56 protein-coding genes (2 of these 56 running past the window's edge) are annotated in these 57,230 nt (G+C 68.0%); 33 read left to right on the forward strand and 23 right to left on the reverse strand.

Annotated elements, in window-relative coordinates:
• On the forward strand, positions 1–8 hold the final stretch of the coding sequence (locus tag LGY53_RS33050) for a TetR/AcrR family transcriptional regulator (RefSeq protein ID WP_225730622.1). The gene continues 559 nt to the left of window position 1, outside the view; only the last 8 of its 567 coding nucleotides appear in the window; the start codon falls outside the window, past its left edge; it ends in the stop codon at positions 6–8.
• Here the strand turns inward: LGY53_RS33050 and LGY53_RS33055 are convergent.
• A protein-coding gene (locus tag LGY53_RS33055) for a Na+/H+ antiporter (RefSeq protein ID WP_225730623.1) crosses the window boundary here: on the reverse strand, positions 1–1,846 show its 5' portion. Its footprint begins 17 nt before the window's first position; the window shows 1,846 of its 1,863 coding nt (coding positions 1–1,846); its start codon is at positions 1,844–1,846; its stop codon lies off the left edge, out of view. The genes LGY53_RS33050 and LGY53_RS33055 overlap by 25 nt on opposite strands.
• Positions 1,847–1,941: 95 nt before the next feature.
• Here LGY53_RS33055 and LGY53_RS33060 point away from each other — a divergent pair, with 95 nt between their 5' ends.
• Together LGY53_RS33060 and LGY53_RS33065 are read left to right on the forward strand one after the other, a co-directional pair.
• Entirely contained in the window at positions 1,942–2,835 is an 894-nt protein-coding gene (locus LGY53_RS33060; RefSeq protein WP_225730624.1) for an alpha/beta fold hydrolase, read from the forward strand.
• 35 nt (positions 2,836–2,870) lie between these two features.
• Positions 2,871–3,473 (forward strand): TetR/AcrR family transcriptional regulator, encoded by a 603-nt coding sequence (locus LGY53_RS33065; protein WP_225730625.1) that lies wholly within the window; start codon positions 2,871–2,873, stop codon positions 3,471–3,473.
• A gap of 107 nt (positions 3,474–3,580) precedes the next feature.
• On the opposite strand, the gene LGY53_RS33070 is transcribed toward LGY53_RS33065, so the two are convergent.
• Positions 3,581–3,991, reverse strand: a complete 411-nt coding sequence (locus tag LGY53_RS33070; protein ID WP_225730626.1) for a hypothetical protein — start codon at positions 3,989–3,991, stop codon at positions 3,581–3,583.
• Between the two features lie 268 nt (positions 3,992–4,259).
• On the opposite strand from LGY53_RS33070, the gene LGY53_RS33075 reads away from it, so the two are divergent.
• The 7 genes from LGY53_RS33075 to LGY53_RS33105 all read left to right on the forward strand — a co-directional run bounded on the left by LGY53_RS33075 (position 4,260) and on the right by LGY53_RS33105 (position 11,005).
• Positions 4,260–5,231, forward strand: coding sequence for an enoyl-CoA hydratase/isomerase family protein (locus tag LGY53_RS33075; RefSeq protein WP_225730627.1), 972 nt, complete (start codon positions 4,260–4,262; stop codon positions 5,229–5,231).
• Between the two features lie 147 nt (positions 5,232–5,378).
• Positions 5,379–5,891: a hypothetical protein gene (locus LGY53_RS33080; protein ID WP_225730628.1), complete on the forward strand. Its 513-nt coding sequence runs from the start codon at positions 5,379–5,381 to the stop codon at positions 5,889–5,891.
• 114 nt (positions 5,892–6,005) lie between these two features.
• Complete coding sequence (locus tag LGY53_RS33085) at positions 6,006–7,004, forward strand: type III polyketide synthase (RefSeq protein ID WP_305082718.1); 999 nt, start codon at positions 6,006–6,008, stop codon at positions 7,002–7,004.
• Positions 7,001–7,525 carry a cupin domain-containing protein gene (locus tag LGY53_RS33090; protein ID WP_225730629.1) on the forward strand — a complete coding sequence of 175 codons (525 nt, stop codon included), beginning with the start codon at positions 7,001–7,003 and terminating at the stop codon, positions 7,523–7,525. The genes LGY53_RS33085 and LGY53_RS33090 overlap by 4 nt, the downstream gene beginning before the upstream one ends.
• A complete protein-coding gene (locus LGY53_RS44270) occupies positions 7,522–8,604 on the forward strand; it encodes a zinc-binding dehydrogenase (protein ID WP_225730630.1) in 1,083 nt (360 codons plus the stop codon). The genes LGY53_RS33090 and LGY53_RS44270 overlap by 4 nt, the downstream gene beginning before the upstream one ends.
• Before the next feature lie 261 nt (positions 8,605–8,865).
• Positions 8,866–10,305: a rifampin monooxygenase gene (gene rox, locus LGY53_RS33100; protein ID WP_225730631.1), complete on the forward strand. Its 1,440-nt coding sequence runs from the start codon at positions 8,866–8,868 to the stop codon at positions 10,303–10,305.
• Positions 10,306–10,387: 82 nt separating this feature from the next.
• Positions 10,388–11,005, forward strand: coding sequence for a DUF1707 domain-containing protein (locus tag LGY53_RS33105; RefSeq protein ID WP_225730632.1), 618 nt, complete (start codon positions 10,388–10,390; stop codon positions 11,003–11,005).
• 64 nt (positions 11,006–11,069) lie between these two features.
• On the opposite strand, the gene LGY53_RS33110 is transcribed toward LGY53_RS33105, so the two are convergent.
• Positions 11,070–12,029 (reverse strand): zinc-binding alcohol dehydrogenase family protein, encoded by a 960-nt coding sequence (locus LGY53_RS33110; RefSeq protein WP_225730633.1) that lies wholly within the window; start codon positions 12,027–12,029, stop codon positions 11,070–11,072.
• Complete coding sequence (locus tag LGY53_RS33115; protein WP_225730634.1) at positions 12,026–12,259, reverse strand: hypothetical protein; 234 nt, start codon at positions 12,257–12,259, stop codon at positions 12,026–12,028. The genes LGY53_RS33110 and LGY53_RS33115 overlap by 4 nt, the downstream gene beginning before the upstream one ends.
• A 99-nt stretch (positions 12,260–12,358) precedes the next feature.
• Between LGY53_RS33115 and LGY53_RS33120 the strand changes: the two genes are divergently transcribed.
• Positions 12,359–12,982 carry a TetR/AcrR family transcriptional regulator C-terminal domain-containing protein gene (locus LGY53_RS33120; RefSeq protein WP_225730635.1) on the forward strand — a complete coding sequence of 208 codons (624 nt, stop codon included), beginning with the start codon at positions 12,359–12,361 and terminating at the stop codon, positions 12,980–12,982.
• Positions 12,983–12,991: 9 nt separating this feature from the next.
• On the opposite strand, the gene LGY53_RS33125 is transcribed toward LGY53_RS33120, so the two are convergent.
• Entirely contained in the window at positions 12,992–15,148 is a 2,157-nt protein-coding gene (locus LGY53_RS33125) for a molybdopterin oxidoreductase family protein (protein ID WP_225730636.1), read from the reverse strand.
• Between the two features lie 158 nt (positions 15,149–15,306).
• Positions 15,307–16,527: an MFS transporter gene (locus LGY53_RS33130; protein WP_225730637.1), complete on the reverse strand. Its 1,221-nt coding sequence runs from the start codon at positions 16,525–16,527 to the stop codon at positions 15,307–15,309.
• A gap of 59 nt (positions 16,528–16,586) precedes the next feature.
• On the opposite strand from LGY53_RS33130, the gene LGY53_RS33135 reads away from it, so the two are divergent.
• Positions 16,587–17,570, forward strand: coding sequence for a helix-turn-helix transcriptional regulator (locus LGY53_RS33135; protein WP_225730638.1), 984 nt, complete (start codon positions 16,587–16,589; stop codon positions 17,568–17,570).
• A gap of 11 nt (positions 17,571–17,581) precedes the next feature.
• Here LGY53_RS33135 and LGY53_RS33140 read toward each other — a convergent pair whose 3' ends face one another.
• Both LGY53_RS33140 and LGY53_RS33145 read right to left on the reverse strand, forming a co-directional pair.
• A complete protein-coding gene (locus LGY53_RS33140; protein ID WP_225730639.1) occupies positions 17,582–18,469 on the reverse strand; it encodes an SGNH/GDSL hydrolase family protein in 888 nt (295 codons plus the stop codon).
• A 101-nt stretch (positions 18,470–18,570) separates the two neighbouring features.
• Positions 18,571–19,389, reverse strand: coding sequence for a class I SAM-dependent methyltransferase (locus tag LGY53_RS33145; RefSeq protein WP_225730640.1), 819 nt, complete (start codon positions 19,387–19,389; stop codon positions 18,571–18,573).
• Between the two features lie 65 nt (positions 19,390–19,454).
• Between LGY53_RS33145 and LGY53_RS33150 the strand changes: the two genes are divergently transcribed.
• The 4 genes from LGY53_RS33150 to LGY53_RS33165 all read left to right on the forward strand — a co-directional run bounded on the left by LGY53_RS33150 (position 19,455) and on the right by LGY53_RS33165 (position 24,371).
• On the forward strand, positions 19,455–20,039 hold the full coding sequence (locus LGY53_RS33150) for a TetR/AcrR family transcriptional regulator (protein ID WP_225730641.1): 585 nt from the start codon (positions 19,455–19,457) through the stop codon (positions 20,037–20,039).
• 769 nt (positions 20,040–20,808) lie between these two features.
• Positions 20,809–21,144: a thioredoxin gene (gene trxA, locus LGY53_RS33155; RefSeq protein WP_225730642.1), complete on the forward strand. Its 336-nt coding sequence runs from the start codon at positions 20,809–20,811 to the stop codon at positions 21,142–21,144.
• A gap of 240 nt (positions 21,145–21,384) precedes the next feature.
• On the forward strand, positions 21,385–23,601 hold the full coding sequence (locus LGY53_RS33160) for a serine/threonine-protein kinase (RefSeq protein ID WP_225730643.1): 2,217 nt from the start codon (positions 21,385–21,387) through the stop codon (positions 23,599–23,601).
• Positions 23,602–23,654: 53 nt separating this feature from the next.
• On the forward strand, positions 23,655–24,371 hold the full coding sequence (locus LGY53_RS33165; RefSeq protein WP_225730644.1) for a metal-dependent hydrolase: 717 nt from the start codon (positions 23,655–23,657) through the stop codon (positions 24,369–24,371).
• Positions 24,372–24,679: 308 nt separating this feature from the next.
• Here the strand turns inward: LGY53_RS33165 and LGY53_RS33170 are convergent, their stop codons facing one another.
• Complete coding sequence (locus tag LGY53_RS33170; RefSeq protein WP_225730645.1) at positions 24,680–25,831, reverse strand: FAD-dependent oxidoreductase; 1,152 nt, start codon at positions 25,829–25,831, stop codon at positions 24,680–24,682.
• Between the two features lie 90 nt (positions 25,832–25,921).
• Here LGY53_RS33170 and LGY53_RS33175 point away from each other — a divergent pair, with 90 nt between their 5' ends.
• Positions 25,922–26,413 (forward strand): RNA polymerase sigma factor, encoded by a 492-nt coding sequence (locus tag LGY53_RS33175; RefSeq protein WP_225730646.1) that lies wholly within the window; start codon positions 25,922–25,924, stop codon positions 26,411–26,413.
• A complete protein-coding gene (locus LGY53_RS33180; protein ID WP_225730647.1) occupies positions 26,410–26,871 on the forward strand; it encodes a hypothetical protein in 462 nt (153 codons plus the stop codon). Before LGY53_RS33175 ends, LGY53_RS33180 begins: the two co-directional genes overlap by 4 nt.
• A gap of 1 nt (position 26,872) precedes the next feature.
• Here the strand turns inward: LGY53_RS33180 and LGY53_RS33185 are convergent, their stop codons facing one another.
• The gene (locus LGY53_RS33185) at positions 26,873–27,325 is read right to left on the reverse strand and encodes a MarR family winged helix-turn-helix transcriptional regulator (RefSeq protein ID WP_225730648.1); all 453 of its coding nucleotides are present in this window, start codon (positions 27,323–27,325) and stop codon (positions 26,873–26,875) included.
• A gap of 105 nt (positions 27,326–27,430) precedes the next feature.
• Here LGY53_RS33185 and LGY53_RS33190 point away from each other — a divergent pair, with 105 nt between their 5' ends.
• Positions 27,431–28,129 carry an SDR family oxidoreductase gene (locus LGY53_RS33190; RefSeq protein WP_225730649.1) on the forward strand — a complete coding sequence of 233 codons (699 nt, stop codon included), beginning with the start codon at positions 27,431–27,433 and terminating at the stop codon, positions 28,127–28,129.
• A 239-nt stretch (positions 28,130–28,368) separates the two neighbouring features.
• Positions 28,369–29,376: an SMP-30/gluconolactonase/LRE family protein gene (locus tag LGY53_RS33195; RefSeq protein ID WP_305082720.1), complete on the forward strand. Its 1,008-nt coding sequence runs from the start codon at positions 28,369–28,371 to the stop codon at positions 29,374–29,376.
• A gap of 12 nt (positions 29,377–29,388) precedes the next feature.
• On the opposite strand, the gene LGY53_RS33200 is transcribed toward LGY53_RS33195, so the two are convergent.
• Entirely contained in the window at positions 29,389–29,949 is a 561-nt protein-coding gene (locus LGY53_RS33200) for a TetR/AcrR family transcriptional regulator (RefSeq protein ID WP_225730650.1), read from the reverse strand.
• A gap of 75 nt (positions 29,950–30,024) precedes the next feature.
• Between LGY53_RS33200 and LGY53_RS33205 the strand changes: the two genes are divergently transcribed.
• Together LGY53_RS33205 and LGY53_RS33210 are read left to right on the forward strand one after the other, a co-directional pair.
• Entirely contained in the window at positions 30,025–31,134 is a 1,110-nt protein-coding gene (locus tag LGY53_RS33205; RefSeq protein ID WP_225730651.1) for an FAD-dependent monooxygenase, read from the forward strand.
• Complete coding sequence (locus tag LGY53_RS33210; protein WP_225730652.1) at positions 31,119–31,343, forward strand: hypothetical protein; 225 nt, start codon at positions 31,119–31,121, stop codon at positions 31,341–31,343. The genes LGY53_RS33205 and LGY53_RS33210 overlap by 16 nt, the downstream gene beginning before the upstream one ends.
• Before the next feature lie 218 nt (positions 31,344–31,561).
• On the opposite strand, the gene LGY53_RS33215 is transcribed toward LGY53_RS33210, so the two are convergent.
• Positions 31,562–32,650, reverse strand: a complete 1,089-nt coding sequence (locus LGY53_RS33215) for a hypothetical protein (RefSeq protein WP_225730653.1) — start codon at positions 32,648–32,650, stop codon at positions 31,562–31,564.
• Between the two features lie 94 nt (positions 32,651–32,744).
• Here LGY53_RS33215 and LGY53_RS33220 point away from each other — a divergent pair, with 94 nt between their 5' ends.
• The 3 genes from LGY53_RS33220 to LGY53_RS33230 all read left to right on the forward strand — a co-directional run bounded on the left by LGY53_RS33220 (position 32,745) and on the right by LGY53_RS33230 (position 35,087).
• Positions 32,745–33,551, forward strand: a complete 807-nt coding sequence (locus tag LGY53_RS33220) for a HugZ family protein (RefSeq protein WP_225730654.1) — start codon at positions 32,745–32,747, stop codon at positions 33,549–33,551.
• A gap of 86 nt (positions 33,552–33,637) precedes the next feature.
• On the forward strand, positions 33,638–34,144 hold the full coding sequence (locus LGY53_RS33225; RefSeq protein WP_225730655.1) for a VOC family protein: 507 nt from the start codon (positions 33,638–33,640) through the stop codon (positions 34,142–34,144).
• Positions 34,145–34,208: 64 nt separating this feature from the next.
• Positions 34,209–35,087, forward strand: a complete 879-nt coding sequence (locus tag LGY53_RS33230) for a TIGR03619 family F420-dependent LLM class oxidoreductase (RefSeq protein WP_225730656.1) — start codon at positions 34,209–34,211, stop codon at positions 35,085–35,087.
• Positions 35,088–35,173: 86 nt separating this feature from the next.
• Here the strand turns inward: LGY53_RS33230 and LGY53_RS33235 are convergent, their stop codons facing one another.
• The gene (locus tag LGY53_RS33235) at positions 35,174–36,016 is read right to left on the reverse strand and encodes a fructosamine kinase family protein (protein ID WP_225730657.1); all 843 of its coding nucleotides are present in this window, start codon (positions 36,014–36,016) and stop codon (positions 35,174–35,176) included.
• A gap of 192 nt (positions 36,017–36,208) precedes the next feature.
• On the reverse strand, positions 36,209–36,985 hold the full coding sequence (locus LGY53_RS33240) for a helix-turn-helix domain-containing protein (protein ID WP_225730658.1): 777 nt from the start codon (positions 36,983–36,985) through the stop codon (positions 36,209–36,211).
• Positions 36,986–37,102: 117 nt separating this feature from the next.
• Here LGY53_RS33240 and LGY53_RS33245 point away from each other — a divergent pair, with 117 nt between their 5' ends.
• On the forward strand, positions 37,103–37,906 hold the full coding sequence (locus LGY53_RS33245) for a thioesterase family protein (RefSeq protein WP_225730659.1): 804 nt from the start codon (positions 37,103–37,105) through the stop codon (positions 37,904–37,906).
• Positions 37,907–37,916: 10 nt separating this feature from the next.
• On the opposite strand, the gene LGY53_RS33250 is transcribed toward LGY53_RS33245, so the two are convergent.
• Positions 37,917–38,426, reverse strand: a complete 510-nt coding sequence (locus LGY53_RS33250) for a DUF664 domain-containing protein (protein WP_225730660.1) — start codon at positions 38,424–38,426, stop codon at positions 37,917–37,919.
• Positions 38,427–39,188: 762 nt separating this feature from the next.
• Entirely contained in the window at positions 39,189–39,812 is a 624-nt protein-coding gene (locus LGY53_RS33255; RefSeq protein ID WP_225730661.1) for a YitT family protein, read from the reverse strand.
• A 293-nt stretch (positions 39,813–40,105) separates the two neighbouring features.
• Here LGY53_RS33255 and fadD11 point away from each other — a divergent pair, with 293 nt between their 5' ends.
• The 3 genes from fadD11 to ileS all read left to right on the forward strand — a co-directional run bounded on the left by fadD11 (position 40,106) and on the right by ileS (position 45,825).
• Complete coding sequence (fadD11, locus tag LGY53_RS33260) at positions 40,106–41,926, forward strand: fatty acid--CoA ligase FadD11 (RefSeq protein WP_225730679.1); 1,821 nt, start codon at positions 40,106–40,108, stop codon at positions 41,924–41,926.
• An 86-nt stretch (positions 41,927–42,012) separates the two neighbouring features.
• Positions 42,013–42,402, forward strand: coding sequence for a hypothetical protein (locus LGY53_RS33265; protein ID WP_225730662.1), 390 nt, complete (start codon positions 42,013–42,015; stop codon positions 42,400–42,402).
• Between the two features lie 273 nt (positions 42,403–42,675).
• On the forward strand, positions 42,676–45,825 hold the full coding sequence (gene ileS, locus LGY53_RS33270; protein ID WP_225730663.1) for an isoleucine--tRNA ligase: 3,150 nt from the start codon (positions 42,676–42,678) through the stop codon (positions 45,823–45,825).
• Here the strand turns inward: ileS and LGY53_RS33275 are convergent, their stop codons facing one another.
• From LGY53_RS33275 to mshC, 3 genes are all read right to left on the reverse strand, one after another.
• Entirely contained in the window at positions 45,826–46,218 is a 393-nt protein-coding gene (locus LGY53_RS33275) for a DUF4440 domain-containing protein (protein ID WP_225730664.1), read from the reverse strand.
• A gap of 202 nt (positions 46,219–46,420) precedes the next feature.
• Positions 46,421–47,473: an MBL fold metallo-hydrolase gene (locus LGY53_RS33280; RefSeq protein WP_225730665.1), complete on the reverse strand. Its 1,053-nt coding sequence runs from the start codon at positions 47,471–47,473 to the stop codon at positions 46,421–46,423.
• 103 nt (positions 47,474–47,576) lie between these two features.
• Positions 47,577–48,815: a cysteine--1-D-myo-inosityl 2-amino-2-deoxy-alpha-D-glucopyranoside ligase gene (gene mshC / locus LGY53_RS33285; RefSeq protein ID WP_225730666.1), complete on the reverse strand. Its 1,239-nt coding sequence runs from the start codon at positions 48,813–48,815 to the stop codon at positions 47,577–47,579.
• A gap of 223 nt (positions 48,816–49,038) precedes the next feature.
• Here mshC and LGY53_RS33290 point away from each other — a divergent pair, with 223 nt between their 5' ends.
• Complete coding sequence (locus LGY53_RS33290) at positions 49,039–49,908, forward strand: LLM class flavin-dependent oxidoreductase (protein WP_225730667.1); 870 nt, start codon at positions 49,039–49,041, stop codon at positions 49,906–49,908.
• 495 nt (positions 49,909–50,403) lie between these two features.
• On the opposite strand, the gene LGY53_RS33295 is transcribed toward LGY53_RS33290, so the two are convergent.
• The 4 genes from LGY53_RS33295 to LGY53_RS33310 form a co-directional block, all read right to left on the reverse strand.
• Positions 50,404–51,204, reverse strand: coding sequence for an SCO1664 family protein (locus LGY53_RS33295; RefSeq protein ID WP_225730668.1), 801 nt, complete (start codon positions 51,202–51,204; stop codon positions 50,404–50,406).
• Positions 51,205–51,207: 3 nt separating this feature from the next.
• Positions 51,208–51,792: a DUF3090 domain-containing protein gene (locus tag LGY53_RS33300; protein ID WP_225730669.1), complete on the reverse strand. Its 585-nt coding sequence runs from the start codon at positions 51,790–51,792 to the stop codon at positions 51,208–51,210.
• A 72-nt stretch (positions 51,793–51,864) separates the two neighbouring features.
• The gene (locus LGY53_RS33305; protein ID WP_225730670.1) at positions 51,865–52,620 is read right to left on the reverse strand and encodes a histidine phosphatase family protein; all 756 of its coding nucleotides are present in this window, start codon (positions 52,618–52,620) and stop codon (positions 51,865–51,867) included.
• A 79-nt stretch (positions 52,621–52,699) separates the two neighbouring features.
• Positions 52,700–53,620 (reverse strand): undecaprenyl-diphosphate phosphatase, encoded by a 921-nt coding sequence (locus LGY53_RS33310; RefSeq protein WP_225730680.1) that lies wholly within the window; start codon positions 53,618–53,620, stop codon positions 52,700–52,702.
• A 255-nt stretch (positions 53,621–53,875) separates the two neighbouring features.
• On the opposite strand from LGY53_RS33310, the gene LGY53_RS33315 reads away from it, so the two are divergent.
• From LGY53_RS33315 to LGY53_RS33325, 3 genes are all read left to right on the forward strand, one after another.
• Positions 53,876–54,835, forward strand: a complete 960-nt coding sequence (locus LGY53_RS33315) for an aldo/keto reductase (RefSeq protein WP_225730671.1) — start codon at positions 53,876–53,878, stop codon at positions 54,833–54,835.
• Positions 54,836–54,896: 61 nt separating this feature from the next.
• The gene (locus LGY53_RS33320; RefSeq protein WP_225730672.1) at positions 54,897–56,006 is read left to right on the forward strand and encodes a hemin ABC transporter substrate-binding protein; all 1,110 of its coding nucleotides are present in this window, start codon (positions 54,897–54,899) and stop codon (positions 56,004–56,006) included.
• Positions 56,007–56,065: 59 nt separating this feature from the next.
• Positions 56,066–57,142, forward strand: a complete 1,077-nt coding sequence (locus LGY53_RS33325) for an iron ABC transporter permease (protein ID WP_225730681.1) — start codon at positions 56,066–56,068, stop codon at positions 57,140–57,142.
• Positions 57,143–57,230 lie beyond the last annotated feature (88 nt).

The following is a 57,230-nucleotide window of genomic DNA, read 5'->3' on the forward strand; positions in this document are numbered from 1 at the left end:
CCACATAACACCAGCGCCACGCCTCGCCGGGTTCGACGCTGCGCATCACCGGATGTCCGGTCCCCGCATAGTGTTTGGTGGCGTGGTTGCCCACCGACGAATCACAGCAGGCGACATGCCCGCAGCTCAGGCACATCCGCAGATGCACCCAGACCAGACCCTCGTCGAGGCATTCCCGGCACAGGTCGGGTTCGGTGGGTTCGACCACCAGCGGCGCGGCCCGCAGATGCGCGCAATCCGAGGCCGCGACGGTCGGCGCCTCCAGGGTTTCGGTGCGTTCCTCATCGGATTCGGCGTACCGGTCGATCATCGATTCCTCGAGATCCAAACGGGCCAGCACATATTGGAGGATCTCGTAGTCGGCGCCACCCGAATCCCGCACGCGCAGCACGGTTTCGCGTTCGGCGCGCAGCATTTTCAGCCGGAGCCTGCGGTATTCGGCGGTGGGCGTCGCCAATTCCGATTCCGAGCGACCCAGCCGCTCCCACGCGGAGTTGGTGCGCCAGGCCACCCGCTCGCGCAGCGAATCGATGACGCTGGACGGGGTTTCGGGGGTGATGTGCTCCTCGAGCGCGGCCAGCCCGGCGGCGGTGGCCTGCTGCAACAGATTCGCCTTCTGCAGCGCGTCCTCGGCGCGGCTGGGCCCGCGCAGCTTCAGCCGCCGCACCAGCCACGGCAGCGAAGTCCCTTGCAGCAGCAGCGTTCCCGCGACCACCACCAGCGCCACCAGTTTCAGCACCGGCAGCTGCGGGGTGTCGGCGGGCAGCAGCAGCACCGCCGCCAGGGTGACGACCCCGCGCATCCCGGCCCACGACACCACCGCCGAATGACCAAGGCGCTCATCGGCTTCCAGCGATCCGAACCGCCGGAACAGCGCCGCGGTGGGGAACACCCACAGCGGCCGCGACACCATCACCGCCAGCAGCGCCCCGGCCACCGCGACGACCAGCGTGCGATGGTCCAGCCCGCTGCCCCACGCCTCCTCCAGGATCGCCCGCGTCTCCAACCCGATGATGAAGAACACCGCGCTCTCCAGGATGAACTGGATGGTGCGCCAGTTGGTGCGCTCGGAGATCCGCGACGCCGCGCTCTGCCACACCGGCGCGTTGTGGCCGAGGATCATCCCGCACACCACCACCGCGATCACACCGGACGCGCCGATCGCCTCGGCCGGCAGATACGCCACGAACGGCGCCAGGAACGACAGGGTGGTGTCGAGCACCGGATCGCTGATCCGCCGCCGCAGCACCGCGAGCAGATACGCCACCACCACCCCGACCGCGGCGCCGCCGCCCGCGGCGAGCAGGAAATCCCCGCCCGCCTGGAATACCGAGACGGTGCCCGCCGCGGCCGCGATCGCGGTGCGCACGGTCACCAGCGCGGTCGCGTCGTTGAACATCGACTCGTCCTCGAGGATGGTCACGATCCGGCGCGGCATCCCGATCCGGCGCGCGATACCGGTGGCGGCCACCGCGTCGGTCGGCGCGACGATCGCGCCGACCGCCACCGCCACCGCGAACGGCACCGGCAGCAGCCACCACACCACCGCCGCCACGGTGAACGTGCTGAACAGCACCAACCCCACCGACAGCAGCGCGATGGTGCGGATATTGGCCCGGAAATCCACCAGCGAGGTGCGGATCGCGGAGGTGTAGAGCAGCGGCGGCAGGAAGCCGAGCATGATGATCTCCGGATCCGGGCGCACCTGCGGCACGAACGGCAGATACGACGCCACCACCCCGGCCAGGGTCAGCAGCAGCGGTTCGGAAATGCCGAACCGCCGCGCCGTGGCCGCCAGCGCGGCCGCCGACGCAACGAGTACCACCAGGCCGATCGCGACATGCACCGTCGCATTCTGTCAGAGCCCCCCTCGGGTACATGACATGTGCTGGGACCGCGGAACCGGTGCGTCTTTCTCGTTCCCGCGCAATGCTTGTCGCCATGGACGAGTTCGCTCACTGGCGCGCGCGAGGACACCGGCACACCCACCGCGGACACCAGATCTTCCGGGCCGAGGGCGGCGCGGGCGCCGAGGGCACGCTGCTGTGCCTGCACGGCTTCCCGTCCGGTTCCTGGGAGTGGCATGTCCTGTGGCCGGATCTGTGCGCGCGGTTCGCCCGGGTGCTGGCCCCCGACATGATCGGCTTCGGGTTCTCCGCCAAACCCCGCCACTACGACTACCGCATCGCCGATCAGGCCGATCTGCAGGAAAACCTGTTGCGGGAGCTGGGGGTCGGGCGGGTGCATCTGCTCGCGCACGACTACGGCGACACCGTCGCCCAGGAACTGCTGGCCCGCGACGGCGAGCGCCGCGCCGCGGGCGACGAATCCCTGGTGATCGAGTCGGTGTGTCTGCTCAACGGTGGCCTGTTCCCCGAAACCCACCGCCCGCGCCCGATCCAGCGGCTGCTGGCGAGCCCGGCGGGCGGGCTGGTCGACGCGCTCACCACCGAACGCGCCTTCGCCCGCAGCCTTTCCGCGGTGTTCGGGCCGCGCACCAAACCGGACGCGGCCGAACTGCGCCGGTTCTGGTTGATGTGGTGTTCCCGGCACGGACATCGCAACGGGCACAAGCTGATTCGCTATATGGCCGAACGCCGCCGGTACCGGGAACGCTGGGTGGGCGCGCTGTGCGCGGCGCGGGTGCCGGTCCGGCTGATCGACGGACTGCTCGACCCGGTGTCCGGTGCGCATATGGTGGCCAGGTACCGGGAGCTGGTGCCCGACGCCGACGTGGTGGAGCTGCCCGATGTCGGTCACTATCCGCAGCTGGAGGCGCCCGCGGCGACGCTGGCGGCCTTCCTGGAATTCCACGACACCCGGGTGTGCTCCTGAACCACCCGTTATGGCGGGTGCCATAACATGGTGGGGTGGCCACCGCACGACGAGCACGCACCGACGGACCCCGCACCCGCCTGCCCAACGCCCGGCAGGCGATGATCGAGGGCGCGGTGGAATCGCTGCGCGTGCACGGCGCCACCGCCACCAGCGTCGACCGGGTGCTCGCCGCCACCGGCGCGCCACGCGGCTCGGTCTACCACCATTTCCCCGGCGGGCGCACCCAACTGGTCACCGAGGCGCTCACCACGGCGGGGGAGTTGATGAGCCGATTCATCGAACAGCTCACCGGCGACGCCGATCCGGTGACCGCGCTCGAACTGTTCGGCGCGTCGTGGCGGCAGATGCTGCTGGACACCGAATTCCGCGCCGGCTGCCCGATTTTCGCGGTCGCGGTCGAAACCAACGACGACGCACCGGAATTCGCGGCGACCGCGGCCGAGGTGTTCACCCGCTGGGAGCGCGCGCTGACCGGGCTGCTCACTCGCGACGGCTATCCGGCCGACCGCGCGGCCCGGTTGTCCACGCTCACCGTCGCCGCCATCGAGGGCGCGGTGGCGATGTGCCGGGCCCGGCGCGACACCGGCCCGCTCGACGACGTCATCGCCGAGCTGCGCGCGATCCTCGCGCACTGACGCACCGCTCGGTGATCTCGTCCGATGACGCGACGGCTCGATGTCGATACCCGAGGCGGGAAACGCCTTCCGCGGGCAGGGGATCGGCCCCGCGTTCGAGTTTCGGGCTAGCCGAGCGTGACCTTCGTGTTGTTACCGGCGACGACCGTATCGCCGGCATCGACGAGCGCCATTCGCACCTGCACCGTCTGCCCCTTCGACAGCGGCGCGTCCTGGCCGCCGGGTCCGGTGAGCATTACGACGGTGGTCTGGTCGGATCCGTCGCAGGTGATGGCGTTTTGTGCGCCGGTGGCCGACGGGCTTTCGGCCTCGGGATCGCCCACCATCACTTTGACGGCGGTGACGCCTGCGGAAGCCTCGCAGTTGTAGGCGACCTCGACGTTGACCGGGCCGACGCGGCGCAGGGCGATGGTGTTCGCGGCCAGCGCGGTAGGGGTGGCGGCGAGGATGGCGAAGCCCAGCGCCGCGGCGACGGTCGCGATGCGGGCGGGACGACGGTGGTTCCGGATGATCGACATGGTGCACGGTCCTCCTGGGTAGGGGAAGCAACTCGGCACAACAGATCTTCGGACAGTGACAACTATCCTCCGCCGAGGCGGATGCCCGTGACCGGGGCGGCGTAAACCGGGTGGGTCGGGTACGACCGTGGTCGGATCTTCGCCCGACACTCTTGCCGTGACGTGGCGACACAGTATTATGGTGTGTGCCATAGATGCTAGGGGTTATTCGAACAGCGTTGCGCCGCAAAGGCTTCGGCGCAGCATCCCGCGCGCCGAGGAGACGCCGATGACGACCGCCGCCGAACTCCAGCTCGAAACCATCCAGGTCGACCAACGGGGGCGGGTGCTCACCGCCACCGTCATCGCCCCGCCGCTCAATTTCGTCACCCCGGCGGTGGTCCGCGACCTCGACACGCTCACCGCCACCGCCGAACGCGACGGCACCGTCGGCGCGATCGTCCTCACCGGCGGGCTGCCCGGCCGCTTCCTCACCCACGCCGACCCGGCGGCGCTCACCGGCATGATCGAGTTACCGCACCCGTTCATCCCGGCCCGGCTGGCCGCACCGTTCGTCCCGGTCCTCAACACCGCGCTGCGCATTCCCGGCGCCACCCGCGTCACCGAACGACTCGGCGGCCTCGGCACCGGACTGGTCTGGGGCTACCGGTGGAAACGCACCACCCTGCGGATGAACCGCTCCCGCATCGTGTACCTGGCCGCTATCAACGGGCCCGCGCTCGGCGGCGGCCACGAAATCGCCCTGGCCTGCGATCTGCGTTATGCCGCCGACGCCGAACACGTGAAATTCGGTCAGATCGAATCGCTGGCCAACCTCATCCCCGGTGGCGGCGGCACCCAGCGGCTGCCCCGGCTCATCGGCGCGGCCAAGGCCATCGAACTCACCCTCGAGGGCGCACCCGTCGACGCGGCGACCGCGCTGCGGCTCGGCCTGGTGCACCGGCTCACCCCCGAAACCGAACTGCTCGCCGAAACCCAGTCCACCGCAGCACGTTTGGCCGCCCGCAACCCCGTCGTCGTCGCCGAACTCAAACGCGCCATCTACTTCGGCCCGAACCGCCCGCTACCCCGCGGCCTCGACCACGAACTGGCCGCCTTCCTGTCCACCGGCACCACCAAATCCGCCACCCGCACCACCGAGGCCTTCTTCGAAGACCTCGACCGCCTCGCCGACACCCCCTTCCTCGCCGCCCCCAAGGCCTGGCTCGACGGCACCCGCGTCGACCAGACCAGCGACTGACCCGCCCCGCACTCACCGAAGCCTCCTCCGCACAGCATCCGGTGCGGCGATCGATCGGGGACACGCAAGTGTCCGCGCCTATGGGTCTCGACAGGCGACGCCCGACCGATTCACACTGTGTCTCAGTCGAATTCCCAAGGGGCACAAATGAAGAAGATCGTATTGCTGTTCAGCGTCGCCCTGGCCGCCGGTATCTTCCTGACGCCGTCACCTGTCGCCTCCGCCGCTGTCGATCAGGCGTGCACCGTCAACGAGGTCGCAACCTTCAGTCCGCCGCTGACCAACAACCCGCAGACCGTCACGATCACCACCGAGGGCAACCTCTTCAACTGCACCAGCGGCTCGGCACCGACCGGCACCTACGTGGAAACGCTCGTCGTACCGGGATTGAGCTGCACCAACCTGTTGGTCAGCGGAAGCGGAACCCGGATACTGACCTGGGTCGGCGCCGCGGCGCCGAGCACATTCGCCTACAACCGGACCGCCACGCTGGTCAACGGTAACGTGCAGGTCGTATTCCTGGGCGAAATCGCCTCCGGCACATTCACTCCCGATCCGGCCAAGGAAGCACTCACCGGACCGGTGCTGGATCCGACCGCGTGCGCGACCACCGGCGTGGCGCGCCACGACAACAACGGCACACTCACCATCGGGATCTGAACCCGGTCGCAGCGACGAGTCCGCCCGGCCATCGGCACCCGGCTGTCGAGAGGTGGCAACGAAGTGGTTGTTCTGTGCCGGCCGGCGATCGCCGTACCGGAAAGCGTGGTCACCATGTCCGACACCCTCGCGATGGCCGAGCGGGTGCACGCGGGCAGCCCGAACCTCGAACTCGCGCTGCGGTTGATCGAGCACACCGGTGTCAAGGAACGGCATCTCGTCCAGTCGCTGGAGCAAACGCTGCGTCATCCCGGTTTCGGGGTGCGTAACAAGGTGTACGAGCGGGAGGCGAAAAAGCGTGTTCCGCCGGTGATCCAACAGGCGCTGACATATGCGGGACTGCGCGTGGTGGATATCGACGCGATAATCTACGTCTCCTGCACGGGTTTCATGATGCCCGCGCTCACCGCGTGGCTCATCAATTCGATGGGATTCCGGTCCGACACCAGACAGATCCCGATCGCACAATTGGGATGCGCGGCGGGCGGCGCGGCGATCAACCGGGCACACGATTTCTGCACCGCGTATCCGGAATCCAACGTATTGATCGTCGCCTGCGAATTCTGCTCGCTGTGCTATCAGCCGACCGACGACGACGTCGGTTCGTTGCTCGCCGACGGCCTGTTCGGGGACGCGGTGGCGGCCGCGATCGTTCGCGGCCGCGGCGGTTCGGGAGTGCGGCTGTGCGACAACGCCTCCTACCTGGTCCCGGATACCGTCGACTGGATCTGCTACGACGTGCGCGAGACCGGATTTCATTTCCGCCTGGACAAACGGGTTCCCGGCACGATGGAACCACTCGCGCCGGTGCTGCGCCGGATCGTGGAGCGGCGCGGCTGGAACGCGACGCAACTGGATTTCTACGCGATCCATGCCGGTGGCCCACGCATTCTCGACGACCTGAGCAAATACTTGGACGTGGACGGCCACATGTTCCGGCACAGCCGGGCGACGCTCGCCGAATACGGCAATATCGCGAGCGCGGTGGTGTTCGACGCGCTTCGCCGGGTATTCGGCGAAAACCATGTGGCGGAAGGAGCGCCGGGGCTCATCGCCGGATTCGGGCCCGGCATCACCGCCGAGATATCCGTCGGCGAATGGAATCCGAAATGACGGACGGTTTGATCATCGCCGCGGATGCGGGCCGGAAACTGGCCACCCGCGCGCAGGAGATCGTTTTCAAGGTCACCGGGGCCGACGCCGATTTCGCGTCCACCTTCGAGGTGACGGTACCGCCGGGATTCGATGTGGGCGCACATTTCCACACCCGCACGGAAGAACTGTTCTACATATTGGCGGGCAATCCCGACATGTTCGCGTTCGAGCCGGTGCGGCGCACTGCCGACGATTGGCGTGACTGGGTATCGGCCACCGGGAAACGCCCCGTCCGGGCGGCGCCGGGAACAACCGTATTCGTACCGCGGCACTGTCCGCACGGTTTCGCCAATCGCACCGATCGGCCCGTGCGGATGCTTTTCCAGGCCGCGCCCCCACCGGATCACGAACGGTATTTCGAAGAGTTGACGAAAATATTCGCGCTCGCCGGAACCGTCGATTCCGGCGCCGTCGCCGAGCTGCGCACGAAATACGATGTCCACCAGATCACGCCGCTGCGGTTCGGATCATCGGCGTGAACCCGCGGATCCCGGCGACGACACCCGCCGTGCGAATCTTCGAACACGGCGACGAGAACGTCCTCCGCTACGGCGAATACCCGCTCGATCCGCCGGGACCGGAAGATGTGGTCGTCCGGGTCGCGGCGGCCTCGGTGTCGCGGTGGGATATCGGCTATCGCGCCGGGTTCCCCACCGGGTTCCGGCTGCCGGGACGGGCGGCGTTCCCGCTGCCCCAGCAGCTGGGCAGGGAAGCGGCGGGCCGGGTGATCGCCGTCGGCGCGGCGGTCGACGGGTTCGCGGTGGGTGACCCGGTGGTGGCCGTCGTCCATCCGGAGGACCCGGCATCGCTCGAGGCCGCGCGCGGCCTGGGCAATCTCTCGCCCGACGTCGCACTACCGGGCCACCAGGCGTTGGGCTGCTACGCGAAATACCTTGTGCGCCACCACACGATGTGGCTGCCGCTGGACCCCGCCATCGATCTCGAACAGGCCGCCGTGACGCTGTGGTCGTTCGCGACCGGACACCGGGTCATCCGGGACCGGCTCGATGTGCGACTGGGCGACACCGTCCTCGTACTCGGCGCCTCGGGCGGAATGGGCACCGCCACAACGCAATTGGCGGCACTGACCGGAGCGACCGTCATAGCCGCGACCCGCAGCCCGGCCAAGGCCGCCGGCCTGCGGGAACTGGGGGCACAGCGGGTTCTCGTCCTCGACGACCTCGACCGGGCAGCCGAAGACCTCCATGCGATCACCCACGGCCGCGGCGTCGATCAGGTCGCGGACTACGTGGGCGACGCGGCCGTCACGGCGTTCGCACTGGGCCGACTACGCCTCGGCGGACGGTACTGCGTCACGGTCGGCGAGAGCTCCGCCCCGCTACCGGTCACCACCACCGATCTGGTCCGGCTCGAGATGAGCCTGCTCGGCGTGCGCGGCGCCCGCCGCATCGACGCGATACAAGCCCTGGAACTGCTCGCCCAGGGCCGCATCCGCACCCCGATCGCGGCCCGCTTCCCGATCGCGAAGGCCGCCGAGGCGCACCGCTTCCTCGAGCACAACACCGACACCGTCGGCCGAGTCGTCCTCGTTCCGTAACGATCACCACCCGAGACCTGTTCTCCACCAACGATCTTCCACCCGTGGTGGACGACCTACGCACGGGCGACAAGTCGGTAGGCGGAAATTGATTGGACGGGATTCGTCGCGGTTGTTACCGTGCGCGAGACCGTGACGGCACGCGAGGAGGTGAGACCCATGAACGCGACAACCAGGTGGGTGCTCCCACTCGTGTGCACGGTCGGGCGGTAGGTGTCGCCGGGAGCGCCTGGAAACAAGGCACTCCCGAAAGGCAACACCATGCGTTTCACCTCCGATGTGATCATCGCCGGATGCGGGCCGACCGGCGCGATACTGGCCGCCGAACTGCGCCTGCACGCGGTGCGGGTACTGGTTCTGGAGCAGGAACCCGAACCCAATTCGTCTTATGTCCGCATAGTCGGATTGCACAGTCGCAGTCTGGAATTGATGGCGATGCGCGGACTGCTGGACCGCCTGCTCGAACGCGGCAGACGACGCCGCGCCGACGGAATCTTCGCCGCCATCCCCAAACCCGCGCCCGCCGACCTGGATTCCACGCACGCCTACCTGTTGGGTATCCCGCAGCCGGTGCTCGAGCGGATATTCGAAGAACACGCGATCGGATCCGGCGCCGAGGTCCGGCGCGGTTGCGCGGTAACGGGTTTCGAGCAGGACGACTCCGGTGTCACGGTCGAGTCGGCGGGCGGGGAGCTGCTGCGGGCGCGCTACCTCGTCGGCTGCGATGGTGCGCGCAGCACGGTGCGCAAACTGCTCGGCGTCGGCTTCCCCGGCGAACCCGCGCGCACCGAGACGCTGATGGGCGAAATGGCGGTGGGTGCGCCGGACGAGGAGATCGCCGCCAAGGTCACCGAAATCCGGGAAACCAACAGGACATTCAGCCTCACACCCTTCGGCGAAGGACGCTACCGCGTCGTGGTCCCCGCCGCCGGAGTCCGCGAGGATCGCGCGGAGCCACCCACCCTCGACGATTTCCGGCGACAGTTGCACGCCGTCGCCGGAACCGATTTCGGTGTGCACTCCCCGCGCTGGCTGTCCCGCTTCGGGGACGCCACCCGGCTGGCCGAGCATTACCGGGTGGGGCGGGTGCTGCTGGCGGGCGATGCGGCGCACATCCATCCACCGATCGGCGGTCAAGGCCTCAACCTGGGCATTCAGGATGCGGTCAACCTCGGCTGGAAGCTGGCCGCGCAGGTCCGCGGCCGAGCGCCGGAAACATTGCTGGACACCTATGAAGCCGAACGTCATCCGGTCGCCGCGGACGTCCTGGACAACACCCGCGCCCAGATGCAACTGCTGTCCACCGAACCGGGCCCGCGGGCCGTGCGCAGACTGCTCACCGAACTGATGGACTTCGACGAGGTGAACCGCCACCTGATCGAGAAGATCACCGCGACCAACATTCGCTACGACCTCGGCGACGGCCCCGACCTCCTCGGCCGCCGCCTGCGCGATATCGACCTGAAACAGGGCCGCCTCTTCGACCGACTACGCCGCGGCCGCGGCCTGGTACTCGACCGCACCGAACGACTGACCGTCGACGGCTGGCGGGACCGAGTCGACCTCATCGCCGATCCCACTGCGGCACTGGATGTTCCGGCCCTGCTGCTGCGCCCCGACGGTCATATCGCCTGGATCGGCGAACACCAGCAGGACCTCGACCGTCATTTGACCCGCTGGTTCGGCGAGCCCGCCGACTGACGTGCTCGAATCCGGCTACGGCGACAGCGATTTCGGCGGACAGCGGTGTACGGGCAGCGTCGGCACGGGCTACGGTAGGAGGATGGGTGGGAACAACCAGCTGGAACCGCAGCCATTCGAGCCGGAGGCCACCCTGGCGTCCGACGCCGACCGGGACCAGGTCACGGCGCAGCTGGAAAAGGCCGTCGGGCAAGGCATCCTGACGCTCGACGAGTTCGCCGACCGCACCGACCGGGCACTCGCGTCCCGCACCCGTGCCGAGTTGAGCCGGGTCGTGGCCGATCTACCGAACACGGCACTGCCGGTGCCCGCCGACACATCGATCACGCTGAAAACCGGAGCCGGAACCGTCAGACGGGAAGGCCAATGGACGGTGCCCAGCCGCATCGACGCCGAATGCGGAATGGGCACGGTGCGCATCGATTTCACCACCGCGAACTGCCCACACCGCGCGGTGACGCTCAACGCGACCTGCGGCAGCGGCACGATCGTCGCGACCGTGCCGCGAGGCTGGGAAGTCCGCCTGGAACAGGTACGCAGCGGTATGGGTTCGGTGACCAACCGGGCCACCGCACCCACCGACCCGACCATGCCGGTGCTGCACGTCTACGCCAAAACCGGTGCGGGCGTTGTGAAGATCAAACATCCCCGCGAACCCGGCATGCGGGGTGTATTGCGCGAATGGCTCGGCATCCACTGAACCGTGTGGGCGAACCGGCGGGATGCTCCCCGGATGACACCCCGTCATCCGGGGAGGTGCCGGGCTATGGCAGTACGACGAGTCGTTTCCCGCGCAGATCGGTTCGCTGCCATGCGGTTTCGATATCGCTCAGCGGAATCGTCGCCAGGTCGAAGGTGAGCTCACCGGACCGCGTCCACCGCACGACCTGCCCGTACACCGATCCCATCGTCTCGGCGTCGAGTCCCTTTGCCGCACCGTAGATCTCGACTCCGGAGGTGCGCAGGCTCTCGGCGGTGAGGGTGAGCCCGGGACCGGCGGCCTCCCCGGCCTGGATCACGCGCGTCGGTTTTCCGAACGCGAACGACTCCGGAACCAGTGTGCGCAACAGGATTTCGGTCGGCCGTCCCCACAGGTAGTCCAAGACCACGTCGTAGCCGTCGCCCTCGGCTTCGGTGAACGCCCGTGCCAGCGCGTCGTCGCCGACCGCGGTGTTGATGACCGTGTCGGCGCCGAGTTCCCGCACCTCGCGTAGCTGATCGTCGTCGCGGCCGGTGGCGACGATCCGCCCGGCTCCGAGCAGCCTGGCCACCTGCACCGCGAGTCGCCCGGCGACGCCGGTCGCCCCTTGGATCAGCACCGTCTCACCGGGAACGAAACCGGCGGCCGTCGTGATGGACATGCCGGTGATGGCCGTGGCCAGCATGGTGGCGACGGCCGGATCGATTCCCTCGGGGATCGGGGCGTACGCGCCGGCGGCCACCACGGTCCGCTCGGCGAGCGCACCGTAGGGCCGCCGGGGGTTGCCGAAGCCGACGAGGGTGCCGTCGGGCAGTGCGCCGACGCCGTCGAAGGCGGGGATCGCCGGGAGTTCGGTGACGAATTGCCCACTGGCGTAATGCGTTCCGGCCGCGATCGCCTTGTCGACGTGCTCGACCGCGACGGCCTTCACCTCGATGATCACTTCGCCCGCACCGGCCACCGGATCCGGGAAGTCCTCGTATCGGGGCACGCCCCCGATCTCGTGCAAGACCGCGGCCTTCATCGCAGTTCCTGGCCGAAGAACGCCGCGATCCGCGTCTGCCAGCCCACCAGCGCCCGCGGCGGGCGGTCCGGTGAGTGATTCCACCGGTGATCGACAGCGGGGTGGCGTCGCGAGTGCTCGTGGCGGGTGACGCCCTGGTGGCCGGGAGCTTGCTCGGCGTGAGCGGGAATTCCGGGGACGCGGTGGGTCGCCCAGTGCAGCAGATCCCGCATCGAATGCCGGTGTGTCATTTCATCCTCCTGCGTTTGCGTGTCGGCGCGGACGCACGTCGTCTCTATCACCGATAGGGAAGACTCTATCAGTGATAGAGTCTGGGCGGGAGGTGTGATTTGACATTGGACCGACAACGCATCGTCACCGAGGCGGTCGCATTGCTGGACGACGAGGGCCTCGACGGCGTGACCCTGCGCAAACTCGCCGCACGACTGGGGGTGCGGCAGCCGACCCTGTACTGGCATCTGCCCAACAAGGCGGCCCTGGTCACCGCGCTCGCCGAAGCGATCCTCGATCAGGAGTTCGGCGAGCTGACACCGCCGGCACCGGGGGAACACTGGCAGCACTGGCTCGGCGCACTGGCCGAGCGGCTGCGCCGCGCACTGCTGGCCCACCCCGACGGCGCACGCGTCCTGTCCGCATCCCAGCTCTCGCTGAAAATGGCCGACATCTCCGAGCTGGCGATGAGCACGCTGGTGGCACACGGAATCCCGCTGCACCGCGCCCGGGTGATCGTGCTGACGGTGGAACGTTTCACCGTCGGCCACGTCCTCGAAGAACAAGCCCCACGCCCGACCCCCGACACCATGCACGACTTCGACATGGCCGCATTCACCCGACAACACCCGACCGTGATCGCCGGCATCACGGAATACTTCCAGCCCGGCCGCACCGTCGACGACCTGTTCCGCGAATGCCTCGAACTGGTCATCGCCGGCGCGGCCGCCACCACCGGATAACCGTCGAAATCAGCTGGGGGACAGGGGAGTTACCGCGACCCACGTCCCGTTCACCGCCGCGGCGCCCGAGAACGAATCCACCAGCGCCGGATCGTGCAACAGGTTCACATTCGCACCCGGATGCGCCGCGGCGACCGACCAGACACCCGGCTCCCGATGACCCCACCCGTGCGGGATCGCCACCGTGCCCTGACGGATATCGTCACTCACCTCGACCGGCACCACGATCGAACCGGTCGCCGAACGCACCGCGACCTGTTCACCGTCCGACAGGTTCCGGGCCGCCGCATCCGCGGGATGCATCAACGCGGTACAGCGATCCCGGCCCTTCACCATCGACGGCAGATTGTGCAACCACGAATTGTTGCTGCGCAGATGACGGCGGCCGATCAACCGCAGATCGAAACCATCCGGCGGGGTAGTGCCCGCGACACCACGACCCGCGTCATCGATCAACGCCCGCGCGGCGGCGACGAAATCCTCCGGCGCCAACCGCACCCGCTTATCCTTCGTCCCGATCAACTGCCGCAACCGCGGCCGCAACGGACCCAGATCCACCCCACCGACCGACTCCCGCGCCCGGCGCACCGTCAACCCCCGCCGCCCGCGCCGCAACACCCCATACGGACCCGTCGCCACCGCCACCGCCGCCAACCGCAACGGACTCACCTGATCGAACACCGCCCGCACCAACCGTCCGGTGAACCGCCGCGCCGGCAACGGCAGCAACTCGGCGATCAATCCGGCCGCGATCTGCCAATCCTCCAACCCATCCGCGGGCGGCGCGAACACCCGCGCGTCGTACCGCAGATTGTTCCGCACACTGAACACCGGGAACAGCATGTCCACCTCCTCCCGCTCCAGCGGCGACACCGGCGGCAGAATGATGTCCGCATGCCGCGACGTCTCGGTGACATACATATCGATCGCCACATGAAAATCCAAGCCCGCCAACGCCTTCGCCATCCGGCCGGCCTGCGGCGTCGACAACGCCGGATTTCCGGCATAGGTGACCAACGCCCGGATCCGCCCCGGCCCATCGGCCAGCATCTCCTCCGCCAGCACACCCACCGGCAGCTCCGATCGGAACGCCCGATGCGCACCCGACCGATCCGTCCACGCCCCATACCCCGTCGGCAGATACTTCGCGAACCGCGCCACATCCACCGCCGGCGAGGCGAACATCTGCCCACCCGGCCGATCCAGATTCCCCGTCACCGCATTGATCGTGTTCACCAACCAATGCGTCAGCGTGCCGGTCACCTGCTGACACACCCCGATCCGCGCGTACAGCACCGCCGAATCCGCCGCCGCGTGCTCGCGCGCCAACCGCCGAATCGTCGCCGCATCCACCCCGGCATGCGCCGCCGCGACCTCCGGCGAGAAATCCGCCACCAACGCCCGCAACTCACCCCACCCCGAACACTGCGCGCGCACCGCCCGCTCATCACACAACTTCTCCGTCACCAGCACATGCAGCATCGCCAGCAACAAATACGGGTCACCACCCGGCGCCACCGCGATATGCTCATCGGCCAACCGCGCCGTCTCGGTGCGCCGCGGATCGATCACCACCACCGTGCCGCCGCGCTCCCGCACCGCCCGGATCCGGTCCCGCGCACCCGGCATCGTCGTGATCGACCCATTCGACACCGCCGGATTCGCCCCCAACACCACCAGCCGATCCGTCCGATCGATATCGGTCACCGGCATCAACACATTCGACCCGAACATCCGCCACGCCGCGAACTCCTGCGGGAACTGATCGATCGACGACGCCGAGTAGAAATTCCGCGTCAACAACACCATCCGCAGCAGCACCGCATACAGCACCGAGGAACTGTGCGCCGCCGGATTACCCAAATACATCCCGATCGCGCTCGGCCCATGCGCCCGCCGCACCGCACGCAACCGCCGACCCACCTCGGCGAACGCCTCATCCCAGCCGATCGGCTCGAACCGGTCACCCACCCGGCGCACCGGCGTCCGCAACCGATCCGGGTCGTCATACAACCCGCCCATCGCGGTCGCCTTCGGACAGATGTACCCCCGCGAGAGCACATCGTCCGGATTCCCCTCGATCCTGGCCACCCGATCACCATCGACGGTCACCAGGATTCCGCAATGTGCCTCACACAAGGTGCACTGCCGCGCAATGGTCTTCATCGGACATCCTGTCTGCCGGGACACCTGCCGTGAGGGTACCGCGCGGTCCGCGTCCGGGGCAGCGCCGCGACCACCCCGTCAGCACTCGAAGCTTCGATGCCGATCGTCCTGCACAACGCCGGGTCGAGGCAATTGGACCGTGGTCGGAGAAGCCGCTCCTACCCGGGATGGATCGCGACATCGTTGCGAAGATCGCGGACCGCGGACGAGACCAGCGGGAACAACGCCGCGACAGCGAATCCGATCCCACCGCACAGCGCGACATACTCGGCGCCCCACCGCCCGACCGCGGGCGCGGCGAGCAACTGTCCGACCGGAACCGCCGCGAACGAGAGCAGATCACTGTAGGCGGCGACCCGGGACAGCAGGCGCCGGGGCACATGCTGCTGCGCCGAAACCTCCCAGGCCGTGCCCACCGCGGTGAATCCCATACCCGCCACGAAGGCGCACACCAGCAGCCACGGCAGTCCCGCACCGCAACCCAGCGCCACCAACGCGGCGCCCCCGAACGCGCCCATCAGCTGCCCGGCGCGCAGCAAATACCGGGGAGCGTATCGGTACATCAACGCACTCATCGCCACCAGACCCATCGCACGCACACCGAGCACCAGCCCCCACGCCGCCGGACCCTCCCGATGCCTTGTCAACGCGGGCCCGACGATCTGCCACACACCGGTGGCGAACAGGTTGATCAGGCAGAACGACAGGGTGGTCAGCCACACCCAGCGGATGCCGCGAAAGGCGCGCCAGCCGTCCCGCAGGTCGGCCACCAGGCCACTCGTCTTCACCGCCATCGAGGTGCGCAACGGCAGCCGCGACAGCAGGACGGCGGCGATCACGAAGGTCAACGCGTCGACCGCGACAGCCCAGCCACCACCCACCGTGGCAACCAGAATCCCGGCCACGGTCGGCCCGAGGATTTTCGTGGCACTCTTGACCCCGCCCAACAGCGAATTCGCCCGCTGCAACGCCGCGGCGGGAACCAACTCCGGCACTATGCCGCGCAACGCCGGCGAGGCGAACGCGTCGAACGCCCCATTGACCAGCTCCAGACCCACCACGACCGGCAGACTGTAATGCCCGCTGAGCAACACCACCGCGACCGCCGCCTGCGTCAGGCCCGCACCGAGATTCGCCGCGATGAGTACCATGCGGCGGGGGAATCGGTCCGCAACCGCACCCCCGACCAGCAACAACACCACATGCGGGACAAGCTGAGCGGTCAGGACCAAACCCAGATCGCCGAGCCGGCCCGACGCGGCGAGCACCGCCAGCGCCAACGCCACCGGCGTCATGGCGCTACCCAGCAGCGAGATCAACCGAATCAGGAGAAACCGGTGGAACAGCGGGGTCAACCGCCCAGTGGAAGTATCGTGCACGCCGCGATGCTGCCGACCAGGCAGACCGGCACACCAACGCTTCGCGAAAATACGAAACGATGACCCTGCTCAAACTGACCGCCGACGCCCTGACACGCTGCCGATTCGCCCTCTCACCACTCGCGGAAACGATCGGAGCGCTCATCGCACTGCAGCGCCGACGAATCGATCCGGGCCAGGAAATATGGCACACCCGATTCCGGGCGGACTACGACGACTGGCTCACGCGCGATCCGATCGCCGCCGGACTACTGCCACTACTGGCCGCCACCAAACAGTTCCCCGACCTCGTCGCACAGCCGCCCGCAGCCGGGACACACACCCACATCGACGATGAACTCGCCGCGGTCGCAACAAGTTCCGATACCCAGGTACGCGCGACGGTCACCGCGTCGATCGGCGAAAGCTGGCAGCCGCAACAAACCGCATGGCTCACACTGGACGGGCTGGCGCCCCGCATTGCCGACACGCTGCGATACGGCTGGAACCATTTCGTGGCACCGGACTGGCCACGACGCCGAGCCATCCTCGAACGCGACATCACCTACCGGACCGCCCTGGTCGGCGACCACGGCTGGCAGCACGCCATAGATTCGCTGCGATCACGGCGGGTATGGTCCGCGGCCGACACCGCCATCCGCTTCAGCAACCGCCCCATACCCGATCGTGAGATCACCGACGAGGGACTGATATTCGTGCCACGCACCACCGGCGGCGGCTGGTGGACCTGCGAACAGCCACCCCGATACGCACTCGTATATCCGGCACGCGGCGCGGCGACCCACCCCGGAACCGCCGAATCGGACGCGCTGGCAAAGCTTCTCGGCCCGGGCCGGGCCAGGGTCGTGCGCGAACTCGCGCAACCGGCGACCAGCAGCCAACTCGCCGCCGTCCTGGATCTCTCACTCGGGACGGTCGGCGCCCACCTCTCGGTGCTCCGCGACACAAGCATCGTCACCGGCACCCGGACAGGGAAAAACGTGGTGTACCGCCTCACCGACCGCGGTCGTCAGCTCGTCACCACGCTCTCCTCGGCCGGGTGAATCCGCGGCTCTCAACCGCGCAGCACCGCGAGCACCTGCCGAGCCTGATAGTCCGCGCCCAACTGATTCGGATGGAACGGCACCGCCGGGCCCAGCGGATCCGTCGACAACGGCAGCAGACCCTCCACCCAACGCGTCCCCGCGGGCTGGCACGCGTCATGACCGCCGCTGGCCCGGTAGGTGTCGACGAATTCGACACCCTTCGCCGCCGCCACCCGCGCCAGCATCGCATCCAACTCGGCCAGCTTGGCACCCAACCAGCTCGCATCCACATCCGAGATCGGGATCATCGGGAAACAACCACCCGAGGTGCCGATACCCTCGAAATAATCCAGCAGCAGAATCCGCGCCCGCGGCGAGCGCGCCCGGATACCGTCGATCACCGACGCCACCTTCGACTCGGCCGCCGCGATCCGCTCCGACATCCGATCCACCCCACCGGACACATTCGCATCCCGGCACACCGACACCGCCGGATCCGCGGTCAGGCAGTTCTGCACCGTCTCCGCCAAACCCGCGTCATTGCCGCCGATGCCGAGCGTCACCAGATCCGTTGCCGCGCTCAAACTGTCGAACTGCGGCGGATTCGCCGGACCGAACCGCACCGACTGCGACTCCGTCATATTCTCCGTCGTCGCACCACCGCACGTCGCATCGCGGAACGTCGGCACCGCGAGCGCCGCCGCGACCTGCTTGGCGTAACTGCTGCGGCTCTGCGCACACCCCGCCGACACGAACTCGGTGCTCACCTGGCTCAACGTGGCATCGGCCGCCCACGAATCACCCAGCGCCACATACTCGTTCACCGCCTGCGGGGCCGCATGCGCCGCCGCCCCGCCCGCCGGCACCGCAGCCCCGATCGCCGCACACGCGATCACCGCACGCGCCGTCCTACCCATTACCGCCTCCATCGTCGGACAACCGTCCGGTTATGTTCCGAGGACAGCTTGGCAGACCGGGCCGCGAATCGCCTTATCGCGCAGTTGAATACCGTCTGCAATTATGCAGACGATGCCACCAGGACCTCGGTCGAATACCCCATCGGAAAAGCGCCGCCCACCGCGTCGACCGCAGCACCGAGACCCGTGAGGAGCTCCGCCAGCAGCGCCGCGTCCAGCAGATTGTGCCCACCCATCGTCGGCACCTGATCCAACCATTCCTCCCGGGTGTAGGTCTGCTCCCAATGGACCCGCCACTTTCGCGGCTCGGCGAATCCACCCGCCTCCCGGATCCCCTCCTCGGCCGCAGCGCTCATCGCCTTGTACGCGTCCGCGACCGGCCGCAGCCAAGTCCGCCCGAACGGCGAATCCGGCACCAAACGCGTGTACACCTCCGCGAACCGCTCCGCCAACTCCATCGGCGGCTGCGCACCGTTCCAGAACACCGCCAGCACACCATTCGGCCGCAAAACCTGACGCGCCTTCGCCGCACCCGCCACCGGATCCACCCAGTGCCAGGTCTGCCCGGCGATCACAGCGTCGAACGTGCGGCCGTCGGGCTCCCACGTTTCGAACTTCGACACCTCGACCTCGAATCCGCTGCGCCGCGCGAATTCGGCCATCCGCGAATCGGGTTCGACGCCGCGCACCCGGCAGCCCGCCGCACGGAACTGCCTGGCCGCGATGCCGGTGCCGATCCCGACATCGAGCACATCGGGGCCCGGGCTTTCGGCGACGATCCGTTCCACCATCGCATCCGGATACCGAGGACGGGTCCGGTCGTAGCGCTCGACATTCGCACCGAACGATTCGGCGACCTGACGCTGCTTGTGCACCTCGCCTGCCGTGGTCGGCAAGGGTTCGGGAGATATAGTGGGCATGCGCCCACACTAGTGGGCGCATGCCCACTAGAACAATGGATTCCACCCACAGCGAAAGGGGAGCAGTGCCAACCGGTGTGGCCCTCCGCGACGTCCGCCAACAACTCTTCGACGCCGCCGAACGCGTCCTGCTGCGCGACGGACCCAACGCGCTCACCAGCCGAGCCGTCACCACCGAAGCCGGCGTCGCCAAAGGCGTACTGCACCGCCACTTCACCGACTTCGACGCCTTCCTCGCCGAACTCGTCGCCGACCGACTCGCCCGAATCCAACGGCAAGCCAACGCATTACAGGAATCCGCGGGCACCGGGACCGTCGTCGACAACCTCACCGACGCACTGCTCACCGTCTTCGGCTCGGTCGCGCTCAACATGGTCGCCCTCATCACCGCCCGCGACGAACTACGCGCCCGCCTGCGCCGAACCCACCCCACCGGCATCCCCATCCTCACCGAGGCCGCCGATATGGTTCGCACCTACCTCACCACCGAACAAGACCTCGGCCGAATCGCCCCCGACGCCGACATCCCAACGCTCGCACTGAGTTTGATCGGCACCGGCCACATGGTGTTCGCCGGGCGCGACGGCGAGCCGATCGACGCGGATTCGGTGCGGAACGTCGTTGCGCCGATAGTGAAGAATGCGGGCTAGTTTCGTCACTGTGACGTTTTAATGGGTGATCCTGGGCGCGGGGGAGAAGGCTTGTCAGGCATATGGATTCGATGCGGCAACGACCGCGACCCGGCCCATCGTCGACCGGGCATCAGATCACGTTCGCGCCGACCGGCACGCGCGAATGTCTTCGGTACAGCGAGATATTCGGCCCAGGTTGCCGGACCCACGAAATCCGGAACCGAAACCGTCCGCGAGCCCGACGATTTCAGCGTCTCTACTGTCGCGCGCCCGCCGTGCTCACCGACCGGCCTCCGCCGAAGCGCTACTGCACGCTACATGCACCGCCTAGTCGCCGTTGACGAAGGCAGAGAATGGGGCACCTTCGTTTCGTCACTGTGACGTTTTGAACGGTGAGTCCGGGCGGGAGGGGATTGCGCCGGGGCTCGAATCTAGTGCCTGGCCAATATATCTCGGCGAAAATCCAGAATCGCCGGAATATTTCCACTGGCATACGACACGCCGAGGAGGAGCATTTCCAGCAACGTCGGACGACGGGATACGCAGTTCGAGGCTCAAGGAGCGGCAGGGCCGGAGGCCTGGAGGCTTAGCGTGAGACACCAACAGCTACAACAACATCCAGCAGATCGAACATCCCAACAGCCCCTCCGTTGTAACGCCGATAATCAACACTATGTCAACCTGAGGTGCGCAGGGTTACCGGCGAGACCGACGAAGGATCCCCCGCGTTTCCCGGATACGGCAACGATCTTTGGGGTTCGTGGGGTGGGCAAGGAAGCTCGAGGGTATGCAGTCCCATATTGTCAACGTCACTGATGCGACATTCGAGCAGGAGGTGCTGGGTAGCGACCGGCCGGTCGTCGTGAATTTCTGGGCCACCTGGTGTGGGCCGTGTAAACGGATGGCGCCGATCCTGGAGGAATTCGCGGCCGAAAACCGCGGGCAATTCACGGTGGCCCGGGTCAACATCGACGAAAATCCGTTCACTGTGCGGGAATACGGCGTCATGGGTGTACCGACGACCGTACTGGTACGCGAGGGCGCCGAACTCGGCCGCATCGTCGGCGCGGTTCCGAAAAAGGTTCTGCACGAAAGCCTTACCGCCGGACTCGACCGAAAGTAGTTGATCCACACAGGCTGTCACCTGGTCATGGCGCACCGGTGGCTGTTCCTCGACGGCGAATGCGGTGACGCCAGGTGGGCGGCACTGGCCGCGCACCTGGCGTCACCGCCATACACCCTTCCCACCCAGGAAACGAGGTAGAGCCATATAGCGAGCGGCGATAACATAAAAGGTTCGCCCAGCGACGAAGATCATACTTCTCGGAATTGGGCCGGGAACCTTCCATGGGAGCAGGCCGCGATGGAACGTGTCGACCGGATGACGGTCACCCAGAACGCCTTGATGCGACTGGTAGCCGCCTTCGCCGGCGCATGGCAAACCGCGGCCGACCCACCCGACCTCGCCGACCATCTCCCCACCGACGCCGCACTGCGCCGCACCGCCCTCATCGAACTCATCAAGGTCGACCTCGATAACCGCTGGGCCCACACCAAGAACGCGCTACGCCTCGCCGACTACCGCGAACGCTTCCCGGAACTCGACACCGCACCGCTGCCACCCGATCTCATCTACGAGGAGATCACCGCCCGCAGCCGCGCCTGCGGACATATCGACCTCACCGAATACGAACAGCTCTACCCGCAACAGATGAGCCGCATCTCCGGACAGCTCGCCGACGAGAACTTCCGCACCACCCTGCTGACCGACCCGACCGCGCTCACCGCACTCGACACCATCACCGCGGGCAGCACCCTCGACGACTTCGACCTGCTCACCGCGCTCGGCCGCGGCGCATTCGCCCGCGTCTTCCTGGCCAGGCAACGATCCATGCAACGACTCGTCGCCGTCAAGATCTCCCGCGACCGCGGCAGCGAACCGCAGACCCTCGCCCAACTCGACCACGAACATATCGTTCGCGTCTTCGATCAGCGCCAACTCCCCGACGAACACCTCAAAATCATGTACATGCAGTACGTTCCGGGCGGCACCCTGCTCGGCGTCCTGCACCACCTGCGCCGCACCCCGGTCGCCCAACGCTCCGGGAAACTCCTGCTCGACGCCGTCGACGCGGCCGTCGACGCCACCGGGGTCAGCGAACCACACCCGTCTGCCACCAGAACCGAACTCGCCCAACTCACCTGGCCCGAAACCGTCGCCTGGCTCGGCGCCCGGCTCGCCACCGCACTCGACTACGCGGGCCACCACGGCGTACTGCACCGAGATATCAAGCCCGCCAACGTCTTACTCACCGCCGACGGCCAACCCAAACTCGCCGACTTCAACATCAGCTTCAGCCGCCACATCCCCGGCGCCGGCCCCGCCGCCTACTTCGGCGGATCCCTCGCATACATGTCCCCCGAACAACTAGCCGCCTGCCACCCCACCATGGCCACCACCGCCGCCGACCTCGACACCCGAAGCGACCTGTACGCGCTCGGCGTGGTGCTGTGGGAACTGCTCACCGGACGGCTCCCGTTCGCCGACCAACCTGGCGCCGGCGAATCCGACAGCTCCCTGGCCGCCATGATCGACCTGCGCGGCCAACCCATCGAGGCCCGCTACGAGGCCATGGCACCCGCCGACTGCCCGCCGATCCTGCGCCACGCCCTACTCACCTGTCTGTCCCCCGAACCCGCCGACCGCTACGCCAGCGGCGTCGAACTCGCCCACCAACTCCAGCTCAGCCTCGACCGCACGGCCCGCGACCTCGTCGACCCGCCCGCGCGCAGTATCCGAGCCCGATTCCGGATGCGCCCGATGCCGGTCGTCACGCTGTCCAGCGCGCTCGGCCAGCTGCTCGGCGGACTGTATCTGATGGGGCACAACACCAGGCTGCTGCAGCACACACTCACCGCATCGGCACAGACCGGGCTGGACCACCTGGCCACGATCGTCATCGCACTCGGCTATCCGCTCGGCGTCGGATTGCTGCTCTACTGGTGCCGGCTGGTATTCCTGATACCCGACGGACTGCGCCGCGGAAAGCATTACGACGAGGCGACTTTGGCCCGCGCCCGGGCCGACACCCTGGCATGCGGCGATCGAATCGCCGGTGTCGCGTTCACCGGTTGGCTTGTGGCGCTTGGCATTTTCCTGATCCAGCTACATCGCACCGCCGACCTACCCGCCGGGCTGCTGGCCAACCTCATCGCCTCGCACATCGTCGCGGCCGCGGTGGCCGTGGTCTACACCTATTTCCCCGTAACGTTTTTCGTGCTCCGCTGGTACTACCCCGGCCTCGTGGCCGCCGGACACACCTCACCGGAGGACACCGCGCGACTGCGTCTGCTCGCCCGACGCAGCCGCGTCTATCTCGGTGTGGCGGCGTCGGTTCCGCTGATCGGCGTCGCCGCCGGACTGGCTTTCCTCTCCCCCGAGCAACAGCAGATCGTCATCGAATCCATTGTGGCGCTGTGCGTCGTCGGTCTGCTCGCCTTCGTCATCGCGCTGCGGGTGTTCTACACGCTCGATTCCGATCTGCACGCGCTGCGCCGCATCGCCGATCCACGTGACTGACCCGACTATTCCGGTCGGCGTGAATTACCTTGTGGTCAACTAACGTTCATCCGGTGCTAGGACATTCTCATGCGACCAGTGGCGCGTTGGCCTGGTCGGCGGCGGCCGTCGCGCTGCCGATCTCGGCGTTCACCTATCCGGTAATCGGCAGCGGCGCGGGCCATCTCGGCATCGTGGACCTGCTGCTCGGAACCTTTCTCACCGCGGGAGCCGCGCTGCTGCCCGACGCCGACCATCCGAACGGATCGATCGCCCATGTCCTGGGGCCGGTTTCGCATTTCCTCTGCAAGATCATCTCGAAAGTCAGTGGCGGGCACCGGCATGCGACACACTCCTTCGCCTTCGTCGGCCTGGTCGCCTACGGCACCTGGGCCGGTGAGCATTGGCTCGGCCGCAACTTCACCCTCGGACTCGTCTTCTTCCTGCTCGCCCTCGCCGTACGAGCACTCCACCTGTGCCCGCCCGGCAAGGGATTCCAGTCCTACAGCGTGGTGATCGTGCTCGCGGTGGTCGGCACCTTCGCCATGGACCACTGGATCAGCGACAAACCGGCCTGGCTCCCCTTCGCCGTCGGCCTCGGCGCCCTGGTACATCTCGCGGGCGACTGCCTCACCGACCGCGGCTGCCGCCTCTTCTGGCCGTTCGGGTGGCGCACCTGCATCCCGATCATCGAACGCACCGGCAACAGGCTCGAAACCTGGGTCCTCTCACCGCTGTTCACCGCGGGGACACTCGCGCTGCTGTGGTTCGCGGTGACGCGTCAGCCGTGAGATGCGGTGTGGCTCAACTGGACTCTTCTGTTGAGCCGCACCGCCCTCGCTCGTCTGAGCAGTCTTTATGTGGTGAGAAGTTTGCTCGACGTAAGGTTGGTGGAAGATGTAATTAGTAAATGCGCATATCCCGATTATCATATGTTGGACCGAGGAGGTAGTCGGCAATCGAGACTGTATCGACCGCCGGTGACAAACATCTGCCCCGGGCATAGCTGGTTTCGCAAGTACCTCTACTCCCCCATGAAGACGACGCCGATCCAGCACTGTCCGAGATCGGCGTCGCTCCCCCACTCGAGCGCTGAGAATCAGACTCGTACGCGAGCCTCTGCGGCCCTGGAAGTTTCACCGAGCTCTTGCAAGGCGCGTTGCGCGGCGCTGATCCCGACTTCGGTAAGCAATCCCGGAGCGGACGACTGGTCCGTGGCGACCGCCAGGGCATTGCCGCGTCCGACGGCCGGGCGGTCATGCCATGTCGTCCCCGGCAGATCGATGGCTCCGGTGCAGTCCGTACGAACAGCGCCGCGCTGCCACTCCACCGCGGCGCGCCAACCGGGCCAGGACAGATCGAGCAGTTCCGCTACCCGGCGTTCGGCATCGGTCTTTCCCTCGCCCGGGGCGCACGCGGCGGAGATCTGGACGAGCTCATGCCCGGGCGGAGCCAGCGTGGAATCGGCGAGGCTGTAGCGGGCGGCGTAGATCCGGTTGTCGACGTCCAATATGCGGAACCACTCCGGGCCGTTATCGACTCGCAAGCCGAGGTCGAACGTCGCCACGCGGGCGCTGGTCCAGGTCAACGACTTGTCACCGGTCAACTGGCGAGCCGTGGCGAGGCTGGTGGCCAGGATCGTCGGGCCCGCGAGCGGCGCGGGTACCCGTGTCTCGGTGTGTATGTGCGTGCCGAGTTCGGCAGCGCGTTCGGCGAGCAGATCGACCAGCGTGGACCATCCGCCGACCACGTACCGGGCGCCCCCGGCCATCGCCCGGCGCAGGCGCTCATGGGCGAACGCGGCCGAAAGCCGACCCGGATCGTGGTCGAAGGTGAAGATGAAGACCACTCCGATGATGGCCTCGGCCGTCGCGGCGTCGACGTGCCGCAGCAGCCATGTCCGCAACGATTCCGCTGTGGGCGCCGCATCGGGTAGTCCGGCGATGGCCCGGTTGAGCCCATCCGGCCACGGCGCGAGCAGGCCTGCGGACCGGACCAGGGTCTCGTACCGCGGCGCCGCCACGATGGGCGGAGTAAGCCCGCGGCGCTCCAGCCACGCCCACCACGGCCCGTCGACGTAGATCGCATGGGCGCCGAGGTTCGCCCGGTAGGGAGCCGCCAGCGTGCGCGCTCTGCCGCCCAGCTGGGAATGCGCCTCGGTGACGGTCACCCGCCAGCCGCGCTCGGCCGCTTCGATGGCGGCGGTGAGCCCGGTCAGGCCGGCGCCGACGATATGCAGGTCTGTGGTCACTGAACAACCTCTCTCTGTGATGTCCTCCTAGCTGAAAGTGGCGGGAAATCCGCGAAAGGTTCCGACTGACCTTCTTGTAATCTTCCTGGCGTGGACCCGGGGATCGTCGCGGCCGCCCAGCAAGGGGACGCGCTCGCATTGGACCGGCTGCTCGACGAGTTGGCCCCGTACGTCCACCGATTGTGTGCTCGGATCGCCCCGGCGACGGCCGACGACGCGATGCAGGAGTCGCTGCTGGCGATCTTCCAGGGACTGGCATCGCTGCGCGCCCCCGAGGCGATCATGACCTGGGTCCGGTCGGTCACGGTTCGGACGGCGATCCGGTTGGCGCACCGGCATGATCAAGAGGTCGCCGCGGACGAAACGCTCATCGGGCAGCATGCCGTCTCACTGGAAGGTCTGGTGGATATCGATGACGCGCTGGCGCGTCTGCCGGTCGCTCAGCGTGCCGTGCTGGTGCTGCGCACCCGAGAAGGCCTCAGCGAACAGGACATAGCCACCGCGTTGGGGATCCCGATAGGTACCGTCAAGTCCAGACTGCACCGGGCAAGGGCCGCGTTCCGGGAGGAGTGGGAATCGTGAACGATCCGGTGACACCTCGGGACATCGATCCGATCGATCGCTTGGCCATACTCGCGGCCGCCATGCCGGGCGCCGTCGTCGGGCAGCGTCGCATCACGGCGCCCTTCGAGGCGGTGTGGCAGGTGATCGCGGACCTCGAAAACGCGACCGCGCGCTACGAACCCGGTGTCGCCGACGTACGCGTCACCGAGCGGCGCGGCGAATTTCTGCGGCTGCTGGTGCGGGACACCGCGGGCCGCGAGGACGCGATGGAGGCCAGGCTCCGACCGGGTTGGTGCCTGATGCAATCCGACACCATCGTCATCGGCTTCGCCGCCCGCCCCGTCGGTGCCGAGACCCTGCTGGCGCATCTCGAGCACCGGCGCGGGCACACTCCGACGCCCGGGGAAAGCGATGCCGCCCTCGCGAAAATCGACCAGGAACTGCGCACCATCGAGCGGCTCGCCACCGACAGCTGACCTACCGGGCCTTGGTGATCACGGTGAGCAGCGCCCTCCTCAGCTGCTCGGCATCCGGATTCTCCAACGCGGCCAAGAACTTTCGTTCACAGCCGTCGATCACGTCGGCGCCGCGGTCCAGCATGTCGCGGCCCTCCTCGGTGAGGCCGACGGTGTTCTTGCGGCGATCATCGGGCTGGGGTTCGCGTTTCACCCAACCTCTCGCCTGTAGCTGATCGATCAGCGCGACCATGGTCGTCCGGTCGACGCCCAGCAGGTCGGCCACTTCCTTTTGGGAACGTCCCCGCTGCTGGTCCAGGCAGTTCAGGGCCGCCCACTGGTGCGGGCTGATGCCGATCGGCTCCAGCTCCCTCGTCGTCAGCTCGAGGTACCGCAGCTGCGCGTGTTTCAGCAGGTATCCCAGCCGGGGAAGTCCGTCGTCGCCGGGTGATCGCGGGTCGTCATGGGCGGGCACGTCACGAATCATATCTATTTATGATCGTCAGTATTTCTGACGATCAGCTAGCATGACGGATGCGGCGTTGCGTCGCACAGTTTCTCGTTCGCATCAGGGGTGTACATGTCCAAATCAATCGCAGTATTCGGCGCCGGACCCGGCCTCGGGCAAGCCGTCGCCCACCGGTACGCACAGGAGGGCTACGACGTCGTGCTCGTCGCCCGGCGCAGACAACCGCTCGAATCGTTCGCCGAAAGCCTCACCGGTGCGACCACGCACATCATCACCGCCGACCTCGCCGACACCGACGCCGTACCCGACTTGGCCGCGCGGATTCGCGAGATGGTCGGCGACCTCGATGTGCTCTACTACGGCGCCGCGGCCAACGGGTTCATTCCGGTACTCGACCTGACGCCCCAGCGCGTGCGGGACCTCATGCCGCTGGGTATCTATTCGCTCCTCGCGCTGGTGCGAGAGTTCTTGCCGCACATGATCGAACGGCGCTCCGGCGCGATCCTCAGCGCGCAGGGAGCCAGCGCGACTCAGGGCTTTCCGCACGTCTCCGGCGGGCTCGCGATCGCCGCACAGCGCAACTACCTCCAGGCCCTCCATGCCGAGGTGGCCGATAAGGGGGTCTACGTCGGCGGACTCTACATCGGTGCGGCCATCAAGAACACGCCGTTCCACGCCTCGATGGAGGCGGCGAAGGCCGCCGGTGAACCTGTGCCGCAGATTCCCATCGTCGATCCGGAACAGCTCGCCGATCTCCTCTGGACTATGCACGAGACCAAGGGCGAGGCCGAAGCCAGATACCCCGCGTAGGCGAATCCGCCTGCGCACGAGACCAATTTGCGACTCACGCGATCCCCGGCCCGATCAGGGGCTCAGATTCGTCTGAGCCTCTCCTCTCCTGGCTAGGTTCCTGAATGGTCGAAATCGTGAGGTTATCTGGGGTTAGTGAGGGAAACATAGATAGATGCGCATATCTACGTTTCAAGATGTTTTAGCAGTGGGACGATCATTCCCCGAGAATCCCGCTTGCCGGGTCGTTAATCTGAGGCATGGGTACCTCACCGGTCATGCGGCCGAAGCGCTGGGCACCTCCCCCGGCTCCGGATCGCGCACGTCGAACCCGCAGTGCCCCACCGCTTCCCGAGCCGCGCCGCATCGAACTTCCCGGCACGGGTCCCGAGGATGTGGCGCTCACCCCGGACGGACGGGTGATCGCCGGTCTGGCCGACGGGTCGGTGCTGCGAATAGATCCGTCGGACGGCACCGTCACCACCATCGCCGATACCGGCGGCCGCCCGCTCGGATTGCATGCGGACCCCGACGGTTCCGTCCTGATCTGCGATGCCGCCTGCGGCCTGCTGGAGCTGCACACCGATGGATCCATCGAGGTGCTGGTCGACGAGATCGACGGCGCCCCACTCCCCTTCGTCAGCAACGTCGTTCGCGACACCGACGGCACCGTTTACTTCTCCGCCTCGACCACCCGCTACAGCCTCGCCGACTACCCGGGTGATCTGCTCGAGCATTCCGAAACGGGCCGCCTGTTCCGCCGCGATCCGTCCGGAAAGGTGCAGACCCTCCTCGACGGGTTGAAGTTCGCGAACGGCGTGGTCCTCTCCCCCGACCGGTCCTGTGTGGTGGTCGCCGAAACCGCGGGCTATCGGCTGTCCCGCTATTGGCTCACCGGACCGAAGGCGGGCACCCGGGATTTCCTCATCGAGAACCTTCCCGGATTTCCCGACAATCTCGGTCTCGGCAGCGACGGTCTGATCTGGATCACCCTGCCGACGGCGCGAAACCCGTTGCTGGACCGGCTCCTTCCGCTGCCGGGCATCCTGCGGCGGGTGGTTTGGGCGCTGCCGGAATGGGTGCAGCCGAAACCGACCCGCACGGTATGGGTGCTCGCGGTCGATTTCGACGGCAATGTCGTGCACGACCTCCAAACCGACGGCGCGAACTACTCATTCGTCACCGGCGTCGCGGAACGGGACGGCACGCTGTATCTCGGCAGCCTCACCGAGCACGCGATCGCCGTCAGCCGGGTACCAGGGGCCTGATTCGGAAATCCACTACTCCAGGAATCCGCGCAGGACCGCGTGCGCGATAGTCGTCGTGTCGAGCGCGGGGACGTCGAGGGCGACGCGGTCGAACGCGATACCGGTCAGCAGCGACACGATCGCGTCGACCTGGTCGTCGGTGGCGTGTGGGTAGGCGGCGCGAATCTGCTGGGCGCGGGTGCGCACGGTGACCGCGCGCAGCTCCCGCATGAGGTGTGCGAGTTCTGGGTCGCGCGCCGCTTCCACGGAGAGTTCGAAGCGGGCCAGATAGCGATTGCGGGCCGGTCCGTTGCCGGCGTCGATGGCCTCGGCCAGTAGGTCGGCCACCTGGCGTGAGGTAGCGGAAGTGCTTGCCGGGCGCTGCTTTTCGGCCTCGTTCTGTTGATCGAGGATACGCCGCGCGATGGCCGCGTACAGCGCGGTGCGGGTCTTGAAGAAGTTCGAGGTGGTACCCACCGGGACACCGGCGGCCGCGTCGACAGCGCGATGCGTCACGCCGGCGAGTCCGACGTCGTCGATCATCCGCAGTGCGGTGTCGGCCAGCAGTTCTCGTCGATCGGTCTTTCTCGGCATACCCTTGACCTTACTACATCGTAGTACTACTTTATTGTACTACATCGTAGTAATACACGTTCGAGGTTGGTTCTCATGGCACAAGGCAAGATTCACGACGTCGATGTTCTCGTGGTGGGCGCGGGCCCGACCGGCCTGACCCTGGCCGTCGAACTCGCCCGGCGCGGCGTGACCCATTTGGTGATCGATAGCAACGCGGCTCCTGCCGTCGGCTCGCGCGGTAAAGGATTGCAACCCCGCAGCCTGGAAGTGCTCGACGACCTCGGTGTAGTCGACGAGATGCTGGCGCACGGCACCACCGGGCTTCCGCTGCGCATGCACCAGGGCCCGGAACTCACCGTCGAGCTGGCCACCGCCGGTTCCGGTCCGCGCCCGGGCATCCCCTACCCCGACCTGGTGCTGTTGCCGGAATGGCGGGTGGAACAGATTCTCCGCGACCGGCTTTCCGGCCTCGATGGCGAAGTAGTCTTCGGCGCCACGCTGACCTCGTTCGAGCAGGATGACGCGGGCGTCACCGCGACGCTGGACAACGGCGATACTGTGCGGGCCCGCTATCTGGTCGGCTGCGACGGTGGGCACAGCACCGTCCGGCGCCGACTCGGTGCCACCATGGCCGGACGTACGCACGACGACCAGTACTTCCTCGTCGGCGACGTGCGAGTGGCCGGCCTCACCGATGATGCCGCCTATGCCTGGTTCACCGAAGACGGTGGCTACCTTGCTGTTTCACCACTGCCGCAGGCCGACGGCGCCTGGCAGTTCCAAGCGAACGTGGTGCCGGGTCTCGATGGATCGGTACCCGAGCCGACGTCGGAGATCTTCCGTGAGCTGTTCACGGCCCGCTCCGGACGCACGGATGTCGTTCTCGCCGAGGCGAGTTGGTTGTCGCGCTATCGCTTCAACGCGCGCATGGTCGAACACTACCGGCACGGACGGGTCTTCCTCGCCGGTGACGCCGCGCATGTGCATTCCCCCGCGGGCGGGCAAGGCATGAACACCGGCATCCAGGATGCCTACAACCTCGGTTGGAAGCTCGCCGCCGTGCTCGACGGCGCACCGCCGACGGCACGGCGATCCGGCTTTTCGACCTCATCCGCGGAACCCATTGGAGCGTCTTGGGATTCGGGCCTGAGACCCGCGAGGCGCTGCGGCGGTTCGAGGCCACGCAGGTGCGCGCCCACCTGATCGTGGATTCCACGGCGACAGCGAACGGATTCGCATCGGTGCTGGTCGGCACGCAGGCGCGGCACCTGTTCCGGGCGCGCCCCGGAACCCTGGTCCTCATCCGTCCCGATGGCTATCTGGCCGCCCGCACCAGCGATGCCGACGTTCTCGTCGACTACCTCGTGGGCGTGCTGCCGCAGGGTGCAGGTCGAACCCCGACATTGGTTTGATCCGGAGTCGGTTCGGGTCATCGGCCCGCCTCCTGAATGCCGTTCGGTACGGCGACTCCGACAGATTCCGGGGCCGATATCTCCGGAAAGCCACCGGCTTCGGCCGCTCACCGGCACCTGGCGATAGCGGCATGATCGGCTGTGCCGCAGGCGTGTTCGAGCGCGCACCCGGATCGCGGCCCTGACCGGCCACGACCCGGGCCTCCGGCGGGAAGGTGTCAGAACAGGCGCGCGCGGTGGGTGTCGGCCTCGACGCGGACGTCGGCGATGAACTGCTCCTCCGCGTCGTCGTCCTCGCCGTGTGCGATGTAGAGGAGCAGGCAGCCGCGGATGCCGTCGAGGAGGTCTTCCAGCAGGTCGAGGGCGGGGCGTACCGGGTCGAGCCTGCTGATCCGGAATTCGGCGAGCGCGGCCTCGCGGGCGGCGGCGTCGTAGTCGTATTTGCGTGCCTGCTCCTCGATTTCGGCGACGCGCGCGACGACGCTCCACGGTGCGGGCACATGTCCTTCGGCGACGGCCATGGCTTCGGCGATCAGGTCGACGACGACCTCGGTGGGGGTTTCGCCGGAGGTGAGTCGCTCCAGCACCATGGTCGGGGTCTCCACCTGGAGGGCCTCGATGTCGTCGGCCTCGGCGATCACGTCGGGTGTCGGCAGGCCCGCGAGTTCGGCGGCGGCCTCGGCCGCGGCGTAGAGCCAGTGGGCGGCGGCGACGGAGGCGGAGGCCGGATCGAGTTCGGTGAACAGTTCGATGGTGCCGAGCGGATCGGCGCGCAGCAGGTCGTCGGCGGCCTGTACCTGGGCCGGGGATACGTCGGGGCGGGACAGTTCGACGGCTTGGCGGGCGCGGCCGGACAGGTCGCCGAGTTCGGCGGATTCGATGGCGGCCTGTTCGTGGCGGACCTCTTCGAGGATGGTGGCGCGCAGGTCGGCGTCGTCGATGGCGTGCAGGACGCGGCCGACGCGGTGCGCGGATTCGATGACGCCGCTGTAGGAGACGACGAGTCCGTGTTCGGTGGGCAGGTTGGGGTTGCGCAGGCCCGCCTCGACCTCTTTGAAGTTGCGGCGTTCTTCGGCGCGGCGCCAGGCTTCGCTGTTGGGCACGTCGGGGTCGCCCGCCGCGCTGGCCGGGTGGGTGTATGTGCGCCACTGGAAGCGGGACAGCGTGGTGAGGTTCGACGCCAGATCCGTTGCGTGCTCGGCGTTCAGCGGCGGCAGCGCCGCGACGATTTCGGCGAGGTCGCCGCGGCCTGTCGCCCAGGTGGCGACGAGTGCGTTGCGGTCGGTGTCGAAGGCGTATCGGGTCACCGGGCAAGTCTGGCGGATCCGCGCCGGATCCGCTCGGGCAATTGGGGTGTTTCTGTTTCCGGGTGCGGCGTTTCGGCGTGGCACGCTGGAGGATATGACACTCGATCATGGTGACCCCGGTGACGCCCCTTCGGTGCCGCCGCCGACCGCGCGGCTGGATAATCCGGCTCGTCCCTCGGCGGCGGAGGAGGCCAGAACCGTTGCGGCGGCGACGAATACGGCGACGTTGGCGAGTTTGAGCGCGGATGGCGGGCCGTGGGCGTCGTTCGTGATGTATGGCTTGTTGGACGGGCAGCCGGTGCTGTGTGTGTCCCGGTTGGCCGAGCACGGGCGGAATCTGGCGGCCGATCCGCGTGCCAGTGTCGCGATCGTCGCACCGGATCCGCCGTTGGATCCGTTGGCGGGTACCAGGATCACGCTGGCGGGTGTGGCGGAGCGGCCGACAGGCGCGGAGGCGGATGCGGCGCGGGAGGCGCATCTGGCCGCGGTGCCCGCGGCGGAGCACTATATCGATTACAGCGATTTCTCGCTGTGGGTGTTGCGGGTGCGGCGGATCCGGTGGGTCGGCGGGTACGGGCGGATGGATTCGGCGACGGCCGAGGAGTATGCGGCGGCGGAGCCGGATCCGGTGGTTCCGCTGGCGGGCCGGGCCATCTCGCATTTGAACGACGATCACGCCGATGCGCTGGTGGCGATGGCGCGGCGGCTCGGCGGATATCCGGATGCGACGGCGGCGGCGTGTGAGCGTGCGGACCGGTACGGGTTGGATCTGCGGGTGAGTACGCCGCGCGGGGTGGCGCGGACCCGGGTGGGTTTTCGGGCTCCGATCGACGATATCGACGAGTTGCGTGCCGCGACGGTCGAATTGGCGCGGCGGGCGAAGGGGCGTCAGGGTTCGTAGAATCCGGATATCCTGCACCGTGGAAACGAATGATCCGGTGGTGCATCGCGTTTCCGGGTACGACGAGCGCGAGGTGAGTGCGGCCGATGATCATCGCCGAGGGGCCGATCTTCCAACTGTGCTGGGTGGTGGCGGATCTCGCCGCCGCGCGGCGCGAGTTCAGCGAGCGGTACGGCGTCGCGGAGTGGTTCGCGATACCCGACGTGCGTTTCGGTCCGGAGTCGGGTGAATTGCGTGGTGCGCCCGCCGATTACACGATTTCGGTGGCGCTCGGGTATGCCGGTGGTCAGCAGTTGGAGCTCATCGAGCCCGGGTCGGGTGCGAGCCTGTATCGGGAGCAGCTGGATCGGTCCGGTCCGGGATTGCATCATATCGCCTGGGTGCCCGCAGATTTCGATGCGGCGCTGGTCGCCGCGCGGCGAGCCGGGCGTGAGCTGGTCGCGCGCGGGTCGTTCGGCGGAATCGGTATGGAGTTCGCCTATTTCGATGGCGGTCCGCTCGGTTCGTATGTGGAGCTGATGCGGTTGTCGCCGCGGATGCGGGCGATATTCGACCGGTTGATTCCGGAGGGGTACACGAATCCATGGGTGTAGGAACGGATCTGCCGCGGTTGCTCGGTTCGGTGCGGCGGGCCGCACAGACGAAAGGCGAATGATCATGCGCTTCACCTACGCGGAGACGATGACCGATCCGTCCTACTATGTTCCGCTGGCCAGGGCGGCCGAGGCGGCGGGGTACACGAGTATGGCGGTGGCCGACAGCATCGCGTATCCGCGCGATTCCGACGCCACGTACCCGTACACCCCGGATGGTGGCCGAGAGTTCTTGGAGGACAAGCCTTTCGTGGAGGCGTTCGTGTTGAGTGCGGCCATGGCGGCCGCGACCACGACGCTGCGGTTCACGCCGTTCGTGTTGAAGCTGCCGATCCGGCCGCCGGTGTTGGTGGCCAAGCAGGCCGCGTCGGTGGCGGCGTTGAGCGGTAATCGTTTCGGGCTCGGTGTCGGGATAAGCCCGTGGCCGGACGATTTCGAGATCATGGGCGTACCGTTCGACGGGCGCGGTGCGCGGATGGACGAATGCATCGATATCGTGCGTGGGCTCACCGCGGGTGGTTATTTCGAATTCCACGGGCGGTTCTACGATATTCCGCCGATCAAGATCAGTCCGGTGCCGTCTGAGCCGCTGCCGATCCTGGTCGGCGGGCACAGTGGGCCCGCGCTGCGGCGGGCCGCCCGGCGCGGCGACGGCTGGATGCACGCGGGCGGCGATCCGGCCGAACTCGACCGGCTACTGGTCGAACTCACTGCGCTGCGCGCCGAATACGGCACCCGCAAGGATTTCGAGGTGCATGTCATCTCGTTGGACGGATTCAGCGTCGACGGTGTGAAACGCCTGGAGGACAAGGGTGTCACCGATGTCATCGTCGGTTTCCGCAACCCGTACACCACCGAACCGGACACCCAATCCCTCGATGCCAAGATCGCCCATCTGGAGCGGTTCGCCGAAAGTGTGATCGCCCGTTGCTGGGCGCCGTGAACCGGCCTGGGCGGACAATATCAGCCGTAAATAGGCGGAAATCTTGCGAACAGGCTCGAAATTGTCCGTTCAGGCCGGTCGGTGCGCTAAACGGCGAGCGCGGCTTCGGCGGCGGCGATCGTCTGGCGGCGGTAGCCGGGACCGAACAGGACGACGTGCACCAGGAGGTGGTGCAGTTGATGCAGCGGGACGCGGGTTCGCCAACCGTCGGCGAGCGGGTGGATCTCGTTGTACGCGGCTAGGATTCGGTCGAGGTGGGGTGCGCCGAAGAGGGCGAGCATGGCGAGGTCGGTTTCGCGGTGGCCGCCGTGTGCGGCCGGATCGATGAGCACGACGCGGTCCGGAGTCCAGCGCAGGTTGCCGGACCACAGGTCACCGTGGATGCGGGCGGGCGGTTCGGGTGGGCCAGCGAGCGTATCGATTCGGTCGATTACGCGTTCCAGTAGCGCGATGCCGTCGGTGCCGAGGTGGGTCGCGGCGCGCGGAAGATACGGTGCGAGACGGTATTCGGCATACCAGCGGCCCCACGGACCCGCGCTCGGCGTGTTGTCGAGGGGCAGTTCGGCGATCCAGCCGGGCCACGGCGCGCCGTAGGAATCGGGCGAATTCGCGTGCAGCGCGGCGAGTTCCCGACCGAACCGGGTAGCGGTGGCGGGCGTCGGCGCGACCTCGGGCAACCACGGCAGCACCAGCATCGAGGCATCGACGCCGAGCACCTCCGGCACGAGTTCCGCCGAACCCTCCGCCAGCCAGCGCAGCCCGGCCGCCTCGGCCGCGAACACCCCGGCGTCATCCGATGCCTTCACGAACACCATTCGGCCATCCGATAATTCGGCTCGAAGCAGGGTCCAGGCGTGGCTCGCGCCGAGCCCGGTCAGCGTCCGCACCGGCACGCCGAGCAATTCCGCGATATGGGTCGCGTGGTCCATCGCACCTCCACATTCCAGAGCCATCTACCGGAATCGTCCGACCGTCGGCCGGTTCGGCCCGATGCAAATGCCTAGCTTCGTCGTCTCCTGATCCGGCTCTGTGACTAGACCGATCCGGCCGCCGGGTTCATCGCATCCGCGTTGCCCGGTGGCGAAGCGGCGCGAATTACCTTATCGGCCGGGTGTTTCCGGTCACCGTAGTTCGGTCAGGTACCGCTGCGTCTGTTGGTCGGCGGGGAAGAACGATTCGATCGCCAGTTCGGCGACCGTCACGTTCATGGGCGTGCCGAAAACCGTTGTCGCGCTGATGAACGACAGTTCGCGACCGTCGTGGCGCACCCGCATCGGCACCACCGCCTGATCCGGTTCGGGCAGCTCTGGATCGGATTCCCCGCCGGGATAGGACAGCATTTCGTCGCGGAGTTCGGCGAGTCCGGGTGTGCCGGTCACCTCGATCTGACGGTTCAGCCGGGCGAGCAGGTGGCCGCGCCATTCGGGCAGGTTGATAATCGACGGCGCCATGCCGTCGGGGTGCAGGCTCAGCCGCATCGCGTTCACCGGCGCGGTGAGCAGCTTCGAATCGATGCCGGTCAGCAGCAGCGCGACGCCCTTGTTGGCGTCGATCATGTTCCAGCACTGGTCGATCGCGAGCGCGGGATACGGCTCGTGCCCGGCCAGTATCTGACGCAGCGCGCCGCGCACCGCGTCCATCGCGGGCGTGTCCAGGGAGGGTTCGGCGTAGGCGGGTGCGTAGCCCGCGGCCAGCAGTAACCGGTTGCGTTCGCGCAGCGGGATGTCCAGGTGCTCGCAGAGATGCACGAGCATGGCCCGGCTGGGTGTCGAGCGGCCGGTTTCGATGAAGCTGAGATGGCGGGCCGAGGTCTCGGCGCGCCCGGCCAATTCCAGTTGGCTGAGCCTGCGTTCGAGGCGCCAATGCCGCAGCAGGTCACCGGCTGTCTGGGTACTCATCGTGCCGATCCTAGGAAGATCGGTGCGGCGTAGCCATTACCTGTCGGGTAATGGTCGTCGCCGAAATGCCGGATCGGGCGCATCGGAGGATGATCATTACCGACGCGAAAGGAGTCGATGTTGACCACCACCGCCCACTACGCCTACGACACCGATACCGCGAGTACCAGGGTCGCCGAACACGAGTACGCACTCGATCTATCCGACCGGTGGCATACTCCCGCGGGCATCGCGAACGGCGGTTACCTGCTCGCGAGCACCTTGCGGGCGCTGCAGCAGGATATGGCGCAACCGGATCTGCTCGTCGCGTCCGCGCACTACCTGCGCCCGGGCACGGCGGGCCCCGCCCGTGTCCGCACCGAAGCGGTCCGGGCCGGGCGCCGCACGGCGACCGGGCAGGCGAGCCTGTTTCGCGACGAACGCGAAATCCTGCGTGTGCTGGCCACTTTCACCGACCTGTCCACCGCCGCCGGGCCGACATCGATCACCGGGCGGGCGCCCGACCTGCCCGCACCCGAGGAGTGCACGGACCTGCTCGTCGCGGGCCTCGAAATGCCGCCCATCGCCCGGCGCGTGCGGACCCGGATGCCGCGGGTGCCCGGATTCCTGCGCGGCGAACCCGGCGGCACCAGCGCCAACGAATTCTGGCTCCGGTTCGCCGACGGTCGTGACGCCGACCCGATCGCGCTGGCGATGCTGGTCGATTCGACGCTGCCGGCGGTATTCGACCTCGGCACCGTACCCGCCTCGGCCACCGTCGAACTCACCGTGCACATCCGCAACCGTCCGGCGCCCGGCTGGCTGGCCTGCCGGGTGGCCACCCGCTACCTGATCGACGGATTCCACGAGGAGGATTTCGAGATCTGGGACAGCACGGGCACTTTGGTGGCGCAGTCGCGGCAGTTGTCGCTGATCCCCTGATCCGCGCGGCTCAGCCGATGCGGCCGAGCACGCCGCGCAGGTATGCCGCCTGGCCGGCGTGCTGCAGATCGTCGGAGATGACGCTGACCAGCCGCACCGCGAGCGTCACCGGCGGATCCCAGCGGGTGTCGACGATGCGGGGCAGGTCGGCGTCGGTCAGGCCGCGCACGTAGCGCAGGGTCCGCTCGTGCACCGCGTCGTAGTAGCCGGTGAGCAGTTCGGCCGAAACCCGCACCGCGGCAACGTCGTCGGCGGAATCGCCGTAACCGGTGGCGCGCTTGTCGAACGGCAGGGCGAACCGGTCGTACCAACCGTTGGCGGTCCACACCTGCTCCGCGCCCGCCACCTCGGACACGTGATCGTCTTGCACCCGGGTGAGATGCCAGATGAGCCAGGCGATCGTATTCGCGCCCGGATCCACCCGGTAGGTCAGCTCCGCCTCGGACAGTCCGTCGACGGCGGCGTGCACCTCTTCCCTGATCCGTTCGAAGGCGTCGGTCAGCACCTCGGCACTGGTCATGATGGTCTGCTCCCTTCGACCTCGCGGACATTGCACCGACGACGGTAGTCCGATGCGAAAGCCGCCAGAGCGCAGGGGCTCTCGCCGAACCGGCGCGACTCCCGTGCGTGACACCCACCCAAGTGGCGCTGCCGAGCGGACCCCGCCCCCAACCCGCCGGACCGAGCCCCTAGGAGACGCACTCATCAAAAGGGGACGGAACCGGACGACAGCCCGCACCGAGCCGAGCCCTGGGGCAACGCACTCGCCGAATTGGCGCTGCCGAGCGGAGCCCATCCTCAACCCGCCCGACCGAGCTCCTAGGCGAGGCACTTACCAAAAGGAGGCGGAGCCCGACGACGGCCCGAGCCGGGCCGAGTTCCTGGGCGAGGCACTCGGCCAGTGGGCGCCGCCGGGTGGAACCAGTCCCCAGCCCGTACCGGGCCCAGCTCCTGTGCGGGCATTCGCCTAAATGGGGCTGCCAGGCGCAGCCCGACGACAGCCCGCGGCGGGCCGAGCAACTGCGCGAGGCGCTAGCCTAAAGCGCGCTGCCAGCCGTAGCTCGCCCTCAGCCCGCGCCGAGGCGAAGCACTCGCCGAAACAGCCCGCACCGAGCCGAGCCTCTGGGCGAAGCACTCGCGGAATTGGCGCTACCGCGCGGAATCCGTCTGCAGCCCGCACCGGGCCCAGCTCCTGCGCAGACATTCGCCAAACTGGCGCTGCCGGGCGGAGCCCGTCCCTCAGCCCGCGCTGGGCCGAGATCCTGGGCGAGGCACTCGCTCATCAGGCGGTGGCGGCCGCGGGTTTCGCCGGACGCCGGTTGGGGAAGCCGGGCAGCCAGCGGCTCACCAGCGGGATGAACAGCTGGATCAGCGGGCCGATCCCGAACACGTACACCAGGGTGCCGATGCCGATGCCGCCGCCGAGCAGCCAGCCGGTGACCAGTACCGTCACCTCGATTCCGGTCCGGACCACGCGCACCGACCAGCCGGTGCGCCGCACCAGGCCGGTCATCAGTCCATCGCGCGGACCCGGGCCCATTCCGGCGCCGATGTAGAGGACGGTCGCGAGGGCGTTCAGCAGGACCGCGGCGGCCATCGCGCCGATCCGCACCGGCAGCCCCTGCCACTGCGGCAGCAGCGCCAGACCCTCGTCGACGGCCAGCGCGATCACCACCACATTGCTCACCGTGCCCAGACCGGGCTTCTGCCGCAACGGAATCCAGGCCAGCAGCACCAGCGCCCCGGTGGCCGCGGTCACCGTGCCGAAGCTGACCGGCACGTGCCGGCTCAGACCTTGGTGGAGCACGCCCCACGAACTCAGGCCGAGCCCGGCCCGAACCATCACGGCCATCGAGAACCCGTACAACCACAAGCCGATATAAAGCGCCAGCAGACGACGAACCATGCGGCCAGCATTCCGATAACTGGACGGCAGATACAGAGCCAATCGGTGATGACTGGCCCGATAACCGGACTGCAAGCCCAATCACCACGGCCGCAAATACTTCCGCTCACGCGAAATCCCGTGCCGGATCACCGTTGAAAACCCATGCGGCGCAGGCTATTCGCCGACAGGAGCAGCCGAAAGTCTGCTGTGGTACCGAACGCGGCCGGGCGCGAAATTATGCGAATTGTCCACTCACGGCCCGGTTCCCCACTTACCGTCACAGTAAAAGAGCACGGCCGTACCGAACGAGGCTGACGATGACCGAACCGAATACCCTCTGTGCCGCCTTCCAGCGCGTCGCCGCGATCGATCCCGGCGCGGTCGCCGTCCGATCCATCGGCGGCACAACGACATTGACCTGGCACGACTACGCCGACGAGGTGCGTGCGGTGGCGGCGGGTCTCGCGGGCCTCGGTATCGGCCGGGGCGATACGGTCGCGCTGATGATGGCCAACCGCGTCGAGTTCTATCCGCTGGAGGTCGGCGCCCAGCACGTCGGCGCGACCTCGTTCTCGGTGTACAACACGCTGGCCCCCGAGCAACTGGCCTACGTCTTCGCCAACGCGGACAACAGGGTCGTGTTCTGTGAGGAACAGTATGTCGAGCGCATCCGCGGCTGCGGCGCGCCCATCGAAACCATCGTCTGCATCGACGGCGCCCCGCCGGGCACCATCGGTGTCGACGACCTGAAGGCCTTGGCCCCCAACGATTTCGACTTCGATGCGAGCTGGCGGGCGGTGCGTCCCGAGGATATCGCCACGCTCGTCTACACCTCCGGCACCACCGGTAACCCCAAGGGCGTCGAGGTGACCCACGCCAACCTGCTCGCCGAGGCGGAAGCCTTCACCGCGGTGCTGCCGGTGGCCTTCGGCGACCGCCAGACCTCCTACCTGCCGACCGCACATATGGCCGACCGGCTCACGGCCCTGTACCTGCACGAAATCTATGGCAGCCAGCTCACCGTGGTGCCCGATCGCGCGCTGCTGCCCGCCGCGCTCGTCGACACCAGGCCGACCATTTGGGGCGCGGTGCCGCGGGTCTGGGAGAAGTTCAAGGCGGCCATCGAATTCTCGGTCGCCAGCGAATCCGATCCGGCCACCCGGGCCGCGCTCGAATGGGCGCTCGGCGTCGCGGCACGCAAGGCCGAGGCGAAACTGCGCGAGGCGCCCGTCGACGCCGAGCTGGCCGCCGAATGGGACAGGGCCGATCGCCTGGTGCTCTCCGGTATTCGCGCGAAACTCGGCCTGGATCAACTGAAATGGGCGCTTTCGGGCGCGGCGCCCATCCCGGCGCAGACGCTGGCCTTCTTCTACGGCCTCGGTATCTCGATCTCCGAGGTCTGGGGCATGTCCGAACTCAGCTGCGTGGCCAGCGTCAGCCCGCCGCACGAGATCCGGCTCGGCTCGGTCGGGCGGATGCTGCCCGGTATGCAGGCCAAGGTCGCCGAGGACGGTGAATTCCTGGTCCGCGGCCCGCTGGTGATGCGGGGTTATCGCAAGGATCCCGAGCGCACCGCCGAGGCCGTCGACGCCGACGGCTGGCTGCACACCGGCGATATCCTCGACGTGGACAGTGACGGCTACCTGCGGGTGGTCGATCGGATGAAGGAACTCATCATCAACTCCGCGGGCAAGAATATGTCGCCCGCCAATATCGAGAACGCGATGAAGGCCGCGACGCCGCTCATCGGCGCGATCGCCGCCATCGGCGACAACCGCCCCTACAACACCGCGCTGGTGGTGCTCGACGCCGACTCCGCCGAACCCTATGCGGCACAACATGGTTTGGCCGATGCCTCGCCCGCCGCGCTGGCCGCCGACCCGGGCGTGCTCGCCGAGATCGCGCGCGGTATCGCCGAGGGGAACGCGACGCTGTCGCGGGTGGAACAGATCAAGCGGTTCACCGTGCTGCCCACCTTCTGGGAGCCCGGCGGTGACGAGGTGACGCTCACGATGAAGTTGCGGCGCAAGCCGATTGCCGCCAAGTACGCGACGGAGATCGATCGCCTCTACGCCGATGATCCGGCGGATTCGGTGCGCGAACCGGCGGCGGGCGCACCGGCCGCGAGCTGACTCCGACATTCCGGCTTGCCACCGGTTCGCCGCGCTGATAGAACGATCCCGGCTCGGGGATCGCCTCCGGGGGAAGGGAAATATCAATGCGGAGAACGGTTATCGTCGCCGCGACGCTGCTCGCCGTCACCGGCGGGTTCACCGCGGTGGCGGGTCCGGCCGGCGCCGTCGACGACAAGGCGACCTGCGCGGCCGTCGACGCGTCGGCGACCGATCTGAGCAAGCGGGTCGACGCGCTCGATTCGAAGGATTACGGTTCGATCGCCGAGCTGAAGCGGATATATGCCGATACCGCAGGGCAATTCCGCGCCGCGGCGGACAACGCGGACCAGGGCGCGGTCAAGGATGCGCTGGATGCGGCTGTCGCACAGATGAATCGGGCCGCCACCGCGGCGGACGCCGATCTCGGTGGGGTGCTGAAGGATCCGACGTTCGTCGCCGCGATGGACGCGGTGGACAAGGCCTGCGGGCTCTGAGACGGTTCCCCGGTGAGCGCGGCCGACAAATGTGTCGCGTGCGTTCGGCGACGGTTGCTAGAGTCGGCGGACAGCGTCGATCCGGCCATCACCGGGGAGCTTCCGGAAGAACAGGGGTTTCGCGCCTCCCAGTAGAACCGGACGTGGGCCGCACGTCACAGCGGCGAACGAAGTGGCGCCGGTCTCGGCAGGCGCAAGCGGGGTGGTACCGCGGAGCTCCGGCTTCGTCCCCGCATGGGTATTTCTCATGCGTGTCGACGAAACGAGGTTCTTGTGACAGACCGGGCTGTGGTGTCGCCCTTCACCGCGTTGCCGACGCGGGTCGAGCTGCCGGAGCTGGACGCGCGAATCATCGAATGGTGGCGCGCCAACGATATTTTCCGCCGCAGCCTGGATCGCACCCGCGACGGGGCGAGCTGGGTGTTCTACGAGGGCCCGCCGACCGCGAACGGCGCACCGGGCACCCACCACGTCGAGGCCCGGGTATTCAAGGACATCTTCCCGCGCTACCGCACCATGAAGGGGTACGCGGTGCCGAGACAGGCCGGCTGGGACTGCCACGGGCTGCCGGTCGAACTGGCCGTCGAGAAGGAACTCCAGCTCTCCGGCAAACCCGATATCGAGAAGGTCGGCGTCGACGTGTTCAACGCGCGCTGCCGCGAATCGGTGCTGCGCCACGTCGGCGAATTCGAACGGCTCACCCGGCGGATGGGCTACTGGATCGACCTCGAAAACCCTTACACCACAATGTCACCCGAATATGTGGACAGCGTGTGGTGGTCGCTGAAGAAGATCTTCGACGACGGCCGCCTCACCGAGGACTTCCGGGTGACCCCGTATTGCCCGCGCTGCGGCACCGCGCTGTCCGAACACGAGGTGGCCCAGGGCTACGAGACCGTCACCGACCCCTCGGTGTACGTGCGGTTCCCGCTCGTCGAACCGCTGGCCGGGCACGCCGGCGCACACCTGCTGATCTGGACCACCACGCCGTGGACGCTGGTCGCCAATACGGCCGTCGCGGTGCATCCGGACCTCACCTACGTCCTCGCCCGCACCGCGGACGGGTTGTTCGTCGTCGCCGAACCGCTGGTGGCGACCGTGCTCGGGGAGCATGCCGAGACGCTGGCCCGGTTCACCGGCAGCGCGCTGGCCGGGCTCGCCTACCGGCGTCCGTTCGATCTGGTCGACATCCCCGACGCGCACCGCATCGTGCAGGCGGATTATGTAACCACAACGGACGGAACGGGTTTGGTGCATCAGGCGCCCGCGTTCGGCGCCGACGACCTGGCGGTGTGCCGCGCCGCGGGACTGCCGGTGGTCAATCCGATCGGCGGCGACGGACGCTTCCTCGATACCGTGCCGCTGGTCGGCGGGCTGTTCTTCAAGGACGCGAACCAGGTGCTCGTCGACGACCTCACCGCGCGCGGGCTGCTGTTCGAATACCAACCGTTCGAACATTCCTACCCGCACTGCTGGCGCTGCCACACGCCGCTGATGTACTACGCGCAGCCGTCCTGGTACATCCGCACCACCGGCGTCCGGGACGCGATGCGGCGGGAGAACGAGCACACCACCTGGTTCCCCGACCACATCAAACACGGCCGCTTCGGCGACTGGCTGGCCAACAATGTCGACTGGGCGGTGTCGCGCGCCCGCTACTGGGGGACGCCACTTCCGTTGTGGCGCTGCGCATCCGGGCACGTCACCGCGATCGGAGCGCGTGCCGAACTCGGTCGCCTCGCCGGGCGCGACCTGTCGGATCTCGACCCGCACCGCCCCTACATCGACGCCGTCACCTTCGACTGCCTCGACTGCGGGCAGACCGCCACCAGGGTGCCGGAGGTGATCGACGCGTGGTACGACTCCGGCGCCATGCCGTTCGCCTCGCTCGGCTACCCGTACGTCGAGGGCAGCGACGCGGCGTTCGCGAAACGTTATCCGGCGCAATACATCTGCGAGGCGATCGACCAGACACGTGGCTGGTTCTACACGTTGATGGCCATCGGCACCCTGGTATTCGACCGCTCCCCTTACGAGAACGTCGTCTGCCTAGGGCACATCATGGCCGAGGACGGCCGCAAGATGAGCAAACACCTCGGCAACGTCGTCGCCCCGATCCCTTTGATGGACGCGCACGGCGCCGACGCGCTGCGCTGGTTCATGGCCTGCTCCGGCTCGCCGTGGTCGCCCCGCCGCGTCGGGCCCGCGCCGCTCGACGACATCACCCGGCGCGTACTGCTCACCTACTGGAACACCGCCGCGTTCTTCACCCTGTACGCCAGCCACACCGACTGGCGGCCCGGCACCGCCCGCCCCGCCCGCGACCGGCCGATCCTCGACCGGTGGGTGCTCGGCGAACTGCACACGCTCACCCGGGCCGTCGAGGAGAGGTTCGACGGCTACGACACCGCGGGCGCCGGACGACTGCTGGCCGGATTCATCGACGACCTGTCCAACTGGTATGTGCGCCGCAGCCGATCCCGCTTCTGGGACGGTGAACAAGACGCGCTGTCAACGCTTTACGAATGCCTCGACGTGCTCACCCGCCTGCTCGCGCCGATCGTGCCGTTCATCACCGAGGAGATCTGGCAGACCGTCATCCGCCCCGGCGATCCGAGCGCCGCGGAATCGGTCCACCTCGCCGACTGGCCCGTCGCCGACGCCGCGCTCACCGGCGCCGCACTCGCCGAACAGGTCGCGGCCGCACGCGCCGCCGTCGAAGCCGGGCGCGCCGCCCGCAAGGCCAGCGGGCTGCGGATCCGGCAACCCCTAGCGCGCGCGTACGTCGGACTGCCGCCGCACATCCAGCTCCCGCCCGAACTGATCGATGTGATCGCGGATGAGTTGAACGTCAAGGAGATCGGTTCGCTCGACACCGCGGGCGCGTTGACCGATATCTCGATCAAACCCGAATTCCGTTCGCTGGGTAGACGATTCGGCAAACAGACGCCCGCCGTCGCCGACGCGATCCGCACCGCGCCCGCCGCGGCGGTCGTCGAAGCGCTCCGCGAGCACGGCACCGCGGCCGTCGGCGCCGAACGATTCGAGATCGGCCGCGACGACGTGCTGATCACCGAAACCCCGCGCACCGGCTGGCTCGTGGAAACCCAGCGCGACACCACCATCGCGCTGGACACCACCATCACGGCCGAACTGGTCGCCGAGGGCATCGCCCGCGACGTCGTCCGCGCCGCCCAACAGGCCCGCCGCGACGCCGGACTCGACATCTCCGATCGCATCACCCTGACCGTCGCCGCCGACGGCGAGGTGCGCGACGCGATACGACAGCACCGGGAGTTCGTCGCGCGCGAAACGCTGGCCGACGAAATCGCGCTCATCGCAGAGCTTTCCGACGGCTATCGCGGAACGGCCGGAGCCAGCGAGGTTCTCGTACGGGTCGAGCGAACCGGCCCAGCGCAGTGATCAGTTGGTGCCGAAGGGGTTGTCGATCACGTATCGCCAGCGGCCGTGCTCATCCCGGCGCACGACGTCGGCCGCTGAGCCGTGCAGGTCGAGCGGATAGCCCTGTGCGGTAACGCCGTTCATGGACCAGTCCACGACGAGCAGTGCGATGTCACCGACCGGATAACAATGTCGGAGGTCTGCCTGGATCGGCAGACCGTAGCCGCGGAGGTGAGCGTTGGCCGCTGAACGGTCCTCACCGTGCGCCGATTTCCCGGTGGTAGGCACCGTGATTCCGTCCGGCTCGTACAGTTCGTCCAATGCGGCCAGGTCATTGTTGTTGAACAGTTGGACCCATCGGGCGATGAACGCGGCGAGTTCGGCACGCGTCGGATTGTCATGGTCGATCGTCATGACTATCGGATCATAACACGTTGCAGCACAGTCGAATTGGCGATCTCACCCAGCTCGCGCCGGTCACGGTTCGAAGGTCGAGCGGCCAGGGTCGATGTAGTCGGCGGGGTCGTGCATGAGGCGCAGCTCCGCGGAGAATGCGGTCGAATTCGGCGCGCAGCGGGCTGTCGTATGTCGAATTGGCGATTCGACGCACTCCCGGTCACAGTTCGAAGGTCGAGCGGCCAGGGTTGAGGTAGTCGGTGGGGTCGTGCATGAGGCGCAGCTCCGGACGGGCGCCGGATGGGATGCGGGCGAATTCGGCGTGCAGCGGGCTGTCGTATCCGGCGGCGGGGGCGGTGATGCCCGGCAGCCAGTTGTCGTGGTGGGCGGGGATGAAGACGGCGGGCGCGATCGCCTCGATGTAGCGGCGCGGATCGCGCAGGCCGTTGCTGATCTGGTTGAAGCCCTGCACGGCGCCGATATGCACGGTGGTGTCGGGCAGTCCGGACAAGATTTCCAGCACCTCGGGCGCGCGCTCGGTGAGCGGACCCGACGAGTCGTGCCAGACCAGCGCGAATCCCGGCACCCTGAACTGATACAGCAGCGAACCGCCCTCGGCGTCGGTGAGCCGAGCGAGGTTGTGCCGCAACGCATCCAGCGTAGGCGGCCGACGGAATACCGGACGCGGATCCGGCAGCGGGAAGAACCGCGCCGAGCCGTCGGGGCTACGCCGGGTCGGCGCGGAATGCAGGTGCCGGATCGCGGTGACCTCCACCGCGCCGACCCGGAAGTCGTGCCGCGCACCGGGTTTCGCGGTGGCATCGCCGAGCGCCACCGTCGTCAAACTCGAATCCGCCACCTGCGCACGGATATTCGTCCCGTGTTCGGCGGTACCGTACACCACCGCACCGCACGCCTGCGCGATCCGGCCCGCGTCGGCGGCATGATCGAAATGACCGTGCCCGATGAAGATCGCCTCCGGCCGCAGATCGGCCAGATCCTGCGCGGTGGCCGGAACGTAACCCACGCTGGTGAGCGTCGGCACCCACGCGTCCAGCAGGAACACCGAACCGCAGAGCGCCAGCGCGTAGGTGGTGCAGCCCACCCACGACAGCACCACCCGATCCGCCCGCACCGCACCGGTTTTCCCGTCCACCGCATCGTCGCCGAAGAACCGGCGGCGCGCCGCGACCGTCCGCGGCGCGTCCAGCTCGGCAACCGGACGCAACGAACCTGTCGAACCGAAGAGGTTGCGGCCGGGAAAGGTACACATGAGTGCACCACATCACGGAAACGGTGCTACGGGCAAGTGGTCCCACGGATAGGCAGTCGTACCGGAACATGCGCCGGCTCGACGTCCCGGGCACGATCCGTTCCTACAACCGCACACCCAGCAGCGCGTCGACAGCCGTTCGCACATCCGCCGGCGCGGTCGCGTCCGGACCGCCGTATTCGAGCGCCTGGTGAGCCCAATGGTCCACGGCGTCAAGGGCTTTCGGGGTGTCCAGATCGTCGGACAGATGCTGGCGCAGCCGGGCGACGGTATCGGCGGCGGCCGGGCCGGTGGACAGCGCGACCGCGCGCCGCCACAGCTCCAGCCTGGCCTGTGCCGCCGCCAGCACCGCGTCGGTCCACATGCGGTCCTGCCGGTAGTGCCCGGCCAGCAGGCCCAACCGGATCGCGGCCGGGTCGACACCGGCCCGGCGCAGCCGCGAGACCAGCACCAGATTGCCCTTGGACTTCGACATCTTCTCGCCGTCCAGGCCGATCAGCCCGGCATGTACGTAGTGGCGGGCGAAGCGGCGGCCCGCGACCAGCGCCTCCGCGTGCGCGGCCGAATACTCGTGATGCGGGTAGATCAGATCGCTGCCGCCGCCCTGGATATCGAATTCCGGGCCGATGCGGTTCAGCGCGATCGCCGCGCACTCGATATGCCAGCCCGGACGGCCGGGACCGAACGGGGCGGGCCAGGACGGTTCGCCGGGACGGGCGGCGCGCCACACCAGCGCGTCGATGATGTCGCGCTTGCCGGGACGGTCCGGATCGCCGCCGCGCTCGGCGAACAACCGCTCCATGGTGGCCCGGTCGTAACCGGATTCGTAGCCGAACTGCTCGGTGGCGTCGGCACGGAAGTAGACATCCGGGAACTCCGGATCGTCCACCACGTACGCCGCACCCGAGGCGAGCAGCTTCTGCACGAATTCGACCACCTCGTCGACCGATTCGATGGCGCCGATGTAGTCGCGCGGCGGCACGATCCGCAGCGCAGTCATATCCTCGCGGAACAGTTCGATCTCGCGGGTGCCCAGGTCGCGCCAGTCGACGCCGTCGCGGGCGGCGCGCTCGAACAGCGGGTCGTCGACATCGGTGACGTTCTGCACGTAGTGCACCTCGTGCCCCGCGTCGCGCAATACCCGGTTCACCAGGTCGAAGGTCAGATAGGTTGCGGCGTGCCCGAGATGGGTGGCGTCGTAGGGGGTGATCCCGCAGACGTACATGGTGGCGGTGGGGCCGGGGGTCACCGGGCGCACCTGTCGATCGGCGGTGTCGTACAACCGCAGCGGCGGCCCTGCTCCGGGGACGGTCGGTAGGGCTATTTCGGACCAGGACTGCATGATTCGAGGGTAAAGGTGTGGTCGAGGCCGTCCCGCCCCGACCCGGTCGAACCGGACCCGAACCCACCGTGCTACCCGGGTACGACCTGGGAAAACGGATGCGGCTGCGGATGTCAATGATTGTCGTCTCACCGATCGATAACGCCGCGGCCGGGCGCGGCCGCACCACGATTCGTCCCATCATGGGTCTCGACTTGTCGGTGGTTGCCGCTACCGTGGCGGCATGACAGTTCTCGGCGCGGTTTCCCTACCCCATCTCGCTCCCGAACAGCTTGCCGCAGTATGCGATGCGGCCGAAAGCAGCGGCCTCGAGGAACTCTGGCTGTGGGAGGACTGTTTCTGGGGCGGCGCCATCGCCGCCGCCGCGACCGTCCTCGCCCGCACCGAACGGGTGCGGGTCGGCATCGGCGTGATGCCGACCCCGCTGCGCAATGTGGCGCTCAACGCCATGGAGCTCAGCGTGCTGCTGCGCGCGCACCCGGGCCGGTTACTGCCCGGTGTCGGGCACGGAGTGCAGGAATGGATGGCGCAGGTCGGCGCCCGCGTCGACTCCCCGCTCACGCTGCTGCGCGAACAGCTGACGGCGCTGCGCGCGCTGCTCGACGGCGAAAAGGTCAGCGTCAGTGGACGATACGTGCACCTGGACGAGGTGGCCCTCGTCTGGCCGCCCAGCACCCCCACACCACTCATCGCCGCCGCCACCGGCCCGAAGACGCTGCGGCTGTCCGGCGAATTCGCCGACGGCACCATCCTCACCTCCCGCACCTCGCCGGAGGGTGTGCGCGCCGCCAAACAAATCATCGACGAGGGCGTCGCGAAATCGGGCCGCGCCCAACCACATCGCATCATCGTCAACGTCGACACCGTGACCGGCCCCGACGCCGCCGACCGGCTCGCCCGCTACCAACAGGGCCGCGAAGGTCAGCAACCGGGCGCGGGCGCCACCGGAGACGCCCAGTCGATCGCCGACACCGTGCGGCGTTACGCGGAGGCCGGTGCCGACACCGTCGTACTCCAACCCAACGAGGAAGATCCGGACCCGATCGAGTTCATCCGGTTCGTCGGAGCCGAGGTGCGGCCGCTGGTGAGCTGAGTTCTCGAGCTGCCCCGCCGGGCCGTGAATTCGGTTATCGCACCGTCGGTTCGGTGAAGGGTGTTCCCGGACAGCGGCATGGGCCGGGCCGGCGCTCGACGCGGATCGGGGTCTCAGCGCTGGTTCGTCCCAGGCGAGGGGTTGGGCGCTGTCCGGCGCAACCGTACATACGTGACAACGCCCTGCACTACGACCACGATCGCCAGCGCCGACAACACACCGGTGGGCGCACCCCGGCGGTGACCAGCAGCCAGCAGATAACAACGCCCAGTCCCAGCGGCAGTGTCGAAGCGATCGCGACAAGCCCTTGCGCCACGTGAGGGTCAAGCTGCCCTCCCGATCGGATTCGGCCCAGGAGCACTCGGCACCGGACCCCGACTGCCTGCGGTGCAACGGATTTCACAACGGGGCACCGGACGCCTCCCGTCGAACCCGATCCGGCAGTGTGCGCAAAAGAACAATCGATGCGCCGATTCGGTTACGGCGGAACCGGATTCAGAACGCTGGCCAAGGGATGGGGCGGGCGGTGTCGGGCAGCGGCATTATCGGCCGGTCCACCAGTGCCCGGGCCCGCGCGGCGAGCGCGTCGATTTCCGCGTCGGTGATGTGCCGGGACAGTGTGTCGGCGAGTTGGTTCGGCAGCGCCTTGGCGAAGGCGGCGATATCGGCGATCAGGTCGTCGCAGACGGGCTGCCCGGCCCAACCCCACAGCACCGTACGCAATTTGTATTCGCTGTGCAGACAGATGCCGTGGTCCACGCCGTACACCTGGCCGTCGACGCCCTCCAGCGCATGCCCGCCCTTGCGGTCGGCGTTGTTCAGCAGCACGTCGAGCACCGCCATTCGCTGCAGCCGCGGATCGTCGGCGTGGATCAGCGACACCTCGTTACCCGCCGCGTCCTGGGCGCGCAGCACCTCACGGAACCCCTCGGGCACCGCACCGGCCGGGCACAGATCCACCAGATCCAGGCGATCACCCTGATCGGTGTGATTGTCGGCGGCATCCACCCAGCGCTGCACCATGCCGGGCCCGAACGGACCGTCCCGCAGAATGGTTTCCGGAACAACCCCCCAACCCAACGCCTCCGAGATCAGATACGAGGCCACCTCGCGCCCGGCCAGGGTGCCGTCCGGGAAATCCCAGAGCGGCCGTTCCCCGCGCACCGGCTTGTACACCACCCGCAGCGGACCACTGGATCCCTCGATATCGCAGACCAGCGTGACATTGCTCGCGACGTTCACCCGACCGATCACCGTCAACTCACCGCTGTGGAACCGATCATCGGCCTGGGCCACCGATCACTCCTCTAGTTCGGCCGCGCCGAAGATATCTCCGCGCTTGTACCCGTTGGTGCGCACACACATATGCCCGCGCGCCGACAGCGGCTCCCCGCACAGCGGGCACGGCGGCCGTCCCGCGGCGATCACCCGCGCGGAGCGCAGCGCGAATTCCCTGGCCTGTATGGGCGTCAGGAATACCCGCACGGCGTCCGGGCCCTCCTCGGTATCGTCGAGCACCACCGACTCGTCGACCTCGGTTTCGGTGATCGCGAGCAACTCCACCACGACGGCGCCCGCGTCGGCGTCCCAGCCGAGGCCCATCGTGCCGACCCGGAACTCCGCATCGATCGGGGTGACCAGGGGCGCGTTATCGGTCACCTCGTCCGCCGGCGGCGGCACCGGTGCGCTGAAGCGGCGCGCGACCTCGTCCAGCAGTAACCCCATCCGGTCGGCGAGCACCTTCACCTGCTGCTTTTCCAGCAGCACGCTCACGACCCGAGGTTCCTGCACGGCCTGCAGATAAAACGCGCGATCGCCCGGCTCACCGACGGTCCCGGCGACGAAACGATCGGGGGTGCGAAATACATGGATTGCTCGTGCCATCTGCACCTCCTGATACGTGACCCTGATCAACGACTACCCGCGGCGTACGGGTTCTACAACGCCGCTTATTCATTACAAGGAATCCGAGCGCTCCGCATTCCCATTATCCGCACCCGCGGCCGCTCCCAGCTCGCCGCCGGGAACCGGACCGGGGTCATCGACCCGTCCCGGTGGGGAATCGGCAACGGCGCGTTGCGGTTTGATCGCCAATCCGGACAGATCGACACCGGTGTCGTTGAGCCGCACCACATAGGGCGCGGTAGGGGTGTAGCGGACGACGCTCAGCGAGGCCGGTTCCACCACGATCCGCTGGAAACCGTCCAGATGGATGCCGAGCGCATCGGCCAGCACCGCCTTGATCACGTCGCCGTGCGTGCAGGCCACCCACAGCACGTCACGCGAATGACGTTGGGCCAGTTCACGATCCGTCTCCCGAATGGCGGCGACCGCGCGGGTCTGCACCTGCGCGAGCCCCTCACCGCCCGGGAATGTCGCGCCGGAGGCGTGCCGCTGCACCACCTTCCACAGCGGTTCGTTCAACAGCTCCGCGATGGGCCGCCCGGTCCACTCGCCGTAGTCGACCTCGACGAGCCGGTCGTCGTAATCCGGTTCCAGCCCGAACTTCTCCGCCAGCGGCGCAACCGTTCGCTGACAGCGCAACAGCGGCGAGGCCGCGATGTGCTCGATGGGCAGTTCGGCGAGCCGGTCGGCCACGCCACGAGCCTGCTCCGCGCCGCGGTCGGTGAGGTCGACGCCGGCGCTGCGGCCGGCGAGGGTGCGGGCGGTGTTCGACGTCGACACACCGTGCCGCAACAAAATCACCGTCATATGGCCAGCCTAATGGCCGCCGCCGGGCGCAGCCCGTCCCTCGACCCGCGCATGGCCGCAGCGATCGGCCCGGTCGCGCTCATGTGGTCGACACCGTTCCGGTCGCGAGCAGGCCCATGACGGTCAGCCCGAGCAGGATGCGGTAGCCGACGAACCAGCCGAGGCTGTGGTCGGCGACAAAACGCAGCAGCCAAGCGATGGAGGCGTAGCCGACGCTGAACGCGACGATGGTCGCGACGATCAACTGCGGACCGCTCGCGTTCAGGCCGTCACCGGCGGGCGCGAACGCGTCCGGAATGCTGAACAGGCCGGAGGCGGTGACCGCCGGAATCGCGAGCAGGAACGAAAACCGCACGGCCGCTTGCCGAGTCAGCCCGGCGAACAATCCGGCCGACGAGGTGGCCCCGGATCGGGAGACACCGGGGATGAGCGCCAGACACTGCGCCAAGCCCATGACCAGTCCGTCGCGGGTGGTGAGTCGCTCGATCGGGCGCTGTTTGCGGCCATAGTATTCGGCGGCCGCGATGACCAGCGCGAACACGATCAACATGGTGGATATCAGCCACAGATTGCGCGCCCCGGTGCGGATCTGGTCCTTCAGCAGGAACCCGAGCACGCCGATGGGGATGGTGGCGATGATCACATACCAGCCGATGCGGTAGTCGAGTTCGCGCTGCGCGTCCCGGTCGGCGTATTCGTGCGGGTCGGTGATCACCGGGAGTTTCGTGGTGACCCGGTCGCTGACCGGAACCGTTTCCCGACTGCGCAGCCTGCTCCCCACTCCGGCGAACCAGGCGAGCACGATACGCCAGATGTCCTTGGCGAAGTACACCAGAACCGCGGCCTCGGTGCCCAGCTGGGTCACCGCCGTGAACGACGCGCCCGCATCGTCACCGAAACACACCGCCGACACGATGCGCAGGTGGGCCGAGGAGGAGATCGGCAGGAATTCGGTGAGTCCCTGCACCAGACCGAGTACCAGCGCCTGCACCCACGTCATCGCCGCGCCCGTCACACACCCTCCTGCTCATCGCGCCCGAAAATTCCGTTCCGACTGGGCAATTGGTCCGCGCGGGGCGCGCGAAACCGGCACTCGCCGCAATCACGCAGCGACAGTACAGTGTCGGCCCGGCGCGCTGCGCGGGGCGGGACAGGTACGGACTGTCGTCGGACTTCGCCCGGCGCGGGCTGTCGTCGGGCTCCGCCCGGCAGCGCCCTTTAGGCTTGGCGCCGTGACGAATGCGCGGACGCGGTGATGGAACAGCGAACGGTCGGCCGCAGCGGCCTACGGGTGTCGCGGATCGGGTTGGCGACCCACACGTGGGGATCGCAGACCGACGCCGACGACGCGGCCGGGCAATTGGTGGCCTTCGCCGAGGCGGGCGGCACCCTGGTGGACACCTCCCCTGCCTACGCGGGCGGCGCGGCCCAGGGGATACTCGGCGACCTGCTCACCGATCTGGTGCCGCGCGACGAATTGGTGCTGAGCGGTTGCGCGGGCATGACCCCGCCTATCGAGCCGCCGCTCGACGGTCCGCCGCCGCTGCGCCCGACGGTCGACGCGTCCCGGCGCGCCATGCTGCGCCAGCTCGACCAGACGCTGGCCGAACTGGGCACCGACTACCTCGATATCTGGAATGTCGCTGTGTGGGATCCGGGAACCCCGCTCGACGAGGTGGCCGCGACCCTGGACGCCGCGGTGCGTTCGGGGCGGGTCCGCTATGCCGGGGTGCGCGGCTACTGCGCCTGGCAGCTGGCCAGCATCGCTGCGCTGGCGCCGATCACCGCGGCACAGACCCAGTACTCGCTGCTGGCGCGCGCAGCGGAACTCGAATTCGTCCCCGCCGCAGCGCATCACGGCGTCGGGGTGATCGCGTCGGCGCCCCTCGCGGGCGGCATCCTCACCGGCAAATACCGCGACGGCGTTCCCGCGGATTCCCGGGGCGCCGACGAGGCGACCGCCGCCGAGATCCGGCATCGGCTCGACGAACGCGCGACCCGGGTGGTGGACGCGGTGGTGACCGCCGCGGACGGGCTCGGCACCTCACCGCTGGCGGTCGCGCTGGCCTGGATCCGGGACCGGCCCGGTATCGCGAGCATGATCGTCGGCGCCCGCGATATCGGGCAGCTCACCGGGGTGTTGGCGGCGGAGACGCTGGAATTGCCGCGCGCCATCGCGGCCGCGCTGGACGACGTGAGCGCGCGCACAGAATGAGAGAGGCTAGCCTTTCCTGCATGAGTTACTGCGGTGACCGAAGAGCGGTATGGGTGCGGCTATGAGTGGCCGCACGGCGGAACGGATCTCGCGGGGCGTACGGCTGCGCACCACCGGCGGCTCGGTCGCGGGCGCTCGAAACATCAAGCGCCGGAAAGGATTCGCGCGCGTCGTATTCGCCGCGCTGGCGGTGACGCTCGCGCTCGGCACGGTCGCGTGCGGCGGCTCGAACGGCCCGACCGCCGACGGGCAGCGCGGGCACACCACCGCGAAACTCGACAGCCTCGACCCGGTGCCGATCGGGCCCGAACCGACGCCGACGCTGCCCGTGACGGTGCACTCCTTCGACGGCTCGAATGTCACGGTGACCGACGCGAGCCGCATCGTCGCCGTCGACCAGTACGGCACCCTCGCGCAGACCGTGTACGCGCTCGGCCTGGGCCAGAAGCTGGTCGGCCGCAGCTCGCGCGCCAATTTTCCGGCCGTGCAGCATGTTCCGAACGTCGCGGGCGGCAACGGCGCACTGAATATGGAATCGCTGCTGGCGCTGCGTCCTTCGGTATTTCTCACCGATACCGTCACGGCCACACCGCAATTGCGGGACCAGCTGCGCGCCACCGGCGTGACGACCGTGTACTTCGACCCGTCGCGCACCATGGACGCGGTCGGCCCGCAGATCCAGGCCGTCGCCGACGCGCTCGGCGTGTCCGACGCCGGAAAAGCGTTGGCGCAGCGCACCCGTGACGAGATCGCCGCGGCCACCGCGGGCATCCCGAAGCACGACAAGTCGTTGAAGATCGCGTTCCTGTATCTGCGCAGCACCGCGATCACCTTCATCTCCGGACCGAATTCCGGTGCCGACGCGTTGATTTCGGCGCTCGGTGCGACCGACGCAGGTACCGCCGCCGGACTGAAGGAACCGTTCACCAGCATCACCAGCGAGGCGATGATCGGGGCCGCACCCGATGTGCTGCTGGTGATGACCGATGGGCTCGACTCCATCGGCGGCGTCGACGGTCTGGCGAAAATCCCCGGTGTCGCCCAAACTCCGGCCGGACGCAACAAACGCGTCGTCGATATGTCCGATACCGTGCTGCTCGGCTTCGGTCCCAATACCGGGCGCGTGGTCGCGGCCCTCGGACAGGCCGTCTACGGCGGCAAATCCGCATGATCGAGCCCGCCGATTCCCCGACCGTCGGCACGAAAACCGAGGCAGCGGAACCGCATTCGATGCCCGGCGGTGTCACGCCGCGGCGCGGCGGCATCTTCCGGGGGCGGTCGAAGACGACGCTGGTATTCGCCGGGGCGATCATCGCGCTGGTGGTGCTGGCGCTGGCCTCGGCGGCGATCGGGCAGGTGCCGACCACACCCGCCGAGGTGGCGGGCAGCGTGCTGCACCGGATCGGGCTGGCTTGGGGGCCGCTGCCCGCGCATCCGGCCGGTGAGGTGACGCTGTGGCAGGTGCGGTTCCCTCGGGTGGTGCTGGCGATACTCGTCGGCGCGGCGCTGGCGACCGCCGGTGCGCTGCTGCAGGGCGTATTCGCCAATCCCCTTGCCGAACCGGGCGTTATCGGTGTTTCGGCGGGCGCCGCGGTCGGGGCGGGCACCGTGATCGTGGTCGGCGGCGCATTCGTCCCGGCCTGGTCGGTGGCGGCGGCCGCCTTCGCCGCCGGTCTGCTGACCACGCTGCTGGTCTACCTGCTCTCCCGGTCCAACGGGCGCACCGAGGTGGTGACGCTGGTGCTCACCGGCGTCGCGATCAACGCGTTCGCGGGCGGATTGATCGCTTTCCTGCTGTTCGTCGCCAGCCCGGCCGCGCGCGATCAGATCGTGTTCTGGCAGTTGGGCAGTTTGAACGGCGCGTCCTGGGAGGCCGTCGGGGTGGTCGCGGTGCTGTGCGCGGGCGGGCTGCTCGCCGCGGTGCTCATCGCGCCGCGGCTGGACCTGCTCGCGCTCGGCGAATCCGCGGCCCGCAACCTCGGCGTCGACGTCGAACGCCTGCGGCGCGCGGTCATCCTGGTGGTCGCGGTGCTCACCACCGCGGGCGTCGCGTTCACCGGCATCATCCTGTTCGTCGGCCTGATCGTGCCGCATCTCGTGCGCATCCTCGTCGGCCCAGGCCACCGAGTGCTCATCCCGCTCAGCGCGATCATCGGCGCGGTCGTCCTCCTGACCGCCGACGTCTGCGCCCGCTCCCTGGTCAGCAACGCCGACCTACCCCTCGGCATGCTCACCTCACTCATCGGCGGCCCATTCTTCTTCTGGTTGCTGCGCCGCACCCGCTCCCGAGCAGGAGGGTGGGCATGAGCCCCCGCAGAACCGCACCACACCACATCCGACCGCGCGGATACTTCGACCTCGGCCACGTCGGAAAGGTAGGCCCCGGAGCGGAACT

This window comes from Nocardia sp. JCM 34519.1, from assembly GCF_020361265.1.
In the GTDB taxonomy this organism is placed as follows: Bacteria; Actinomycetota; Actinomycetes; order Mycobacteriales; family Mycobacteriaceae; genus Nocardia; species Nocardia arthritidis_A.

Bases quoted from the DNA above. Each gene is read 5' to 3' on its own strand.
- LGY53_RS33070 (WP_225730626.1), bottom strand. From the start codon at position 3,991: ATGTCGATCATCCGGAACCACCGTCGTCCCGCCCGCATCGCGACCGTC.
- LGY53_RS33090 (WP_225730629.1), top strand. From the start codon at position 7,001: ATGACGGACGGTTTGATCATCGCCGCGGATGCGGGCCGGAAACTGGCC.
- LGY53_RS33075 (WP_225730627.1), top strand. From the start codon at position 4,260: ATGACGACCGCCGCCGAACTCCAGCTCGAAACCATCCAGGTCGACCAA.
- LGY53_RS33225 (WP_225730655.1), top strand. From the start codon at position 33,638: ATGATCATCGCCGAGGGGCCGATCTTCCAACTGTGCTGGGTGGTGGCG.
- LGY53_RS33240 (WP_225730658.1), bottom strand. From the start codon at position 36,985: ATGAGTACCCAGACAGCCGGTGACCTGCTGCGGCATTGGCGCCTCGAA.
- LGY53_RS33145 (WP_225730640.1), bottom strand. From the start codon at position 19,389: ATGCCCACTATATCTCCCGAACCCTTGCCGACCACGGCAGGCGAGGTG.
- trxA (WP_225730642.1), top strand. From the start codon at position 20,809: ATGCAGTCCCATATTGTCAACGTCACTGATGCGACATTCGAGCAGGAG.
- LGY53_RS33105 (WP_225730632.1), top strand. From the start codon at position 10,388: ATGGGTGGGAACAACCAGCTGGAACCGCAGCCATTCGAGCCGGAGGCC.
- LGY53_RS33205 (WP_225730651.1), top strand. From the start codon at position 30,025: ATGGCACAAGGCAAGATTCACGACGTCGATGTTCTCGTGGTGGGCGCG.
- LGY53_RS33230 (WP_225730656.1), top strand. From the start codon at position 34,209: ATGCGCTTCACCTACGCGGAGACGATGACCGATCCGTCCTACTATGTT.
- LGY53_RS33235 (WP_225730657.1), bottom strand. From the start codon at position 36,016: ATGGACCACGCGACCCATATCGCGGAATTGCTCGGCGTGCCGGTGCGG.
- LGY53_RS33305 (WP_225730670.1), bottom strand. From the start codon at position 52,620: ATGACGGTGATTTTGTTGCGGCACGGTGTGTCGACGTCGAACACCGCC.
- LGY53_RS33115 (WP_225730634.1), bottom strand. From the start codon at position 12,259: ATGACACACCGGCATTCGATGCGGGATCTGCTGCACTGGGCGACCCAC.
- LGY53_RS33195 (WP_305082720.1), top strand. From the start codon at position 28,369: ATGGGTACCTCACCGGTCATGCGGCCGAAGCGCTGGGCACCTCCCCCG.
- LGY53_RS33135 (WP_225730638.1), top strand. From the start codon at position 16,587: ATGACCCTGCTCAAACTGACCGCCGACGCCCTGACACGCTGCCGATTC.
- LGY53_RS33060 (WP_225730624.1), top strand. From the start codon at position 1,942: ATGGACGAGTTCGCTCACTGGCGCGCGCGAGGACACCGGCACACCCAC.
- LGY53_RS33160 (WP_225730643.1), top strand. From the start codon at position 21,385: ATGGAACGTGTCGACCGGATGACGGTCACCCAGAACGCCTTGATGCGA.
- LGY53_RS33325 (WP_225730681.1), top strand. From the start codon at position 56,066: ATGCCCGGCGGTGTCACGCCGCGGCGCGGCGGCATCTTCCGGGGGCGG.
- LGY53_RS33300 (WP_225730669.1), bottom strand. From the start codon at position 51,792: ATGGCACGAGCAATCCATGTATTTCGCACCCCCGATCGTTTCGTCGCC.
- LGY53_RS33110 (WP_225730633.1), bottom strand. From the start codon at position 12,029: ATGAAGGCCGCGGTCTTGCACGAGATCGGGGGCGTGCCCCGATACGAG.
- LGY53_RS33190 (WP_225730649.1), top strand. From the start codon at position 27,431: ATGTCCAAATCAATCGCAGTATTCGGCGCCGGACCCGGCCTCGGGCAA.
- rox (WP_225730631.1), top strand. From the start codon at position 8,866: ATGCGTTTCACCTCCGATGTGATCATCGCCGGATGCGGGCCGACCGGC.
- LGY53_RS33125 (WP_225730636.1), bottom strand. From the start codon at position 15,148: ATGAAGACCATTGCGCGGCAGTGCACCTTGTGTGAGGCACATTGCGGA.
- LGY53_RS33245 (WP_225730659.1), top strand. From the start codon at position 37,103: ATGTTGACCACCACCGCCCACTACGCCTACGACACCGATACCGCGAGT.
- LGY53_RS33275 (WP_225730664.1), bottom strand. From the start codon at position 46,218: ATGACGATCGACCATGACAATCCGACGCGTGCCGAACTCGCCGCGTTC.
- LGY53_RS33265 (WP_225730662.1), top strand. From the start codon at position 42,013: ATGCGGAGAACGGTTATCGTCGCCGCGACGCTGCTCGCCGTCACCGGC.
- LGY53_RS33220 (WP_225730654.1), top strand. From the start codon at position 32,745: ATGACACTCGATCATGGTGACCCCGGTGACGCCCCTTCGGTGCCGCCG.
- LGY53_RS33315 (WP_225730671.1), top strand. From the start codon at position 53,876: ATGGAACAGCGAACGGTCGGCCGCAGCGGCCTACGGGTGTCGCGGATC.
- LGY53_RS33085 (WP_305082718.1), top strand. From the start codon at position 6,006: ATGTCCGACACCCTCGCGATGGCCGAGCGGGTGCACGCGGGCAGCCCG.
- LGY53_RS33140 (WP_225730639.1), bottom strand. From the start codon at position 18,469: ATGGGTAGGACGGCGCGTGCGGTGATCGCGTGTGCGGCGATCGGGGCT.
- mshC (WP_225730666.1), bottom strand. From the start codon at position 48,815: ATGCAGTCCTGGTCCGAAATAGCCCTACCGACCGTCCCCGGAGCAGGG.
- LGY53_RS33200 (WP_225730650.1), bottom strand. From the start codon at position 29,949: ATGCCGAGAAAGACCGATCGACGAGAACTGCTGGCCGACACCGCACTG.
- LGY53_RS33255 (WP_225730661.1), bottom strand. From the start codon at position 39,812: ATGGTTCGTCGTCTGCTGGCGCTTTATATCGGCTTGTGGTTGTACGGG.
- LGY53_RS33290 (WP_225730667.1), top strand. From the start codon at position 49,039: ATGACAGTTCTCGGCGCGGTTTCCCTACCCCATCTCGCTCCCGAACAG.
- LGY53_RS33310 (WP_225730680.1), bottom strand. From the start codon at position 53,620: ATGACGTGGGTGCAGGCGCTGGTACTCGGTCTGGTGCAGGGACTCACC.
- LGY53_RS33250 (WP_225730660.1), bottom strand. From the start codon at position 38,426: ATGACCAGTGCCGAGGTGCTGACCGACGCCTTCGAACGGATCAGGGAA.
- LGY53_RS33080 (WP_225730628.1), top strand. From the start codon at position 5,379: ATGAAGAAGATCGTATTGCTGTTCAGCGTCGCCCTGGCCGCCGGTATC.
- LGY53_RS33320 (WP_225730672.1), top strand. From the start codon at position 54,897: ATGAGTGGCCGCACGGCGGAACGGATCTCGCGGGGCGTACGGCTGCGC.
- LGY53_RS33280 (WP_225730665.1), bottom strand. From the start codon at position 47,473: ATGTGTACCTTTCCCGGCCGCAACCTCTTCGGTTCGACAGGTTCGTTG.